This window comes from Ruegeria sp. BHSA123 (assembly GCF_059613425.1).
The window spans coordinates 1-43665 of the sequence record NZ_JBXWSL010000023.1; the positions used below are offsets into that span (position 1 = coordinate 1).

General features: G+C 60.8%; 55 protein-coding genes. 22 read left to right on the forward strand and 33 right to left on the reverse strand.

Annotation, left to right across the window (positions count from 1 at the left end):
• The 3 genes from AC2FNC_RS12675 to AC2FNC_RS12685 all read left to right on the forward strand — a co-directional run.
• Positions 1–373 (forward strand): transposase (locus AC2FNC_RS12675; RefSeq protein WP_496715509.1); only part of this gene is annotated, 373 nt, incomplete at its 5' end.
• A 477-nt stretch (positions 374–850) separates the two neighbouring features.
• Positions 851–1237 carry a hypothetical protein gene (locus tag AC2FNC_RS12680; RefSeq protein ID WP_480473858.1) on the forward strand — a complete coding sequence of 129 codons (387 nt, stop codon included), beginning with the start codon at positions 851–853 and terminating at the stop codon, positions 1235–1237.
• A gap of 33 nt (positions 1238–1270) precedes the next feature.
• On the forward strand, positions 1271–1816 hold the full coding sequence (locus AC2FNC_RS12685) for a hypothetical protein (RefSeq protein WP_496715511.1): 546 nt from the start codon (positions 1271–1273) through the stop codon (positions 1814–1816).
• Between the two features lie 4 nt (positions 1817–1820).
• Here AC2FNC_RS12685 and AC2FNC_RS12690 read toward each other — a convergent pair whose 3' ends face one another.
• Complete coding sequence (locus AC2FNC_RS12690; protein WP_496715512.1) at positions 1821–2585, reverse strand: sulfite exporter TauE/SafE family protein; 765 nt, start codon at positions 2583–2585, stop codon at positions 1821–1823.
• 144 nt (positions 2586–2729) lie between these two features.
• Between AC2FNC_RS12690 and AC2FNC_RS12695 the strand changes: the two genes are divergently transcribed.
• From AC2FNC_RS12695 to AC2FNC_RS12705, 3 genes are all read left to right on the forward strand, one after another.
• Entirely contained in the window at positions 2730–4421 is a 1692-nt protein-coding gene (locus tag AC2FNC_RS12695; RefSeq protein ID WP_496715513.1) for an acyl-CoA dehydrogenase family protein, read from the forward strand.
• Between the two features lie 252 nt (positions 4422–4673).
• Positions 4674–5228, forward strand: a complete 555-nt coding sequence (locus tag AC2FNC_RS12700; protein ID WP_496715515.1) for a hypothetical protein — start codon at positions 4674–4676, stop codon at positions 5226–5228.
• 40 nt (positions 5229–5268) lie between these two features.
• A complete protein-coding gene (locus AC2FNC_RS12705) occupies positions 5269–5661 on the forward strand; it encodes an META domain-containing protein (RefSeq protein WP_496715516.1) in 393 nt (130 codons plus the stop codon).
• On the opposite strand, the gene recO is transcribed toward AC2FNC_RS12705, so the two are convergent.
• The 5 genes from recO to AC2FNC_RS12730 form a co-directional block, all read right to left on the reverse strand.
• A complete protein-coding gene (gene recO / locus AC2FNC_RS12710; protein WP_496715517.1) occupies positions 5645–6370 on the reverse strand; it encodes a DNA repair protein RecO in 726 nt (241 codons plus the stop codon). The genes AC2FNC_RS12705 and recO overlap by 17 nt on opposite strands.
• Positions 6371–6568: 198 nt before the next feature.
• Positions 6569–7108, reverse strand: a complete 540-nt coding sequence (locus AC2FNC_RS12715) for a hypothetical protein (protein ID WP_480559686.1) — start codon at positions 7106–7108, stop codon at positions 6569–6571.
• Positions 7109–7198: 90 nt separating this feature from the next.
• The gene (locus tag AC2FNC_RS12720) at positions 7199–7528 is read right to left on the reverse strand and encodes a DUF1491 family protein (RefSeq protein ID WP_496715519.1); all 330 of its coding nucleotides are present in this window, start codon (positions 7526–7528) and stop codon (positions 7199–7201) included.
• The gene (gene era / locus AC2FNC_RS12725) at positions 7525–8433 is read right to left on the reverse strand and encodes a GTPase Era (RefSeq protein ID WP_480519479.1); all 909 of its coding nucleotides are present in this window, start codon (positions 8431–8433) and stop codon (positions 7525–7527) included. The genes AC2FNC_RS12720 and era overlap by 4 nt, the downstream gene beginning before the upstream one ends.
• 33 nt (positions 8434–8466) lie before the next feature.
• The gene (locus AC2FNC_RS12730; protein WP_480494628.1) at positions 8467–8595 is read right to left on the reverse strand and encodes a hypothetical protein; all 129 of its coding nucleotides are present in this window, start codon (positions 8593–8595) and stop codon (positions 8467–8469) included.
• Here AC2FNC_RS12730 and AC2FNC_RS12735 point away from each other — a divergent pair.
• Positions 8594–9976, forward strand: a complete 1383-nt coding sequence (locus AC2FNC_RS12735; protein ID WP_496715520.1) for a multicopper oxidase family protein — start codon at positions 8594–8596, stop codon at positions 9974–9976. The two genes, AC2FNC_RS12730 and AC2FNC_RS12735, sit on opposite strands and share 2 nt — an antisense overlap.
• Positions 9977–10027: 51 nt before the next feature.
• Here AC2FNC_RS12735 and AC2FNC_RS12740 read toward each other — a convergent pair whose 3' ends face one another.
• The 4 genes from AC2FNC_RS12740 to acpS form a co-directional block, all read right to left on the reverse strand.
• Positions 10028–10504, reverse strand: a complete 477-nt coding sequence (locus AC2FNC_RS12740) for a hypothetical protein (protein ID WP_480473869.1) — start codon at positions 10502–10504, stop codon at positions 10028–10030.
• 154 nt (positions 10505–10658) lie between these two features.
• The gene (gene rnc, locus AC2FNC_RS12745) at positions 10659–11336 is read right to left on the reverse strand and encodes a ribonuclease III (protein ID WP_480473871.1); all 678 of its coding nucleotides are present in this window, start codon (positions 11334–11336) and stop codon (positions 10659–10661) included.
• Positions 11333–12172 (reverse strand): signal peptidase I, encoded by an 840-nt coding sequence (gene lepB, locus AC2FNC_RS12750; protein WP_480473873.1) that lies wholly within the window; start codon positions 12170–12172, stop codon positions 11333–11335. Before lepB ends, rnc begins: the two co-directional genes overlap by 4 nt.
• 62 nt (positions 12173–12234) lie before the next feature.
• Positions 12235–12654, reverse strand: coding sequence for a holo-ACP synthase (gene acpS, locus AC2FNC_RS12755; protein ID WP_209506227.1), 420 nt, complete (start codon positions 12652–12654; stop codon positions 12235–12237).
• Positions 12655–12780: 126 nt separating this feature from the next.
• Here acpS and AC2FNC_RS12760 point away from each other — a divergent pair, with 126 nt between their 5' ends.
• A complete protein-coding gene (locus tag AC2FNC_RS12760) occupies positions 12781–13629 on the forward strand; it encodes a CE1 family esterase (protein WP_496715522.1) in 849 nt (282 codons plus the stop codon).
• 38 nt (positions 13630–13667) lie between these two features.
• Here the strand turns inward: AC2FNC_RS12760 and AC2FNC_RS12765 are convergent, their stop codons facing one another.
• From AC2FNC_RS12765 to folK, 6 genes are all read right to left on the reverse strand, one after another.
• Positions 13668–14294 carry a LysE family translocator gene (locus tag AC2FNC_RS12765; protein WP_496715523.1) on the reverse strand — a complete coding sequence of 209 codons (627 nt, stop codon included), beginning with the start codon at positions 14292–14294 and terminating at the stop codon, positions 13668–13670.
• A complete protein-coding gene (locus AC2FNC_RS12770) occupies positions 14291–15037 on the reverse strand; it encodes a pyridoxine 5'-phosphate synthase (protein WP_480473876.1) in 747 nt (248 codons plus the stop codon). The genes AC2FNC_RS12765 and AC2FNC_RS12770 overlap by 4 nt, the downstream gene beginning before the upstream one ends.
• Positions 15037–15729 (reverse strand): DUF2062 domain-containing protein, encoded by a 693-nt coding sequence (locus tag AC2FNC_RS12775; protein WP_480473877.1) that lies wholly within the window; start codon positions 15727–15729, stop codon positions 15037–15039. The genes AC2FNC_RS12770 and AC2FNC_RS12775 overlap by 1 nt, the downstream gene beginning before the upstream one ends.
• Before the next feature lie 16 nt (positions 15730–15745).
• The gene (locus AC2FNC_RS12780; RefSeq protein ID WP_496715525.1) at positions 15746–17878 is read right to left on the reverse strand and encodes a RelA/SpoT family protein; all 2133 of its coding nucleotides are present in this window, start codon (positions 17876–17878) and stop codon (positions 15746–15748) included.
• A 26-nt stretch (positions 17879–17904) separates the two neighbouring features.
• Positions 17905–18258 carry a DNA-directed RNA polymerase subunit omega gene (gene rpoZ, locus AC2FNC_RS12785; protein ID WP_209506215.1) on the reverse strand — a complete coding sequence of 118 codons (354 nt, stop codon included), beginning with the start codon at positions 18256–18258 and terminating at the stop codon, positions 17905–17907.
• 94 nt (positions 18259–18352) lie between these two features.
• The gene (gene folK / locus AC2FNC_RS12790; RefSeq protein ID WP_480554727.1) at positions 18353–18922 is read right to left on the reverse strand and encodes a 2-amino-4-hydroxy-6-hydroxymethyldihydropteridine diphosphokinase; all 570 of its coding nucleotides are present in this window, start codon (positions 18920–18922) and stop codon (positions 18353–18355) included.
• A gap of 149 nt (positions 18923–19071) precedes the next feature.
• On the opposite strand from folK, the gene AC2FNC_RS12795 reads away from it, so the two are divergent.
• From AC2FNC_RS12795 to AC2FNC_RS12825, 7 genes are all read left to right on the forward strand, one after another.
• Positions 19072–19647, forward strand: a complete 576-nt coding sequence (locus AC2FNC_RS12795; protein ID WP_209506211.1) for a LabA-like NYN domain-containing protein — start codon at positions 19072–19074, stop codon at positions 19645–19647.
• 189 nt (positions 19648–19836) lie between these two features.
• Positions 19837–20787, forward strand: a complete 951-nt coding sequence (gene ispH / locus AC2FNC_RS12800; protein ID WP_496715527.1) for a 4-hydroxy-3-methylbut-2-enyl diphosphate reductase — start codon at positions 19837–19839, stop codon at positions 20785–20787.
• The gene (locus AC2FNC_RS12805; RefSeq protein WP_480774152.1) at positions 20784–21236 is read left to right on the forward strand and encodes a DUF3429 domain-containing protein; all 453 of its coding nucleotides are present in this window, start codon (positions 20784–20786) and stop codon (positions 21234–21236) included. The genes ispH and AC2FNC_RS12805 overlap by 4 nt, the downstream gene beginning before the upstream one ends.
• The gene (locus AC2FNC_RS12810; RefSeq protein WP_496715529.1) at positions 21233–21820 is read left to right on the forward strand and encodes a class I SAM-dependent methyltransferase; all 588 of its coding nucleotides are present in this window, start codon (positions 21233–21235) and stop codon (positions 21818–21820) included. Before AC2FNC_RS12805 ends, AC2FNC_RS12810 begins: the two co-directional genes overlap by 4 nt.
• Complete coding sequence (gene rnhA / locus AC2FNC_RS12815; RefSeq protein WP_480519465.1) at positions 21813–22280, forward strand: ribonuclease HI; 468 nt, start codon at positions 21813–21815, stop codon at positions 22278–22280. Before AC2FNC_RS12810 ends, rnhA begins: the two co-directional genes overlap by 8 nt.
• The gene (locus AC2FNC_RS12820) at positions 22277–22900 is read left to right on the forward strand and encodes a trimeric intracellular cation channel family protein (protein WP_267364069.1); all 624 of its coding nucleotides are present in this window, start codon (positions 22277–22279) and stop codon (positions 22898–22900) included. The genes rnhA and AC2FNC_RS12820 overlap by 4 nt, the downstream gene beginning before the upstream one ends.
• 64 nt (positions 22901–22964) lie before the next feature.
• On the forward strand, positions 22965–23567 hold the full coding sequence (locus AC2FNC_RS12825) for a COG3904 family protein (protein ID WP_480519463.1): 603 nt from the start codon (positions 22965–22967) through the stop codon (positions 23565–23567).
• A 61-nt stretch (positions 23568–23628) separates the two neighbouring features.
• On the opposite strand, the gene AC2FNC_RS12830 is transcribed toward AC2FNC_RS12825, so the two are convergent.
• The 5 genes from AC2FNC_RS12830 to def (AC2FNC_RS12850) are packed head-to-tail and all read right to left on the reverse strand — an operon-like array spanning position 23629 to position 26085.
• Positions 23629–23865 carry a GlsB/YeaQ/YmgE family stress response membrane protein gene (locus AC2FNC_RS12830; protein WP_480473887.1) on the reverse strand — a complete coding sequence of 79 codons (237 nt, stop codon included), beginning with the start codon at positions 23863–23865 and terminating at the stop codon, positions 23629–23631.
• Position 23866: 1 nt separating this feature from the next.
• On the reverse strand, positions 23867–24103 hold the full coding sequence (locus AC2FNC_RS12835; RefSeq protein WP_267364066.1) for a hypothetical protein: 237 nt from the start codon (positions 24101–24103) through the stop codon (positions 23867–23869).
• A gap of 10 nt (positions 24104–24113) precedes the next feature.
• Positions 24114–25022, reverse strand: a complete 909-nt coding sequence (fmt, locus tag AC2FNC_RS12840; protein WP_496715531.1) for a methionyl-tRNA formyltransferase — start codon at positions 25020–25022, stop codon at positions 24114–24116.
• A gap of 53 nt (positions 25023–25075) precedes the next feature.
• Positions 25076–25570, reverse strand: a complete 495-nt coding sequence (gene def / locus AC2FNC_RS12845) for a peptide deformylase (protein WP_496715532.1) — start codon at positions 25568–25570, stop codon at positions 25076–25078.
• Positions 25567–26085 (reverse strand): peptide deformylase, encoded by a 519-nt coding sequence (def, locus tag AC2FNC_RS12850; RefSeq protein WP_480494658.1) that lies wholly within the window; start codon positions 26083–26085, stop codon positions 25567–25569. The genes def (AC2FNC_RS12845) and def (AC2FNC_RS12850) overlap by 4 nt, the downstream gene beginning before the upstream one ends.
• Positions 26086–26179: 94 nt before the next feature.
• Here def (AC2FNC_RS12850) and AC2FNC_RS12855 point away from each other — a divergent pair, with 94 nt between their 5' ends.
• A complete protein-coding gene (locus AC2FNC_RS12855; RefSeq protein ID WP_496715534.1) occupies positions 26180–27352 on the forward strand; it encodes a MalY/PatB family protein in 1173 nt (390 codons plus the stop codon).
• Positions 27353–27369: 17 nt separating this feature from the next.
• On the forward strand, positions 27370–27504 hold the full coding sequence (locus AC2FNC_RS12860) for a hypothetical protein (RefSeq protein WP_496715535.1): 135 nt from the start codon (positions 27370–27372) through the stop codon (positions 27502–27504).
• Here the strand turns inward: AC2FNC_RS12860 and AC2FNC_RS12865 are convergent.
• Positions 27501–27854: a hypothetical protein gene (locus tag AC2FNC_RS12865; protein ID WP_209506181.1), complete on the reverse strand. Its 354-nt coding sequence runs from the start codon at positions 27852–27854 to the stop codon at positions 27501–27503. The genes AC2FNC_RS12860 and AC2FNC_RS12865 overlap by 4 nt on opposite strands.
• Before the next feature lie 212 nt (positions 27855–28066).
• On the opposite strand from AC2FNC_RS12865, the gene AC2FNC_RS12870 reads away from it, so the two are divergent.
• On the forward strand, positions 28067–29056 hold the full coding sequence (locus AC2FNC_RS12870; protein WP_496715536.1) for a glutathione S-transferase family protein: 990 nt from the start codon (positions 28067–28069) through the stop codon (positions 29054–29056).
• On the opposite strand, the gene AC2FNC_RS12875 is transcribed toward AC2FNC_RS12870, so the two are convergent.
• Positions 29038–29400, reverse strand: a complete 363-nt coding sequence (locus tag AC2FNC_RS12875; RefSeq protein WP_209506176.1) for a response regulator transcription factor — start codon at positions 29398–29400, stop codon at positions 29038–29040. The two genes, AC2FNC_RS12870 and AC2FNC_RS12875, sit on opposite strands and share 19 nt — an antisense overlap.
• A 185-nt stretch (positions 29401–29585) precedes the next feature.
• Here AC2FNC_RS12875 and AC2FNC_RS12880 point away from each other — a divergent pair, with 185 nt between their 5' ends.
• The 3 genes from AC2FNC_RS12880 to AC2FNC_RS12890 are packed head-to-tail and all read left to right on the forward strand — an operon-like array spanning position 29586 to position 32643.
• The gene (locus tag AC2FNC_RS12880) at positions 29586–30551 is read left to right on the forward strand and encodes a threonine-phosphate decarboxylase (protein WP_496715537.1); all 966 of its coding nucleotides are present in this window, start codon (positions 29586–29588) and stop codon (positions 30549–30551) included.
• Positions 30548–31468 carry an adenosylcobinamide-phosphate synthase CbiB gene (gene cbiB, locus AC2FNC_RS12885; RefSeq protein ID WP_480494667.1) on the forward strand — a complete coding sequence of 307 codons (921 nt, stop codon included), beginning with the start codon at positions 30548–30550 and terminating at the stop codon, positions 31466–31468. Before AC2FNC_RS12880 ends, cbiB begins: the two co-directional genes overlap by 4 nt.
• An 11-nt stretch (positions 31469–31479) precedes the next feature.
• The gene (locus AC2FNC_RS12890; RefSeq protein WP_496715538.1) at positions 31480–32643 is read left to right on the forward strand and encodes a lytic murein transglycosylase; all 1164 of its coding nucleotides are present in this window, start codon (positions 31480–31482) and stop codon (positions 32641–32643) included.
• 75 nt (positions 32644–32718) lie between these two features.
• On the opposite strand, the gene AC2FNC_RS12895 is transcribed toward AC2FNC_RS12890, so the two are convergent.
• The 5 genes from AC2FNC_RS12895 to AC2FNC_RS12915 form a co-directional block, all read right to left on the reverse strand.
• A complete protein-coding gene (locus tag AC2FNC_RS12895) occupies positions 32719–33519 on the reverse strand; it encodes a hypothetical protein (protein ID WP_496715540.1) in 801 nt (266 codons plus the stop codon).
• Positions 33520–33791: 272 nt separating this feature from the next.
• Positions 33792–34142, reverse strand: a complete 351-nt coding sequence (locus AC2FNC_RS12900; RefSeq protein WP_480494786.1) for a hypothetical protein — start codon at positions 34140–34142, stop codon at positions 33792–33794.
• Positions 34143–34195: 53 nt separating this feature from the next.
• A complete protein-coding gene (locus tag AC2FNC_RS12905; RefSeq protein ID WP_496715541.1) occupies positions 34196–37651 on the reverse strand; it encodes a chromosome segregation SMC family protein in 3456 nt (1151 codons plus the stop codon).
• Positions 37652–37791: 140 nt separating this feature from the next.
• On the reverse strand, positions 37792–38217 hold the full coding sequence (locus AC2FNC_RS12910; protein ID WP_480494675.1) for a hypothetical protein: 426 nt from the start codon (positions 38215–38217) through the stop codon (positions 37792–37794).
• A gap of 26 nt (positions 38218–38243) precedes the next feature.
• Positions 38244–39437: an aminotransferase-like domain-containing protein gene (locus AC2FNC_RS12915; RefSeq protein WP_480554740.1), complete on the reverse strand. Its 1194-nt coding sequence runs from the start codon at positions 39435–39437 to the stop codon at positions 38244–38246.
• A gap of 150 nt (positions 39438–39587) precedes the next feature.
• On the opposite strand from AC2FNC_RS12915, the gene AC2FNC_RS12920 reads away from it, so the two are divergent.
• Positions 39588–40358, forward strand: coding sequence for an FCD domain-containing protein (locus tag AC2FNC_RS12920; protein ID WP_496715542.1), 771 nt, complete (start codon positions 39588–39590; stop codon positions 40356–40358).
• Between the two features lie 30 nt (positions 40359–40388).
• On the opposite strand, the gene AC2FNC_RS12925 is transcribed toward AC2FNC_RS12920, so the two are convergent.
• The 5 genes from AC2FNC_RS12925 to AC2FNC_RS12945 all read right to left on the reverse strand — a co-directional run bounded on the left by AC2FNC_RS12925 (position 40389) and on the right by AC2FNC_RS12945 (position 43620).
• Positions 40389–41243, reverse strand: a complete 855-nt coding sequence (locus AC2FNC_RS12925) for a hypothetical protein (protein ID WP_496715543.1) — start codon at positions 41241–41243, stop codon at positions 40389–40391.
• A gap of 180 nt (positions 41244–41423) precedes the next feature.
• Positions 41424–41984 carry a F0F1 ATP synthase subunit B gene (locus tag AC2FNC_RS12930; protein WP_480494680.1) on the reverse strand — a complete coding sequence of 187 codons (561 nt, stop codon included), beginning with the start codon at positions 41982–41984 and terminating at the stop codon, positions 41424–41426.
• A 5-nt stretch (positions 41985–41989) separates the two neighbouring features.
• The gene (locus AC2FNC_RS12935; RefSeq protein ID WP_496715544.1) at positions 41990–42541 is read right to left on the reverse strand and encodes a F0F1 ATP synthase subunit B'; all 552 of its coding nucleotides are present in this window, start codon (positions 42539–42541) and stop codon (positions 41990–41992) included.
• An 86-nt stretch (positions 42542–42627) separates the two neighbouring features.
• Positions 42628–42852, reverse strand: coding sequence for a F0F1 ATP synthase subunit C (locus AC2FNC_RS12940; RefSeq protein WP_005981269.1), 225 nt, complete (start codon positions 42850–42852; stop codon positions 42628–42630).
• 48 nt (positions 42853–42900) lie between these two features.
• Positions 42901–43620, reverse strand: a complete 720-nt coding sequence (locus AC2FNC_RS12945) for a F0F1 ATP synthase subunit A (protein ID WP_496715545.1) — start codon at positions 43618–43620, stop codon at positions 42901–42903.
• Positions 43621–43665 lie beyond the last annotated feature (45 nt).

Sequence of the window (43665 nt, forward strand, 5' to 3'; positions counted from 1 at the left end):
TGATCCGAACCGTGGCCCGACGGGCAAGGGCGTGGCCAAGTATCAGGCCCTCAAACACACCTGCCTGGCGTGCCAGTCGAAGATGAAGTGCTGCCCAAACGCCGATGCTCGCAAAATCACCCGCGAAGAACATGAAGACGCACGCGATGTGGCACGCGCCATTCGCAAAACGCCCCAATACAAAGTCTCGGCAAAGCTCCGAAAGAAGGTTGAGATGCTGTTTGCCCACCTCAAACGCATTCTCGGGCTGGGACGACTCCGATTACGTGGCCCTTGTGGTGCAACCGACGAATTCCTCCTCGCCGCCACCGCCCAGAACCTCCGAAAACTGGCCAAGATCTTTCCCGCACCGCAGCAAACGAGCAAAGCCTGACAAGAAAGGCACTCGCGCTCAGTTCGGTACGCCTCTCTCTGCGCCAGCAACACGTTGTTTTTCAACAATATCGGCTCGAAGCGGTCCTTCGCTGCACCAAAATCGAACGTCTGATAGTTGGCGGCAATTTTCGAACTTCTCAATCTGAGCACAAAAGGAAAGAGGCTGAACTCTCAACCTCTTTCAACATTTACCTATAGGGCCTTGGCCGCTGGGCCCCTTTCTTTTTGCCAATCCGCAGCTTCTTTAGCCGTCCGCTAAATACTCATCTTATAGTTGTATGTCATTAAATGCACATACAAGTGCGTTGTTTCAAAGTGCGATCTGCGCTAGGCCTATTTACTGTTGAGACGAAAAAGCCCGGCACATTCGCGCCGGGCACTGACTGAAAGGACTTTGTGGAAGCTCATATGCGCACACTCACAACGCTGGATTGAGCAACCTAATCAGGCTTCTAGTCTAAGTAAACGGGGATGAGTGTCAACATGGGACTGGCTGGTTGGTATTGCGATCAGTGTGGTTCAAATGGTCGCGGACAGGCGGCGGTTGGCACAGAAAACTACAGGTAACACCATGACGGAAATCTCGAAACTCACCGAACTACGCAAATTGATGCAAAGCATGGAGCGGACGCTTGGGCTGGAAAAACTATCTCCGGTTGAGCGCGACATCTATTACGCCGCGGAAGAGCTTTCAAAATCCACTCAGGAAGTGCGTACGTTCGGGTTGATCGAGCATACGCTGGTCCAAAGCATTTCGCGCCCAACGTTTTTTCGCGCGCTGAAATCGCTGGTCGAAAAAGGCTATCTTTCACAAAGTGGCAGCGCCAATCGCGGGCGGTACATCGTTCATGCCCCCAGATGACGCGCCCCGTGCGTGCACGGTGATGTGATCGCGATGCGCGGCTGGGCGACTGACACCCTTGCGGCTTCACTGGCTTATGTTCTGGCGTCGATACTGACCTTCGCTGTGCTGATGCCAATGCAGAACGTGTTTTTTCCGGAATACCCAAGCCGGGCGAGCCTGCTGTTTTTGCCGCATGGCGTACGGGTTCTGTCGGCCTGGCTGTTGGGGTGGCGCGCAATATTCGCATTGCTGCCGGGAGTGTTCATCGTCTTTGCCTATCTGGCGGGAACGGATGTTTTCCTGCCCACCCGCCTGCTGGCAATTGCTATCGCCGTCCTGACGGTTCCTGCGGTTTTCTATCTGCTGAAGGCTGTCGGATGGGACCTGTTCCCCAACCCGAACCGCAAACCCTGCTGGGTTTGCGTTATGGGCGTGGGCATAGCCACATCCTTTCTGGTCTCTGGCCTGACCAATCTGGTCTTTGGCAGTGCAACGGTTGAGTACATCGCGTTCCTGATCGGCGACATTTCGGGCCTGTTCTTTCTGATGCTGGGTCTGTATTTCGCGTTCCGGTTTGCAGACAGGCGACCGGACTAGAGCTTCAGCCCATCAGGCCACGCCGCAGTAGGTTCACGCCCGCCACCAGCAAAACGAACAGCGTGGCCTTGCGAAAGCTGGCCTGATCGATGCGGTCCTGCAGTTTCAATCCGACCCACATCCCTAGAATGGCAGGAACGATCAGGATTACTGAAAACGGGACCGTTTGCACGCGCAGAAAACCGGACCAGACATGCGCGGCCAGCAGCATGACCGCCCCCAATCCATAGATGACACCCTGAATTCGGATCTGCTCGGCCTTCGGGGTATTCAAGGCCGTCAGATATGCAACTGTGGGGGGACCCCAAATGCCCGACATGCCACCCACGAACCCGGCGACACCACCAACAACGGCCTCAACACCGGTTGATGGATGATTTAGCACCAGCCTGACGCCCAGAACCTGCACAAGGGCGAAGAAGGACACGAACGCGCCGATCAGCAGCAGGAAGACCGAGCCGGGCACCAGCGTGACCAGCTGTGCGCTCAGCACCAGAAAAATACCGCCAACCACCAGGAACACCCGAAACCGGCGAATAGAGCTGAGTGCGGCGCTGGCGCCCCCGCGAAAAGCCTGAACGCCATTGGTGACAAGGGTCGGCAGGATCAGCCCCGCCAAGGTCAGATCCGGCGGCAGAAACGAATTCAGGCCAGATACAAACACCATGGGCATGGCAAATCCAACCATGCCCTTGACCCACCCGGCGGCAAAGGCAACGGCGATGGCAAGTAACAGCTCTTGCGGCGACAGAAGGGAAAACAGGTCCATGCCCTCTAGATATCATCTGGATTTTCTTCTGCATTGCAAAAATGTTCAGGTAATTTTTGAACTTTTTAACGGCATAATTAGTATTTTTGTTGCGCTGCACGTGCAGCATGATATGACCAGACGACCGAGGAAAGGACGCGATTCATGGCCCATGACGGACAGGATATGACCCAAATGACAACTGATGCAGTATTGCCCGATCTTCTGGATTTGACGCGAGCCGCCGTGCCTGCTGTGGACGCCGTTTTTGAAAAAGCCCGCGCATCCGTGCGTGGCATGGTGACCGCTGAAGGCCGGGTCTCTGGCGCATTGATCGAAGCAAATCAGACCGCTGCGCATGGTCTGGCCTGGCTGGCGACTTATTCGCAGTCGCTGCAACAGATGCAGCGCTGGGCAGAAGCGCTGCAAGCCGATGGTAAATTTGGCGAGACCGAGCAGTTGCTGCACCAGATCGCGTTTGGCGAATATCTGCACCAGGTGGCGGGCGGTATTCCGATGAACCAGGGCGAGGTGGTGCGTCTTCAGGATATGGGCCTTGGCTGGGATGCGCTGTCGGGCTTTCAGTCGACCGAAGTGCAGACCCTGATGGCGCGGGCCAATTCTCAGGCTGCGCGCAGCCGTCTGGTTGCGCTGATGCAGGATCAGGCCGGAGCTACGATGTTCGGCGCGTCCGGTCTGGATGAAGAGCTTGAGATGATCCGGGACCAGTTCCGCCGCTACGCGCTGGAAAAGGTCGAACCAAACGCGCATGACTGGCACCTGAAGGATGAACTGATTCCGCTGGAAATCATTGAAGAACTGGCGGAAATGGGTGTTTTCGGCCTGACCATCCCCGAGGAGTTCGGTGGGTTCGGTCTGTCCAAAGCATCAATGTGCGTGGTGTCCGAGGAACTGTCGCGCGGCTATATCGGCGTTGGTTCGCTGGGTACCCGATCCGAGATTGCGGCCGAGTTGATCATCGCAGGCGGCACCGACGCGCAAAAGGCACAGTGGCTGCCAAAGATTGCCAGCGCCGAGATCCTGCCGACTGCCGTTTTCACGGAACCCAACACCGGTTCAGACCTTGGCAGCCTGCGTACGCGCGCGGTCAAGGACGCGAATGGCGATTACAAGATAACCGGCAACAAGACCTGGATCACCCACGCCGCGCGGACCCATGTGATGACCCTGCTGGCTCGGACCAACCCCGACAGCACCGACCACCGCGGCCTGTCCATGTTCCTGGCGGAAAAGACACCGGGCACTGACGAGAATCCCTTTCCCACCCCCGGCATGACCGGTGGCGAGATCGAGGTTCTGGGCTATCGCGGCATGAAGGAATACGAGCTGGGTTTTGACGGCTTCCATGTCAAGGGTGAGAACCTGCTGGGCGGAGAAGAAGGTAAAGGTTTCAAGCAGTTGATGGAAACCTTCGAAAGTGCGCGCATCCAGACCGCCGCCCGCGCCATCGGCGTGGCACAGTGTGCGCTGGACATCGCCATGCAATATGCGATCGACCGCAAGCAGTTCGGAAAATCCCTGATCAATTTCCCGCGCGTGGCCGGCAAGCTGGCGATGATGGCGGTCGAGATCATGATCGCGCGTCAGCTGACCTATTTCAGCGCATGGGAAAAAGATCACGGCCAGCGCTGTGACCTTGAGGCCGGTATGGCCAAGCTGCTTGGTGCGCGTGTGGCCTGGGCTGCGGCGGACAACGGGTTGCAGATTCATGGCGGCAACGGCTTTGCGCTGGAATACAAGATCAGCCGCGTTCTGTGTGACGCGCGTATCCTTAACATTTTCGAAGGGGCTGCTGAAATTCAGGCACAGGTCATCGCACGACGTCTGCTCGGGTGACCCATTCCGGCAGTCCTGTTTCCCCGACTGGCCCGGCGCTTGCGCCGGGTCTTTTTCCTGTTTTGTACAATCTGTACGCGGTCCGAACCATGCAGAGTACGTTTTGTACAAAGCAAACCATCGCCCCTCGTGGCCCGCGTGACGGTCACAAATGACCCACGTGTTTCAAAACTTCCCCCTTTGATCCCACCCCTTTCACCGGTAGAGCATCAGCCGAACACGAGACGTCGCAATTAACTTTTGGGATAACGCATGACCCGACCTTTCCTTGCTATGTGTGCTGTTCTTGCGGCTCTTGCTCTGGCGGCTTGCACCACCTCGCAGCCGACGGTGAGCCGGAGTGATGTGGACGCGCTGGCGCAATCGATCCGGGGGCTTGGGGCGGAGGTCGATCCGGCCGAGGCACAGCAAGCGGCCACGATTGCCTATGCCTATTCGCAGCAGCTGAAGCAGGACTGGAATGTCACCGACCCGGCGATCATCCACAACGCCAAGATCATCAACGGGTTCCGCGAAAAGGGCCTGTGCAATGACTGGGCCGAAGCGATGACCAAACGCCTGCGGCAGGAGAATTTCCGGACGCTGGATCTGCATTGGGCCACGTCACCGCCGACCCCGTTTCGCATCATCCACCATTCGGCATCGATCAGCGCCAAGGGGGACACGATGTATGATGGCATCATCCTGGACCCCTGGCGCAACAGCGGTGTCTTGTTCTGGGCGCCAGTGCGCGAGGATACACGATACAACTGGGCACCCCGGCTGGAAGTGCGCGAGCGGCTTCTGAACGGGTCTTTGCCCTACTGACCCGGTTCCGCAGTTACGGCTGATACGCTAGAACCCTGCCATGACACGCCTGATCCTGACCCTGCCTTTGATGGCCCTGTTTCAATGCGACAGGGATGAAACCGTTGCCGCCTATGGCGCAGCAGACCGGACATGGGCGCTGCAGGAGATCGACGGACAGCCCTTTGCCGCCAGCGCCCTGCTGCGGTTCCCCGAAGAGGGCAGGATCGCCGGAAATGCCCCCTGCAACAGCTATGACGGCACGCTGAACGCGCCCTACCCGTGGTTCGAAATTCAGGACCTGAGAGCAACGCGGGCCGCCTGCGCCGGGCTTGAGGCCGAAGGGGTCTATTTCGCCGCCCTTTTGGCCATGACCCAATCCGAAGTGTCGGGTGATGTGCTGATCTTGCGCAATGAGGACGGGCACGAGATGGTGTTCACAGCCGCCGAGTGACCTGATCCACGAACCGCGCGCGCGCCTCGGGCAGTGGGTTATGCCCCAGCGCGGGGGCGACGCGGTGGTTCAGGAAATATCCGGTTGTGCGCAAAGCTTCGGCAATCTCGGCATCCGGCGCGGTGCCTTCACCCCGCAGACAGGGCGGCAGCGGCAACATCTTGTCTGCCCATTCCCCGACCCCTTTGGCACTGACGGCGCGCCCGGTCTTGGGCGACAAATAGACCAGCCCCTCGGTCGTGCCGGTCGCGGCGCAGGCGGTCAGGTCAAGGCCAAAGCCAAGTTCGTCCAGCAACGCCAGTTCCCATCGCAGGTAGGCCAGCGGCCAGATCTCATCCTGTCCCAACAGGTCCATCAACCGCTCGGTTCGGGTATAGAGCGCCGGGTGCGCTTCCCGCTCGGGCAGGCAGAAGGACAAAAGCGACACGACGGCGTTCAGCCCGGACAGGGCCAGCCGCCCGGAAAACGCCGCCGCCGCGCGCGAGCGCAGGGGTTCGACCTGAAAGGTGCCGATATGTTCCTCCAGCCGCGCACGCCACAGCACATCCAGTTGCGCGCCGGGTTGCAGGATGGGTGCGATCTTGCGGCTGGTCCCGCCCCGCACCACACCAGCATGACGCCCGTGGGATTCGGTAAAGACCTCGATAATCGCCGAGGTTTCGCCGTGGCGGCGAGAGGTCAGTAGGATGCCGTGATCGCGCCAGTCCAATTCGGGGTCCTGTCCGTGATAAGTTGTGGTGTTCCCAGAAAATCGTGAAGGGTTCCGTTCTGCAATGGTTTTGCGCATCAAACGCGGAAAGATAGGTGAAACGCTTGGTCCGACGGCAGGGGACTGGGCATTTATGCGGACAACCCGGACACCGTTAAATGCGACACGATGGGATTTGTCACCTGAGTCAACAGCGTTTCACCGACGGGGAAACCGCCTTTCGGCATTGCTTATTAGCGTATGGTTTGTTGCCCAGATTGATTTGAAAACAGGAAACGCCTCTTCGTGGAACAGCGTGTGGGCAGCGCCACCGTCACCGTCGTCAAGTAGATCCGCTATGGCCTTGGACAAGGCAATAAGACCCAGCATCTGCTGCGCGTTATCGGCCATCCTTGCCTTTTCCTCGTCGCTAAGGTCTTTGTTCGATTGAAGTCGTGCGAGAAGCCGGTTTGCCTTCGGTAAATACTGGTTTTTGGCAACCTCTCTGAGGTTTTCAGCGTATGACAGGCCCACTGCGATTTCTCTGGCCATCCATCCGCCTTCAAATGAAATTATTGCCGTTGTCATCAAGAAATGCAGGTGACGACTATCATGTTCCGCTTCGCGAAAAAGCCGGAGCGCATTTTGAGTCCGTATCATTTCGGCGCGCTCACCAGAAGTGTCCTGCGCTGAAGTTACCGACGTGCCAAGTGCCAGAATAACAGTAATTATCGCGATAGCGGGCAGCAGTCTATTCACATTCGCCTTCCCCTGATTCAACCACGATAGTATAGCACATGCCGTCGCTTAAGTCCGCTCTGGCCTCAAAGCCGACATGCGTCTGGCCCGCTACTCCAGCCCCTCTTCGCCCAGCAGGTGTCGGCCTTGCCGGTCTTCAACCTCGATCACCCAGAGGTCGGGGTCAAAGCTGCGCTGGCGCTGGATGGCATGATCCACGTCGCCCTCGGGGCCAGAGGAAAGTTCGACCCATGTGCGTTCACCGCTCATCAGATCAAAGCTGCGTTGAAAGGCGGTGGCCTGCCCGTCGAGCGTGTTGAGCTTGACCAGAACCGCGCCCGCGGTGTCATCGCCATGGGCCACGACAAAGGCGGGGATTTCCTGAAACCGGAGCCGCGTCAGATAGGCGTGCACCCAGAAATCGGCGGTCAGGCGGGTCATGCGTTGCCGTCTTTGAAATCCAGACCCATTTCCGAATAGCGCTCGGATTCCTCAAGCCAGTTGGGCCGGACTTTCACTTGCAGGAACAGGTGGATCTTGCGGTCGAGGAACTCTTCCAGTTCCGCCCGCGCGGCCTGACTGACGGCCTTGATCGTCTCGCCCTTCTTGCCCAGAACGATGCCCTTGTGACCGTCGCGCATGACATAGATGATCTGATCGATTCTGGCCGAGCCGTCCTTGCGTTCTTCCCAGGTCTCGGTCTCGACCGTCAGTTGGTAGGGCAGTTCCTGATGCAGGCGCAGGGTCAGCTTCTCGCGCGTCATTTCAGCGGCGATCATGCGCAGGGGCAGATCGGCGATCTGATCTTCGGGATACAACCACGGGCCTTCGGGCAATTCGCCCGCCAGCCATTTGCGCAGGTCGTCGACGCCGTGGCCTTTTTCGGCCGAGATCATGAAAGTTTCGGCAAAGGGGTAGCGCGCGTTCAGGTCGCTGGTCAGCGCCAGCAGTTTCTCGGACGGCACCTTGTCGATCTTGTTGATCGCCAGCGCGATGGTGCGGCCCTGCCCGATCTCGGCCAGCCCTTCGAGGATGCGTTCAACCCCTTCGGTGATGCCGCGATGCGCCTCGACCATCAGCACGACGATATCGGCATCGGCGGCCCCGCCCCAGGCGGCAGCGACCATGGCACGGTCCAGACGGCGACGCGGTTTGAACAGACCCGGCGTGTCCACAAAGACCAGTTGCGCATCGCCTTCCATCGCAACGCCCCGGATACGGGCGCGTGTGGTCTGCACCTTATGGGTCACGATCGAGACCTTTGCCCCGACCATGCGGTTCAGGAGGGTGGATTTGCCTGCGTTGGGCTCTCCGATCAGGGCGATAAATCCGGCGCGTGTGGTCATGTGTCTGGCAATCCTGTCTGCAACTGCGCCCCCCTATAGCAGAAAGGGGCGGCGGGCCAGAGGGATTTGTCGCATTGCGGCCCTGCGTTTGCGGTGGCAGGACAGGCGCAGGTGCCCAGCCAGTTCCAGCCCGGCCGCAAATCCTTTCAATGAGGTTGTCATGAAACGTCGCGAGTTTCTTCTTGGAAGCGGCGCCGCCGCAGGTGCGTTTGGGTTGGGCGGATGGTCGCTGGCGGCAGGTGATGCAGCACAGGAACTGGTGCTGCAACCCGCCAGTTACCGGCTGCGAGAACAGCTTACCGCGGGGATGGTCAGCCTCTCGCCCGATGCGCCGCCGCCGGTTCTGTTTGGGCGACAGGGCGAGCCTATGCGGCTGAGTGTGCGCAATACGCTGCCGGATTACACTTCGATGCACTGGCACGGGTTGCGCATTCGAAACGAGATGGACGGGGTGCCCTACCTGACCCAGATGCCCATCGGCGAGGGTGAAAGTTTCACCTATGAATTCACGCCACCGGATGCGGGGACCTACTGGTATCACCCCCATTGCATGACGATGGAGCAGATGGCGCGCGGGCTGACCGGCGTGATGGTGATTGCCGAGCCGGAAGAGCCGGGGTTCGACAGCGAACAGGTGATCAATCTGCGGGATTTCCGTCTGGACGAGGATGACGCGTTCCTGCCAGCCTATACGGCGCGGGGTGCGGCGCGGGCGGGCACGTTTGGTACGGTGCAGACCGCCAACTGGCAGAGCACGGCGGTCTATGAGCACGCGGCGGGCAGTCTGGTGCGGCTGCGGGTGGTCAACACGGACACGACCCGCATCTATAAGCTGCATCCCGAGGGGGCCGAGACCCGGATCATCGCCTGGGACGGGCATCCGGTCGAGATCGATCTGCCGGTGCCAACGGCGGATGAACCGCTGTTGCTGGGCCCCGGTCAACGGGTGGATATTGCCGTCCGGATACCCGAGGGCGAAGGGCAGTCAGCGGAGCTGATGGCCAAGTTTCCCGGCCAGCCGCACCGCGCCATGGCGCGCATGCAGGCGACTGGCACATCAGCGGCGCGTGATCTGAGAGAGCTGCGCCCGCTGCGTGCAAATCCCGTTGCGCGCCCGGATCCGAACCGGGCGGAATTGCATGAGTTCGTCTTTGGCTGGACGCCGGAGGGCAGTGCCCCGAATGACGGGTTCTGCGGCACGCTGGGGTACAGTTTCTGGTCGATCAACCGCAAACCCTGGCCGGGTGATGCGGCGCAGGGCACCGGGCCGCTGGCGGTATTGGAACAGGGCAAAAGCTATGTCCTGCGGTTGCGCAACGAGTCGCCCAACCTGCATCCGATCCACCTGCACGGGCTGGCCTTCGTGCCGCTGCGATCCAACCTGCGCATCCTGCCACCACTGATGACGGACACCATGCTGCTGTTGAAGGATGAGGTGGCGGATATAGCGCTGGTGGCGGACAACCCCGGCGACTGGGCGTTTCATTGCCATGTGATCGAACATCAGAAAACCGGGCTGACCGGGTTCATCCGGGTGGTTTGAACGATGAAACCCGTCGGCCCGACACCGGACCGGCGGGTTGAACGGATCAGATCACGGGTGACGGCGCAGGATGGGGTTCAGCACGGCCACAAACACGATGCCGTACAAAACATGTCCGATCAGCGCGACCCATGTGATGCCGACAAAGTTCAGGAACGGCGGCAGACCGGCAAAGGTCGTGACACCTCCAATAGCAAATACCCACAGACCGAAACCATAGATTGCCGAGGCAACAAACATGTGGACCGGACCCAGAACCTTGACCCAGATTGGCTGGAAAACAAGGAACCAGCCCAAAGGATAGGCAATCAGACCGACAATGTAGAAATGCACGAAGAAGCCCAGAAAAGCGTTGCTGGGCAGGCCCAGACTGGACAGCAAACTCTGCGCCAGCCCTTCGGGTGAAAGGTTGGCCCAGCCGATACCTGGGCTGACGACCTGCCCCCAGAAATCGAAGGCCATGGTTGCCACAAACCCGGCAATGAACAGAAAGCCGATATTGACGAGCGAGAGTTTTGCACGTTGCATTGGATTGCCTTTATCCGTTGTTTCCCAAGTGCTTTGACCTGCCGTAGTCAGACTGATGCCAAAGCAGCTAACACCCAGATACATGTCTCGGGTCGTGGCGGATATAGTCTTCAAGTTTGATTGAAACTTGTGACAGGCCGGGCGGCAGCACCGATCAGCTGACCCGATCCAGCAACGCCTTGGCGGCCGCCTGTTCGGCCTGGCGCTTGGAGCCTGCGGTGGCTTGTGCCTCGGTTCCGTCCTGAAGGCGGGCGGCGATTGTGAAGACGGGGGCGTGGTCGGGGCCGCTGCGTTTGACCTCGACATAGCTGGGTGGTTTCTGGCCGCGCGCCTGCGCCCATTCCTGAAGCGCGGTTTTGGCGTCGCGGGCGTCGGCCTCGACCTTGTGGATACGGTCGCCCCAGAGGGCGAGAATGACATCGCGGGCGGCTTCGAACCCGGCGTCGCGGTAGATGGCGGCAATCACCGCCTCCATCGCGTCGCCCAGCAGCGCCTGTTTGCGGCGCCCACCCGAGAGCATCTCGGACCGGCCCAGTTTCAGCACCGCGCCCAGATCGATCTGGCGGGCGACATCTGCGCAGGCCTCTTTGCGGACCAGAGCGTTGAACCGGGGCGCAAGCTGGCCTTCGGAGGCTTTCTTGTCGGCCTCAAGCAGCGCGGTGGCCATGACAAGACCCAGCACCCGGTCGCCCAGAAATTCAAGCCGCTGATTGTCGGGCCGGGTCGACGATGAGACCGAGCCGTGGGTCAGCGCACGCACCAGCAGCTCGGGGTTGGCAAATTCATACCCCAAACGCTGCTGGAAAGCCTTTATCTCGGCTGAGAGCTTCAATTGACCGCCTTGAAGAAGCGATCCCCACGCCAGGTCCAGAAGAACAGCATGGACCGCCCGGCAGACGAGAACATGATCCGGTCGGCGCGACCGATCAGGTTTTCGTAGGGCACATAGCCAACCCCGCCAGCGGATTGCGGCAGGCGGCTGTCAGCCGAGTTGTCGCGGTTGTCGCCCATGAAGAAATAATGGCCCTCGGGCACAGTATAGATGCCGGTATTGTCCGAGCCCTGATTGCCGATATTCAGCACGTCATAGGTGACGCCGTTGGGCAGGGTTTCGATCAGGCGCGACTTTTCACAGGCGCCGCCAACACCGACGGGGCCGTTTTCACAGCGTGGGCGCAGTCGTTGCGGGCCCTGTGGTTCGGCGATTTCGGTGAATATGCCGTCAGGCTGTTGCGGAACCGGTGTGCCGTTGAGGATGATCTGCCCCTCGCGGACCTGAATGCGGTCACCCGGCAGGCCGATCAGGCGCTTGATATAGTCACGCCCGCTGACCGGGTGGCGGAAGACAATGACGTCGCCGCGCACGGGATCGCCGCCCCAGATGCGGCTGCCGTCGTCGCCCTGCATCCAGCCACAGAGATCTTCGGCGTCGATATTCAGGCCGACACTGGGGATGATCAGGCTGGGACATGAGGCGTAGGAATAGCCGTAGGCCATCTTGTTGACGAAGAGGAAATCGCCGATCAGCAGCGTCTGCTTCATCGAACCGGACGGAATCCAGAACGGTTGAAAGAAGAGGGTCCGGAACACGCCCGCGATCAGCAGGGCATAGACGATGGTCTTGATCGTTTCCCAGACGCCGCTTCCGGTTTTGGCTTCCTCGGCCATACTGCTCTCTCCAGTTCTCTGTGCTTGGCTTCGCTGCTACATGCGGGGGGGATGGGGTCAAGTCAAGGCTGTGTGACGTGATCTTGCAGGGGACGCGCCTCGATCACGACAAAGGCCTGTGCCCAGGGGTGGTCATCGGTCAAGGTGACGTGGATGATCGCCTCGTGCCCTGCGGGGGTCAGTTCGTTCAGGCGTTCGGCGGCCCAGCCGGTGACATGCATCACCGGCTGCCCGGTGCGCAGGTTGGTGACGGCCATGTCTTTCCACGAAATGCCCATGCGCAGGCCGGTGCCGAGCGCCTTGGAACATGCCTCTTTCGCGGCCCAGCGTTTGGCATAAGTGCCTGCGGTATCCGCGCGGCGTTCGGCCTTGCGCTGTTCGGTGTCAGTAAAGACACGGTTGCGGAACCGGTCGCCGAACCGGTCGAGCGTACCCTGAATGCGGTCGATGTTTGCAAGGTCTGTGCCGATGCCGAGGATCATGTGGCTCTCATTTCTCTGGTCGGGCCAATCAACGGCAATTGATGACCACGCGCAAGCGGTTGGTTGCCGCATTCCGTGATATACTTTACCGGAATGTTCAATTTTTACGTTGGTGCGGGGGACGCAATGTCGAAAATTCCGTTCATGGCAATCGCGGTGGCTGGCATTGTCGCAAGCACCGTTTCCCCCGCTTTTGCACAGGATTGCGGAACCGGGGAAACCCCCTGTCAGGTAGGAGAGTTGTCCTATCGGGTGGTTCTGCCCGAGGCCGCGCCCGAGCCGCCAGCTGTTATCTATCTGCATGGCTATGGGGCAACGGCGAATTCAGCCGTGAATCTTTCCGGCCTCGCGGCGGGCTTTACCGACCGCGGCATCGCCTTTATCGCGCCGAATGGTCAGGTCGACATTGGCAACCCCAAGGTGTTGGACTGGGGGGTGCATGATGGCTATCGCTGGCCGCGGGATGACCTGGCCGCGCTGGAGCAGATCAAGGAAGACGCCATTGCCCGTTTCGACCTGAACGCAGATCGCATTTTGCTGGCGGGGTATTCACGCGGCGGATCACTGGTTTGGGACAAGGCCTGCACGGATCATTCCTTTGCCTTTGCCTATGCCTCGGCATCAGGGGCCTTTTGGGAGCCAATGTGGCGGCGGTGCAGCGGCCCGGTTCACATGCATCATTCGCACGGATTTGCAGACCGCACCGTCCCGCTGGAGGGGCGTTTTGTGACCTTTGGGGACTATGATTTCGAACAGGGTAGCGTTTTGAAATCCATTGAAATTCTGACCAGAACCAATGGATGCGGGCAGATGGCGAACAGCGTTTCAACAGAGGGCGCATCCTGGCGAAAGAAGTGGAGCAAGTGTCAGGACGGCTCTGTCACCCTGGCGCTTGGGCCACATGGCCACGGCAGGCAGCCCGGTTGGGCAAATGCTGTTGCGGAATGGTTTCTGGAAATCTCGAGCGCGCCCTAGCGCCTCCACCGGCATTTGCGGAAATCAATTTGCCTGCTTTACCCCAACCGCACCGTCAGAATCTTGTAACTCGCCACGCCAAAGAACCCGGCAAAGGCGAAATCGAACCATCGGCGGGCGCGGCGGTAGGTGCGGACCATGCGGGCGGATGAGAACAGGAACGCATAGCCGATGAAGATCAGCAGCGATCCTGCGTACAGCATGGCGAAATAGCCCAGCAGCATCGGCAGGTTGGCATCGCTCGGCGCGACGATGGCATAGATCGACCCCCAGCTGAGGATTGCCTTGGGATTGGTCAGGTGGATCGCCGCACCTTTGGCAAAAACCGTGGGCAGCGTGCCGGTGACCGGTTTGCCCAATGCGACCTCATCATCCGAGGTCACCGCGCGTTTCAGGGCCTTCAGCGCCAGCCAGCCCAGATAGGCCACGCCGACATAGCGGATTACCTCGAACAGCCAGACATTAGCCAGCATGACCGCCGACAGGCCCAGCGCCGCGGCAATGCCCCAGGCGGCCGATCCGGCGCAGATGCCAAGGGCAAAGGCCAGCCCGGCGGTACGGCCTTCGGTCATGGCGGTTCCGGCAATGCCCATCGTGGCCGGGCCCGGAGAGCCCCCTGCCATCAGCCAGGCGAACCAGATGGCGATAAAGCCGGAGGTGATCACGCGCGCGCCTCGTCCATCAGGCGGCGCATCTCCCGAATGGCGGGGGTGAGACCCAGGAAGATCGCCTCACCAATCAGGAAATGCCCGATGTTCAGTTCCATGACCTCGGGGAAAGCGGCAACCGGCTTTACGGAGTCGTATGTCAGGCCATGGCCTGCATGGACCTCGAGCCCCAGTGAATGGGCAAAGGTGGACATCAGGCGCAGCGATTCAAGCTCGCGCGCGGCGGCGTCCATACGTCCTTCGGCATGGGCGTCGCAATAGGCACCGGTGTGCAGTTCGATCACCTCGGCACCGATGCGGTGCGCGGCCTCGATCTGACGCTGATCCGCGGCGATGAAGATCGACACGCGGCACCCGGCCTCGCGCAGGGGGGCGATGAAATGGGCCAGCTTGTTTTCCTCGCGCGCGACTTCGAGCCCGCCTTCGGTGGTGCGTTCCTCGCGCTTTTCGGGAACGATACAGACGGCGTGCGGTTTGTGGCGCAGGGCGATTTTCTGCATCTCTTCGGTGGCGGCCATTTCAAAGTTCAGAGGCACCGACAGAACCTCCATCAGCCCGTCGATATCGGCGTCCGAGATATGGCGGCGGTCTTCGCGCAGATGCGCGGTGATGCCGTCGGCGCCGGCCTCCTCTGCCAGCTTGGCGGCGCGCAGCGGGTCAGGATAGGCCCCGCCGCGCGCGTTGCGCACGGTGGCGACATGATCGATATTCACACCCAGACGCAGACGGCTTTCGGACATCATTTGGTTCCTTTTGCAGATTTTCGCCCCGACCTTAGCGATCTTGGCGCGGGACCGGCAGGTGTTTCTTCGGCCCGGCGTTTGATTTCTTCAAACTTTGCCTTGATCTTGGCGCGGCGGCGCAGCTGGTAGGTCAGGATCAGCGGCAGGCTGAGGTAGTAGCAGATGATGCCCGCCACGATACCGGGAATGATGCCGCCAATCATGTAGGGATAGAAAACGTCATCGTAGAACTGACCCAGCCCGTGCCAGTCGGCCACGCGGTCCGTGAACAGGGCAAGAAGATTGTCCTTGAGGTCGCCGATGGCGTCGGCAAACTTGCCCATCAGCCCCTGCGTGTCGCCTTCTTCATATTCGGTGCCCAGCAAGAAATGCCCGGTTTGCAGGCAGATCACCCCAATCGGGACATAGGTCAGGGGGTTGCCGAAGAACGTACCGCTAAGCGCGGCCAGAATATTGCCCTTGATCAGCCGCGCACCAATTGCGGCGACCAGAAAGTGCAGCCCATAAAACGGCGTAAAGGATGCGAAAACGCCCGCCCCGATGCCGCGGGCAATCCGGTCAGGGGAATCCGGCAGGCGGCGGACACGGTGTTTGACATAGTGGAAGGCGCGGGTCCATCCGCCACGCGGATAGACGAGTTCCGAAGCGACCTGAACAGGAGAGCGTCGGTCTCGGCGCTTGAATACCACCCGTGATCACCCCTTCTCAGACAGCCGCGGTCGCGGTTTTGGTCCGGTCCCGATAACGCTCGACCGCTGCAACGTCGCTTTCAGCCTCAAGCATCAGCATCAGCGAATGCAACTGTTCAAGGTCGCGCAGTTCGACATTGATCAGCAGGCGGTAAAAATCCGGTTTGCGGTCCACAAATTCCAGGTTCGAGATATTGGCCTTTTTCTCGCCGATCAATGTGCAAATGCGCCCCAGAACCCCGGCATCGTTGCCGATGGTCAGATCCAGTGTCGCCCCATAGACGGCCGGGTGCGTACCCGAATGCCAGTGCAGATCGACCCAGCGTTCCGGTTCGCTTTCATATTGGCTGAGCTTGTCGCAGTCGATGGCGTGCACCACAACACCCTTGCCCCGGTAGGTGATGCCGACGATCCGTTCGCCCGGCAGCGGCTGACAGCAGGGCGCGCGGTCGAATTTCTGGCCGGGTTCAAGACCGATCACGGCGCGCCGCAGCGGAATGGCGTCGCCGTCATCCTGAGCCAGTTCGGGATAAACGGCCTGAACCACCTCATGAGCGGTCAATTCGGCACTGCCCAGACGGGCCAGCAATTCATGCCGGTCTTTCAGGCGCAGGTGCTTGGCGGCGGTATCAAGCGCCTTGTCGGTGGCCTTGCGCCCCACATGGTCAAAGCCCGAGCGCGCCAGTTCCTTGCCCAGCTTGATGAACCGTTCGCGATCCACCTCGCGCAGGGCGCGGCGGATGGCGGTGCGGGCCTTGCCGGTGACAGCGATCTCAAGCCATGTGACCTGCGGTGTCTGCCCGTCAGCGGTAATGATATCGACCGACTGGCCGTTCTTCATCCGCGTCCAGAGCGGCACGCGAATGCCATCGACCTTGGCCCCCACACAGGCATGGCCGATCCGCGTGTGGATGGCATAGGCGAAATCGATCGGGGTCGCACCCCGCGGCAGTTTCACCACGTCGCCCTTGGGGGTGAAGCAGAAGACCTGGTCCGAATACATCTCGAGCTTGACGGCTTCGAGAAAATCCTCGTGATCATCCTCGTTGTCGAATTGCTCGGTCAGGTTGGATATCCATTTCGCCGGGTCGACGGCAAAGGGGTTTTCCGTGCGCACCCCGTCCCGGTAGGACCAATGCGCCGCAACGCCGGTTTCGGCCACGTCGTGCATCTGGCGGGTACGGATCTGAACCTCGACCCGTTTGCCATCGCGGCCCGAAACGGTGGTGTGAATCGAGCGGTAGCCGTTCGATTTCGGCTGGCTGATATAGTCCTTGAACCGCCCCGGCACCGCGCGCCAGCGCTGATGGATGGCCCCAAGCGTGCGATAGCAGTCTTCTTCCGTCTGGGTGATGATGCGGAACCCGTAGATATCCGAGAGGCGCGAGAAGCCCTGATCCTTTTCCTGCATCTTGCGCCAGATCGAATAGGGTTTCTTGGCGCGGCCGAAGACTTCGGCCTCGATGCCCGCCTTTTCCAGCTCGTGACGCATGTCGCCGGTGATGCGATGGATCACATCGCCGGTTTCACGTTGCAGCGTGATGAAGCGACGGATGATCGACTGGCGGCCTTCGGGATTCAGGACGCGGAACGCGAGGTCTTCGAGCTCCTCACGCATCCATTGCATCCCCATGCGGCCCGCAAGCGGCGCGTAGATATCCATCGTCTCGCGCGCTTTCTGAACCTGCTTTTCGGGCCGCATCGCCTTGATCGTGCGCATGTTATGCAGACGGTCGGCCAGCTTGACCAGAATGACCCGCAGGTCCTTGGACATGGCCATGAACAGCTTGCGGAAATTCTCGGCCTGCTTGGTTTCGCGGCTGGACAGTTGCAGGTTGGTCAGCTTGGTGACGCCATCGACCAGCTTGGCGACCTCATCCCCGAACAGATCGGACACCTTGCCGTAATTGGCCTTGGTGTCTTCGATCGTGTCATGCAGCAAAGCCGTAATGATCGTCGCATCATCCAGACGCTGTTCGGTCAGGATGGCGGCAACGGCAACAGGGTGGGTAAAGTAGGGCTCGCCTGAGTGGCGGAATTGCCCTGCGTGCATCTGCTGGCCAAACTCATAGGCCAGCGCGAGACGTTCAGCATTCGTCTTGGGATTGTAGTTGCGGACCAGCGCAATCAGATCGTCAGCAGAAATCATCCGGCCCGCACCTTCGTCTTTGGAGCTTACCCCTGCCCTTGAGCCTCCATCAGAGCGCGCAGGAGCTTTTCTTCGGACATGTCGTCCATCGCAGGCTTGTCCGACTCGGCACCCATCAGCAGCGCCATCTGATCTTCTTCCGGCTCATCAACCTCGATCTGGGTCTGGTTGGCCTCGATCAGGCGTTCGCGCAGGGCGTCCGCACCTTGGGTCTCGTCGGCGATTTCGCGCAAGGACACGACAGGGTTCTTGTCGTTGTCGCGGTCAACGGTAATCGCGGCACCGGCAGAAATCTCGCGCGCCCGATGGGCGGCCAGCATCACCAGTTCGAACCGGTTTGGAACCTTGTCTACGCAATCTTCAACCGTCACGCGGGCCATTGGGCGCTCTCCGTTTCTGAGTCCATGTCAGGAAGGGGTTTATCTAAGCGCGATTCCGCGCCTTGACAAGCAGGAAATGCTGCATTTGCAGGGATCACAGCGGCGTAACCGCTGCAACCTCGGATGGGGGCAGGTCGGCGACCATCTGGAAAACCGTGCGATCAAGCACGGGGTGGCGCCAGTCGGGCACAATATCCGCCATCGGCACAAGCACAAAAGCGCGGTCCTGAAGGCGCGGATGCGGCAGGATCAGCTGTTGCGGTGCTTCTTGTCGCTGTGCCTCGGGCGGCAGGGTCAGCCAGCGGTCGAACAGGGCGCGGTCGGGCAGAATCTGATCGCTATAGCACACAAGATCCAGATCCAGCGTCCGCATTCCCCAGCGCTGCACCCGTTCACGGCCGAACTGGTGCTCGACCTCGTGCAGCAGGCGCAAAAGCTCGGCCGGGGATTTGTCAGTTTCGATCAGCACAGCCGCATTCACGTAGTCCGGACCAGCGCCAGCGGGGAAGCAGGGTGTCGCAAAAAACCGGCTGACAGAGCGAATCACTACGCCCTGCTGCGAAAGTGCGTCAATTGCGCGCTGTAGCGTTACAGCGGGCCCATTTCCTCTCAGATCGAGATTTGCGCCCAATGCCACAACCGCATTTGGCAAAGAATTGTACATATGCTACCCTATATTCGACACATTGCATACTTGCGATAACCGACAAAAGTTCTAATTATAAGCCCACCAGAGTGCGCCATATTATAACTCACACACCCACTCACTCACGTAACGCGGCGCAATCTGGATTATACCGGAAGGACCTATTTATGTTTTATAAGGACGAACGGCTAGCGCTGTTCATCGACGGCTCGAATCTTTATGCCGCGGCAAAAGCACTCGGTTTTGACATAGACTACAAACTTCTGCGGCAGGAATTCATGCGCCGTGGCAAGTTGCTTCGGGCTTTCTACTATACAGCGCTGCTTGAAAACGACGAGTATTCACCGATCCGCCCATTGGTTGACTGGCTTCATTACAACGGCTTCACCATGGTCACAAAACCGGCCAAGGAATACACCGACAGCATGGGGCGTCGGAAAGTCAAAGGAAACATGGATATCGAGCTGACGGTCGATGCCATGGAACTGGCACCGCGTGTGGATCATATCGTGCTGTTCTCGGGTGACGGGGATTTCCGCCCGCTGATCGCCAGCCTGCAACGTCAGGGCGTTCGCGTATCAGTCGTGTCGACCATCCGCAGTCAGCCGCCGATGATTTCGGACGAACTGCGCCGCCAGGCCGACAACTTCATCGAGTTGGAAGACCTGCGCGACGTAATCGGTCGCCCGCCGCGTGAAATGCCGGCAGAGCATCGCAGCGTCGCGGTTGCAGGCGGCAGCTGATCCGGCACCACTGCCTGTTGATGGGAAAAATTCGCGCGGTCAGGACCGGGGTCCTGGCCGCGCTTCTTTAACTAAGGATTGGTGCTGAAACATCCTCTGACTAACAACGATTCGTGTCAGATGAATGACAATGTCCTGTCTGGACCAAGGCCGGGAAAAGACTTACCTGTGCCCTAAGGAGACAGCCGAATGACCAAGCCGCCACTGACACTTTACCTGGCCGCCCCGCGCGGGTTCTGCGCCGGTGTGGACCGCGCCATCAAGATCGTTGAAATGGCCCTGCAGAAATGGGGGCCGCCGGTCTATGTGCGCCACGAGATCGTGCATAACAAATTCGTGGTCGACGGGTTGCGGGCCAAAGGGGCTGTGTTTGTCGAAGAACTGCATGAATGCCCCGATGACCGCCCGGTGATCTTTTCCGCCCATGGTGTTCCGAAATCGGTACCCGCCGAAGCCGCGCAACGTGAGATGATCTATGTGGATGCCACCTGTCCCCTGGTGTCGAAGGTTCATGTCGAGGCGCAGCGCCATGCGGATGCGGGATTGCAGATGATCATGATCGGCCACAAGGGCCATCCCGAAACCGTTGGCACGATGGGACAGTTGCCAAAGGGTGATGTGCTGCTGGTCGAAACGGTCGAGGATGTGGCCACCGTGCAGGTGCGCGACCCCGACAAGCTGGCCTTTGTCACCCAGACCACCCTGTCGGTGGATGATACCAAGGACATCATCGCAGCCCTTCAGGCCCGGTTCCCGGCCATTGTCGGCCCGCATAAGGAAGACATCTGTTATGCCACCACCAACCGGCAGGAGGCCGTGAAGGCCGTGGCCCCCAAGGCCGATGCGCTGCTGGTTGTGGGGGCTCCGAACTCGTCCAATTCCCGCCGTCTGGTCGAGGTTGCCTCACGCGAGGGGTGCAAATACGCGCAGCTGGTCCAGCGTGCGACCGAGATCGACTGGCGCGCTTTGCAGGGCATCAAAAGCGTTGCGGTGACCGCAGGCGCATCGGCCCCGGAATTGCTGGTGAACGAGGTGATCGACGCCTTCCGCGACCATTACGATGTCACTGTCGAGCCGGTCGAGACCGCAACCGAAAACGTCGAGTTCAAAGTACCGCGCGTGTTGAGGCAACCGGCGTGACCGGCGTGCCGAAGGCGCCGCTTTATCTTGGGTTGGCGGGACTGGTCCCGTTTGTCTGGGGCGCGCTGACATATCTGAACGGCGATCTGAACGACTGGGGCACGCATACATTTGGCCCGCGCTTTGTCGGGCCTTATGTGCAGCTGTTCTATGGCTCGGTCATCCTGAGCTTTATGTCCGGTGTTCTGTGGGGGTTTGCCACCAAGACCTCGGGCAGCAAGGCGGCGCTGTGTTATGGGCTGTCGGTCCTGCCTGCGCTGTGGGCCTTTGCCATGACGGGCGGCGGGCCGGTCACTGCGGGCACCAATCTGATCTACGGGTTCACTGGCTTGCTGCTGCTGGACGCCCTGTTTTCATACTGGCGGCTGACGCCGGTCTGGTGGATGCAGCTGCGTATCCTGCTGACCGCAGTCGTTCTGGCCAGCCTAGCCGTCGGAGTGTACCTGTGAGCGACAAACGCACAATTGATGCCTATACGAAGAGAGTAAACGAATATCTGGCTATTCCTTTGCCAGCCGAACAGCTCAAGACCCGTCAGGATTTTGCCGATGCGGTCGGTGCGGGCGGTTATGTGCTGGATCTGGGGTCAGGACCCGGATCGGACAGCGGTTTCCTGATGCGTCAGGGGCTGAAGGTGCGGGCGCTGGATGCCACCCCCGCCTTTGTCGAACATGCCCGCCGGAACGGGGTGGACGCGCATCTGGGCACGTTCGACGACGTTACCGAAACCGCCGAATATGATGGCGTCTACGCCAGTTTTTCCCTGCTGCACGCGCCGCGTGCGGATTTTCCGCGTCACCTGAAAGCGATCCACACGGCCCTGAAGCCCGGAGGCCAGCTGTTTCTGGGCATGAAGCTGGGCACGGGCGAGCATCGTGACGATCTGGACCGCTATTACACCTATTACTCGGAAGCCGAAATCCGAGAGGCGCTGACCCAGGCCGGGTTCACGGTTGACCGCACGGTCGAAGGAATGGGCAAGGGTCTGGCCGGGTCGTACGACGGGTTTATTCTGGTGTTCGCCCATGCCTGAGTTGTTTGCCTATACAGATGGCGCCTGTTCCGGCAATCCCGGCCCCGGAGGCTGGGGCGTGCTGCTGCGCGCGAAGAACGGGGACAGGGTTCTGAAAGAGCGGGAACTGAACGGGGGCGAGGCCGAGACGACCAACAACCGGATGGAGTTGCTGGCTGCCATCAGCGCGCTTGAGACGCTGGAGCGCCCGTCGAAGATCACCATTGTCACCGACAGCGCCTATGTGAAGAACGGCGTCACCGGCTGGATATTCGGCTGGAAGCGGAATGGCTGGAAAACCTCGAACAAGAAGCCGGTCAAGAATGTCGATCTGTGGCAGCGTCTGGACGAGGCGCAGGAACGACATGATGTGACATGGGAATGGGTCAAGGGCCATGCGGGCCATCCCGAAAACGAAAAGGCCGATGAACTGGCCCGCGCAGGCATGGCGCCCTTCAAGCCGAAAAAGGCGCAGGCGTGAGCGCGCTGACGCTGCTGGATTATGCCTCGGTTCTGATCTTTGCGCTGACCGGGGCGCTGGTGGCCAGCCGGGCGCAGCTGGATCTGGTGGGTTTTGCCTTCATGGCCTGCTTGACCGCAGTTGGCGGCGGCACGGTACGCGACCTGTTGCTGGACCGGCACCCGATCTTCTGGGTCGGCCAGCCAGATTACATCCTGATCGCCGTCGCGGCGGCGGTGTTTGTGTTCTTTACCGCGCATCTGGTGGAAAGCCGCTATAACTGGCTGGTCTGGCTGGACAGTTTCGCGCTGTCAGTCGCCGTTGCGGCCGGAACCGGAGCCGCATTGTCACTGGATCAGCCCGGTATCATCGTCGTGCTGATGGGAGTGACGACCGGGTGTCTGGGCGGGCTGATGCGCGACGTGGTCTGCAACGAGGTGCCGCTGGTGCTGAAACAGGGCGAACTTTACGTCTCGTGCGCATTTGTGGGGGCGTTGACGGCGGTACTTGCGGTCAGGCTGGGGCTGGAGCCCGCCTTTGTGCTGGGTCTGTGCGCCCTTGTGTGCTGGGCCTTGCGGGCCGGGTCGCTGGTGTTTGGATGGCAGTTGCCCGTCTACAAAAGCCGCCCGCCCCGAAACTGAACCTGTCGGTGGACGCGACCGGGGCGGGCTGATAGCTGTTTGGAACGCGCAGCCCGGAGGCCAAATGCCGTTCAGACTTACATCGATTGCGGTCTCACTGGCTTTGCTGGCCTCATGCGGCGCATATTATGCACCCGTCCGCTTTGTTGCTGAGGGTGACCGGATCATCGCCTCGGGCACGATTGACGAAACAACGCTGTCCGCTTTCGAAGACGTCACCGCCGAAAACCCCAAAGCGCGCACGCTGGTGCTGCAATATATCGAGGGGTCGGTGGATGACGACGCCAATGTCATCTTCAGCCGAGAGGTGCGCAAGGCCGGGTTCGATACCGTTGTGCCCTCGGACGGTCTGGTTGCCAGCGGCGGCACCGATCTGTTTCTGGCCGGACATCGCCGCGTTTTGCAACCGGGGGCCTGTGTCGGTGTTCACAGCTGGGCCGGATCGGGGCTGGTGGCCACGGAGCTGCCCAAGGATGACCCGGAACATGACCGCTATCTGGATTATTTCAGGGACATTGGCGTGGATGAGGCGTTTTACTGGTACACGCTGTATGCGGCCCCGGCCGACAGCATCCACTGGATGACCGCCGCCGAGGCGAACCGGTTCGATATGACGACGAAAGCCGCCCCGGCGCTTGGTTCAGCGCTGGAGTGCGACGAGCGCTGATCTGCTGCACTATCTTGTCGAGTGAAGGTTTCCAGGACGGAATGCGCGGCCAAGGAATATGCTAGCGGCGCAGGTAGGTCTGCCAGATCCAGATCACCAGCAATGCGCCCAGAACCGCGCCCACAAAGCCCGACATCCAGCCCATGACGGTTATCAGAAACCGCAGAACGAACCCTCCGATCAGGGCCCCGAAAACACCGATCAGCATGGTGGTTGGAATGTCCGCCTCGATCCGCATCAGGCGGGTGGCGAGGAACCCCGCGGCAGCGCCGATGATGATCAGGGCGACGACGGGCATGTCATTTTCGCCAATGGGTCGGCACGATGATCAGCGCGCCGATAGACGAGATCACCGCATCCAAACCCGGAGGGCCAAAGCTGATACCGAACATGATGCGGATGAAGTAGAACAGGAACGCCCCGCCCACGCAGATGATGATCGACTGAAGATAGCCGTTATGGGTGAACCCGGTCTGTTCGGACAGATATCCGACGATCCCGGCAATCACGACGGTCCCCATCATCACCATGAACATCGGGCTTCTCCTAGGTCAGGCGGGTGCCGGTGGGAATGGGCCAGCCCCGCAGGAAGGTTTCCCTATCCTGCGCGCCTTTACCCGCCCGTTGCAAGCGCAGCAGTTCGACCGCGCCCCGACCGCAGGCCACGTGCAGGTCGTCGTTCAGAACCTCACCCGCTGCGCCCTGCCCGTCTGCCAGCCGCGATGCCAGCAGCTTGATGCGTTCGCCATTCATTTCGGTCCACGCGCCGGGAAAGGGTGACAGCCCGCGAATTTGCCTGTCGACCTCAACCGCCGGGCGCGTCCAGTCGATGCGGGCCTCGGACTTGTCGATCTTGGCGGCATAGGTCACGCCATCCTCGGGCTGCGGTTCCGGTGTGAGATCCGGCAGCTTGGCCAGAGCCTCGAAGATCAGCGCGGCCCCCATGGCCGAGAGCCGGTCATGCAGATGCGCGGTGGTTTCTTCAACCTCAATCGCGGTTGCCTGTCGCAGCAGGACCGGGCCGGTGTCCAGACCGGCCTCCATCTGCATGATGCAGATCCCGGTTTCGGCATCGCCGGACATGATCGCCCGGTGGATCGGGGCGGCACCGCGCCAGCGCGGCAGCAGGCTGGCGTGGATGTTCAGGCAGCCGTGTCGCGGCGCGTCCAGAATGGGTTGCGGCAGGATCAGGCCATAAGCGACGACGACAGCGATATCGGCGTTCAGCGCGGCAAACGCGGTCTGTTCGTCAGCAGATTTCAGAGAGACCGGGTGGCGGACGGGCAGGCCCAGCGCCTCGGCCCGGGCGTGAACCGGTGTCGGGCGGTCTTTCTTGCCACGTCCGGCGGGGCGCGGGGGCTGGCAGTAGACGGCGGCGATGTCGTGCCCGGCCTTGACGAGTGCGTCCAGCACCGGGACCGAAAAATCGGGGGTTCCCATGAAGATGATGCGCATCGTTGGCTCCGGCGGTTGGGACAGGTGCCGGGCTGAAACCCGGCCTAGGGACGTCAGGGTTGTTTGCGTGCCTTGCGCAGCAGCATGTCACGTTTGACCTTGCTAAGCCGGTCGAAATACATCCGTCCGTTCAGGTGGTCGATCTGGTGCTGCACGCTGGTCGCATCGATCCCGACGAAATCGCGGCGATCCAGCATGCCATGTTCGTTCAGGAACTTCACGGTCACCGCGCGCGGGCGTTTGATTGTGGCCGAGACGCCGGGCAGGTTCGGGCTGGCCTCTTCATGTTCGCGCAGCTCGATCGAGCTGTGCAGGATTTCCGGGTTTGCCAGACGCACGGCCCGGCCCCGTTCGGCAGAGCCGTCAACAACGGCAAGCCGCAGCATCACCCCGATCTGTGGCGCGGCAAGACCGACGCCGGGCATCGCCTCCATCGTGTCGATCATGTCGTCCCAGATGGCGCGGACCTCATCGGTGATCTCAGGCACCTCATCCGCCTTGGTGCGCAGGCGCTTGTCAGGCCATTGCAGGCAGGTACGAACGGTCATGCACGGGCCCGTTCGCGTTTGAGCTTTTGCATCTTGCGGGTGATCATCTGCCGTTTCAGCGGCTTGAGATAGTCGATGAACAGCTTGCCGTCCAAATGATCGATCTCGTGCTGAACGCAGGTGGCCCAGAGCCCGTCAAAGGTTTCCTGTTGCAGGTTTCCGTCGCGGTCCATCCAAGTCACATCGACCACTTTGGGGCGCGTCACCTCGGCGTATTGATCAGGGATCGACAGGCAGCCTTCCTCGTAGACATTGGTTTCTTCCGAGGCCGCGATGACCTGCGGGTTGAACATGATCAGCGGGCGCGGCGCCTCGCCTTCTTCCTTAATGCAATCCAGCACGATCAAGCGATCCAGCACGCCGATCTGTGGCGCGGCGAGGCCAACACCCGGGGCGTCATACATCGTTTCCAGCATATCATCGGCCAGTGCGCGCAGGTCGTCCGTGAGATCGGCCACGGGGGCGCAGACCTTCTTGAGACGGGGGTCGGGATAGATCAGGATGTTACGTTTCATGAGGCTGATTTAGGGCATCGTGCCCCGCGCCGCAACGCCCCCCTTGCACCTGCCTGAATTGCGGTTAGCTTTCGACCATCAGAATGGAGCTGACATGACTTTCAACGACCTGATCGACCGCCGGGGCACCAACAGTACCAAATGGGACAAGATGGAGATGCTGTACGGTGTCTCGCCCGAAGACGGGCTGGCCATGTGGACGGCCGATTCCGATTACCCGACGGCGCCCTGCGTGATCGACGCAGTGCGCAAGGCCGCAGATCACGGCGTGTTCGGGTATTCCTGGGCGCACCCGGAGTATCTGGCCTCGGTTCAATGGTGGATGAAAACCCGCCACGACTGGGAAATTGACACGGACTGGGTTCTGACGTCTCAGGGTCTGGGCAATGCTATTGCCCTGTCGCTGGATGTCTGGACCGAGCCTGGCGATCGCATCGTGACCTTCACCCCTGTCTACCATGAGTTTGCCCATAAGGTGAACAAGGCGGGCCGCCGGGTTGTGGAATGCCCGCTGGTGCGCGACGGCGACAGCTACGGGCTTGATCTGGAGGATGCGCAGGCGCGGCTGGACGGGTCCGAGAAGATGTTGCTGTGGTGTTCGCCGCAGAACCCGTCGGGCCGGGTCTGGACGCCGGAGGAACTGCGCGCCGTGGCCGCATTTGCCGAGCGCAACGGGCTGATCCTTGTGTCAGACGAGATCCACCACGATCTGGTCTATCCCGGTGCCAAGTTTGTGCCGATGGATGTGGCGGCCCCGGATGCGCGGCCTTGGACGGTGACGCTGACAGCGGCATCGAAGACCTTTAACATCGCCGGGCAGCGCACCGGCAACATGATCATTCCCGACCCCAAACTGCGCGAGGCGATGAAGCATCGGTTGACAACGCTGGATTATGGCCCCAGCGCGTTGGGTGTGGCGATGATCACCGCCGCCTACAGCCCGGCCGGCGCGGAATGGGCAGATGCCCAGATCGCGCATCTGGAGGAAAACCGGCGTCTGTTCGACCAGACCATAGCCGAGATTCCGGGCCTGTGGTCGATGCCCTTGCAGGCGACCTATCTGGCCTGGGTCGATTTTTCCGGCACCGGCATGGATCACGCTGAATTTGTCCGCCGATTGCGCGAGGACGCGCGGATTGCAACCTCGTCAGGTCCGGGTTTTGGCACTGGCGGAGAAACGTTTGAACGGTTCAACCTGGCCACGCAACGGGCGCGGGTCGAGGAAGCCTGCGTGCGGCTGAAACGGGCCTTTGGCGACCTGCAATAAGCCAAGCGGTGGCTGGTTTGACTGGCCTCACGATGGACCGCGCCTGCTGTCCGGGCGCGGACCCGAATGGTGAATTCCAAATCGATGGCCAGCCCTACGGCATGGTGGGCGTCACCCTGACCGAACCCGAGACGATAAAAATCCGAGCCTAGTCTTCGTAGCCCAGCAGTGCGATGGGCGCATCCGGGGCGCGGTAGAAATCCAGCGGTGCCTTGTCATGGGCGGCGGTGCTGCGCTTGAATTCGTATCGCATCTCTCCGCCTTCATCCTGATCGGCAATGATCAGGCATTGATACAAAAGATTGGCCCCGTCATAGATATCGACCAACCCGCGCAGGCGCGGTGTTGTTTCCGCCTCAACCGTGAAACCATCTTTCCACAATTTGAGAATTTTATAGGTATTGTCGCCCATTTGGACACGAAGGCGACTGGCCTTTTTCAATGTGGCGATTCGGGCCGCATCCAACTCGGCGCGTATTTCCTTTGAAACATAAGTACTCATTAAATCATTCCCCCGCTAATGACCTCTATTGTGCGGGAACTGTTGTAAAAATCCAGTGAACGCGTTCACGGAACTGGCCGTGCCTGCGGTTTGTTGCACAGAAATCCCAGCATTGGCTGTGCGCGCATGCAGGTCTTGTGCGCGGGCAAATGCATAGGAACGGGCGGGGCTTGGACCTATCTTTGACCAAACGCCTGTGCGGAGGATGAGATATGGGCCTGCTGGTCGACGGAAAATGGCAAGACGCCTGGTATGACACCAAATCCACCGGTGGCGCATTCAAACGCAGCGCGGCGCAGTTTCGCAACTGGCTGACCGCCGATGGCCGCGCGGGACCGTCGGGCAAAGGCGGGTTCCGGGCCGAAGCCGGGCGGTATCACCTGTATGTCAGCCACGCCTGCCCCTGGGCGCATCGCACCCTGATCTTTCGCGCGTTGAAAGGGCTGAGCGATCTGATCCCGGTTTCGGTCGTGCATCCCGACATGCTGGACCAGGGCTGGACCTTTGAGGTGGATGATCACGGTGCCACGGGTGACGGTCTTTACGGGCTGAGCCACGCACATCAGATCTATACCAAGGCGGATCCGTCCTATTCCGGTCGCGTCACGGTTCCGATCCTGTGGGACAAGGCGCAGGAGACCATCGTTTCGAACGAAAGTTCGGAAATCATCCGCATGTTCAATTCGGCCTTCAACGATATCACTGGCAATACGGACGATTACTGGCCCGAGGCGATGCGGGACGAGATCGAAGAGGTCAACGCGCGCATCTATTCAGACGTCAACAACGGCGTCTACAAGTCGGGCTTTGCCACCACGCAGGACGCCTATGACGCTGCCGTACACCCATTGTTCGACACGCTGGACTGGCTGGAGGAGCGTCTGGCCCGGAACCGTTACCTGATAGGGGATCGGATCACCGAAGCCGATTGGCGGTTGTTCACAACCCTGATCCGCTTCGACCCGGTCTATCACCTGCATTTCAAGTGCAACCGGCGGCGCCTGGTCGATTACCCGAACCTATGGGCCTATACGCGTGAGCTGTATCAATGGCCCGGTGTCGCCGAGACCGTGAACATGGCCCACATTGTGCGCCACTATCACTACAGCCATGACAGCATCAATCCGCACCGGATCATTCCGGTGAACCCGGTACTGGATTACATGGAGCCGCATGGACGCGGTCAGCGCCCCGCAGCGTAATGTTCGACCATCGCCGCCAGATCCTCTGGCGGCGTTTCGCTTTGAACATAGGCACAGGCATTGGGACTGTGCGCAAAAATCGACCCGTCGGAAAAGAAGGTGGTGTTGGTGACAAAAATCACCCGCGCCTCGGGGCGGCGATAGCTGGCAAAATCGGCCACAGCCAATGCGCTTCCGGTTTCCAGAACCAGATCCAGCACGATGATATCAAAATCCGTGCCATAGAGCGCCAGAATGGCGGCCTCCTGAGCGTCAACCAGCGTAACTTCAGCGTCTTGCCGCTCCAGATGTCTTTTCCAGACCCGACCAAGGTCGGGGTTACTCTCAACAATCAGAACTTTCATTTGCAACAACCTCGGCACTTGGTATGGTGAGTGGTGCCGACCCCCGTGGTCCGTGATCTCGTTATTTCCTTAACAAAGTGTTAACAGCAGCCGCACGCTTGCGTGTTCGGGCGGATTTGCTTGTGTAAATGGCAAAAATCCGCTTGAAGCACCCCGAAACCGGTCAATCCCCGCAGAGAGAGCAGATGAGTACACTTGATCACGGCTTGGACCCCCGCGCAGTTCGCGACCACGGCGGGGGGCTGGACAGGGCGATTGTCAGGTATGGTGGAACGCGCGCAGATTGGATTGATCTGTCGACCGGAATCAATCCGCATCCTTACGCAGTCGCGGGTCTGACCGCCGGAGATTGGGCCGAATTGCCGGATCACGGTGCCTTTGAACGGCTGAGTGATGCGGCCCGCAGGTTCTGGAACGTGCCGCAGGGGGCTGAGATCCTGCCGGCACCCGGTGCATCGGCTGTCATCTCTCGCATTCCGGCGCTGGCCGCGCCAGGGCGTGTCCAGATCACACTGCCCACCTATAACGAACACGCCGCCGCCTTTTCGGCGCAGGGGTGGCGAGTTCAGCCTGAGGGCGCGGCTGACGCCCGCGTGATCGTGCATCCAAATAACCCGGACGGACGTATCTGGCAGGAAAGCGACGTCTCGGCCCCGCTGACCGTGATCGACGAGAGCTTTTGCGATGTCACGCCAGAGGTATCGTTGATCGATCTGGCGGAACGTCCCGGCGTGATCGTGCTGAAGAGCTTTGGCAAGTTCTGGGGGCTGGCCGGGATGCGGCTTGGGTTTGCCATCGGGCGGCCTGAACTGATCAACCGCCTGAACGACCTGACCGGACCCTGGTCGGTGTCCGGCCCGGCCCTGCGGGTTGGGACACAGGCCCTGTCGGACGATGACTGGGCCGATGCCGCGCGCGCGCGACTGGCGGATGAGGCGGCCCGGCTGGATGCGCTGATGCTGACCAGGGGCGCAAATATTGTCGGTGGCACCAGCCTGTTTCGTCTTTACAAAGTCGATGACGCCTTGGGCTGGCAGGACCGGCTGGCCCGCGCCCATATCTGGAGCCGTATCTTTCCCTATTCAGCAACCTTTCTGCGTCTGGGTCTGCCGCCAGAAAAGGGATGGGACAGGCTGGAGGCCGCGCTGTGAGCCCTGCCCTGATGCTGGTCTGCGCCCTGTGTCTGGACGCGGCACTGGGAGAGCCCGATTGGCTCTGGTCCCGCGTCAAACACCCGGCGGTAATGATCGGCAACCTGATCGGCTGGCTGGACAAACGCCTGAACCACGGGCGCGGTCGGCGACTGAAAGGGGTGGCGGTGGTTGCCCTTCTGATCTGCGGCGCATGGGGCCTTGGGTGGGGTCTGTCCCAGCTGGGGCCGGTCGTTGAAATTCTTGGCTGCGCAATCCTGTTGGCGCAAAAGTCGCTGGTTGCCCATGTCCGCGCGGTTGGTGACGGGTTGCAAACCTCGCTGGAAGACGGACGGGCGCAGGTGGCTATGATCGTTTCGCGCGACACGCAGGATATGACCGAAGCACAGGTGGCGCGTTCCGCCATCGAAAGTGCGGCAGAAAACCTGAGCGACGGGGTCATTGCCCCCGCATTCTGGTTTCTGGTCGCGGGGCTTCCGGGGTTGCTGGTGTACAAGGCGGTGAACACCGCCGACAGTATGATCGGCTATCGCACCGAAACGCACCGTGATTTTGGTTGGGCCGCGGCCCGGTTCGACGACCTGCTGAACCTGATCCCTGCCCGCCTGACCTGCGTGATGATCGTGGCGCTTTCCGGCCAATGGTCTCGCTGGTCTGAGATGGTGCGGGATGCGCAACGCCATATCTCACCCAACGCTGGCTGGCCCGAGGCCGCCATGGCCCGCGCCCTGAATGTCGCGCTGGCTGGCCCGCGCAGCTATGACGGGCAGGTGCGCGACCTAGCCTGGGTCAATGGCGACGCCCCGCGCGAGATCGGTGCATCAGAAGTTTTTCGCGCATGTGACATGCTCTGGCGGGTTTGGGGGCTTGCGCTTGGGCTCGTGTCAGTGTGGGTTGGGGCCAAACTGATATTCTGACGGACCTTTTCATGCGTATACTCTCTGGCCTGATCGCCGCTGCCCTGTTCACCTCACCTGCGCTGGCGCAATGTGGCGGTGGTTTTAATTCCTTTGTCAAAGGGCTGAAGGCCGAGGCCGTGCAGCAGGGTTTGGACAAATCAGCGGTGAACGGGTTCTTTGACGGGGTGCAGCAGGACAGCGCCGTGCTGAAGGCCGACCGGGCGCAGGGCGTTTTTCAGAAGCCCTTTGTTGAATTTTCCCGTCGTCTGATTTCGCAAAACCGGATCGAGCGCGGGCAAGCGATGTCGCGCAAATACGATGCGGTCTTTGATCGGATCGAGCGGGAATATGGCGTTTCCCGCGGGGTGCTGCTGGCCTTCTGGGCATTTGAAACCGATTACGGATCGTTTCAAGGCGACTTCAACACCCGCAACGCACTGGTAACTTTGGCGCATGACTGCCGCCGCCCGGAACTGTTCCGGCCACAGATCTTCGCCGCCATCGAGCTGTATCAGAACGGTGATTTCGACCCGGCCCGCACCACCGGGGCATGGGCCGGAGAGATCGGCATGGTCCAGATGCTGCCGCGTGACATACTGGAAAACGGCGTCGATGGTGACGGTGACGGGCATGTCCGCCTGAAAAGCTCGGCCCCTGATGCGCTGATGTCGGGGGCCAGAATGCTGTCCCATCTGGGATGGCGCGCGGGTGAGCCTTGGTTGCAGGAGGTCACCGTGCCCGCGCAGATGGATTGGTCCCTGTCCGGCCCCGGCAAACCGAGTTCGGTGGCGGAATGGCAGGCGATGGGCGTACAGGCGCGCGGCGGGTCCTTGGCCAACCTTCCCGCCTCGCTGATCCTGCCACAAGGGCGCAACGGGCCTGCCTTTCTGGCCTATCCGAATTTCGATGTCTATTTCGAATGGAACCAGAGCTTTGTCTATGTTCTGACCGCCGCTTATTTCGGAACACGGCTTGAAGGCGGCCAAATCTATGATGTGGGCAATCCCGCGCAGGGCCTGAATGGCGCACAGATGAAACAGTTGCAGACCAAGCTTCAGGCCAAAGGATATGATGTGGGCAAGATCGACGGGATTCTGGGGGCCGGAACGCGGGATGCGACGCAGGCGGAACAGAAACGCCTGGGCCTGCCCGCGGATGCCTGGCCAACGATGGAGTTGCTGGAAAAACTCTGAGCCAGCGGCCCGCACTGCTGCGGTATGGCGCAAAACCCCAAGATTATTCGACGATATCGGCACCGACGCCGCTGATTATGTGACCGGATATTTCTCGGGGTCAATTCCATGTCTTTGACAGACAAAATCGATGTAACTTCCCTTTGGAGGAATACCACCGAATTTGCTGCGAATACCACTGCGGGTTTCGCCCTGGAAGTGGTGAAACCGGGCCCAATCGGGTTCGTAGTCTTCAATGTTCTCGACCGGGTCCAGAAACCCGCGACGCGGCCAATACAAATGCCAATGCTGGCCTCGGTCGATTTCACCGGTGACCCCCAGCGCCCAGCGGGTCACGCTTGGGCCGGTTGTCGTCCACGGAAGGTCATAGAGCGTGAGTGTCTCGCCCGCCTCATAGCGTTTGACCAGTTTTTCAATGTGATCACTGCCCAACCAAAACGGGATCGGGACTTCTGACTCAAGGAAATTCAGGATCAGCTTCAGTGCCAGAGAATTTTTGGGAAGACGCAATACACAATTGTTCATCGCCTTATTGCGCCAGACGACACCAAACAGATAGTCCGGTGGAACATCCAGCGGCCGGATGCAGTAGATATCCAGATCAACCCACACATAGTCGGTTTTTTGCAGCATGTGGATACGGAAGATGTCTGAATAGACCGCCATCCGTCGTCGGCCACCGGTCAGGTTTTCGGTGGTTTCATCTGTATAGATTTCGCGGGCATCATGAACAACGACGCCTTCGGGAACATCCATGTTCATATCCAGCACGTACAGGTGGAAGACATAGCCATGATCCAGAAAGGACTGAATGCATACTCTTTCAACGCAAGATAACAGCGAACCAAACCAGAAACTTGCAACTTGAAATTCCAAAACAGCACCTCTTGCCCTAAGCCGAAACGGGGTCGCTGCTGCACTAACGAAGCGGTGCGTGGCTCGTCAACCGCGGCGGCGGTTTTGGCACGACTTACCCTGCTTTGCGCCAGCGCGCTGTGTCGAGGTGCCCACAGTTTGGTTCTGGCCTATCTTCGGGCGTGCATTTTTGGGCTAATGTTCCTGGCGTAGCCTTTGGCACCTGCCGCGGGTTCAGTACGCTGCACGGGTTGGTCCATTGCCAAAGTGACCGTCCTGAACTGCTGACTTCCTTATTCGGGCCGCACCGGGTATCGATCCCCTTTCTGATCGATCAGGATCAGCCGCTCGCCGCTGCGGACATACAGGTCGCAGCGGCTGAACCCGTTGCGGTACGCAATGCAGACGGAACCGTCATCGGCGATGGCGTAGGTTCCAAAGGCGGAATCTCCTCCCGCGTAGGTATAGGAATAGGCCCCACCGGCCGAAAACTTGGCCTGACCATCATCGTAAAAGGTCAGCGTCTGGCCTGCGAGGGCGTCAAGCTCGGCCACTGTCAGCGGGACATCGCCGGGTTTGACAGGCCAGTCGGCGGCGACAACCGGGGTGGCGGCGATGAGGGCGGAGATCAGGAAACGCGTCATGAGGCCAAGGTAGCGCGTTATGCCTGCAATCATCATAACGTTGCGGTGAGCGGTCAGGCCACCATCTGCTCGGCCTTCTTCAGATCGACCGAAACCAGCTGGCTGACGCCCTGTTCCTGCATGGTGACGCCGAACAGACGATCCATGCGCGCCATGGTCACCGCGTGGTGGGTGATGATCAGGAAACGGGTGTCAGTCTGGCGGCACATCTCGTCCAGCAGATCACAAAAACGGGTGACGTTGGCATCGTCCAGCGGCGCGTCGACTTCGTCCAGCACACAGATCGGGGCCGGGTTGGCCAGGAAAACGCCAAAGATCAGCGCGGTCGCGGTCAGGGTCTGTTCGCCGCCCGACAGCAGGCTGAGGGTCGAGAGCTTCTTGCCCGGCGGCTGGCACATGATTTCCAGCCCCGCATCCAGCGGGTCGTCGCTTTCGACCATGACCAGATTGGCCTCACCGCCGCCGAACAGATGCTTGAACAGCATCGCGAAGTTCGAGTTCACCTGTTCAAACGCGGTCAACAGACGCTCGCGCCCTTCGCGGTTGAGGCTGGAGATGCCACTGCGCAGAGCTTTGATCGCCTCTTCCAGATCGGCCTTTTCACTGCTGAGCGTGTCAAATTCTTCCTGAACGTCCTTGCTGTCTTCCTCGGCCCGCAGGTTCACCGCGCCCATGGCGTCACGCTGGCGTTTGTGGCGGTTCACTTCGGCTTCCAGAGCATCGGCAGCGGGCATCTGGTCGGGGTTTACGTCCAGCTGGTTCAGCAGCTGGTTCGGGGTCAATTGCTGGTCTTCGGCAATCCGTTCCGCTGCCGCAAGCACGCTTTCCTTTGCCGCGTCACTGCGCGCCTCGGCTGCGGCGCGGTTTTCGCGGGCTTCTGAGGCCAGGCGTTCTGCCTCACGCTCGGCCGTCACCACTTCGCGCAACTGTGTTTCTGCTTCGGCCAGCTTGTCAGCGGCATCGGCCCGCCGGGCTTCGGCGGCTTCGATCAACTCGTTCAGCTCTTCCCGCGCCTCGGCGATTTCGCCGGGGACGGCCATAGCCTCGGTCAGTTCCTCTTCCGAACTTTCCTTGCGCTCGGCCAGTTCCGAAATCCGTTTCTCGGCCGTTTCCAGACGGTGCCGCCAGCCGCTCAGGTCCTTGGTGACCTCCTGCGTGCGTCGGGTGCGGGCGTCGCCTTCACGGCGCAGCTCATCATGGGTCGAGCGGTGGGTCAGCATGGTGATCCGCGCCGCCTCGACCGTCTGCTTGATGTCTTCAACCTCGGCGCGGGCGCTGGCAAGATCACCCAGGTCGTTCAGCGCCGCCTCGGCCTCGCGCAGTTGCACGCGGGCGGACATGGCGTCTTCCTTGTGACGGTCTACGGCGAGGGCCAGGGTTTCCAGCTTGCCCTGCGCGAGGTTGCGATCCGCCTCGGCGCGGCTGAGCTGGCGTGCGGTTTCGGCCATGCGCTGATCGGCGGCACGGCGGGCTTCGCGCGCGCGTCGGTCGGCCTCGGTCACGTCCGCCAGTTGCCGCGACAGGGTTTCATGCGCGGCGCGGGCACCGTCGGCCTGCGCCTCGGTGCGGGCCAGTTCCTGTTTCAGCGCCTCAAGCTTGTTGAGCTGTTCCAGACGCAGCGCCGCCGCACTTGGCGCATCCTCGGCCCAGGCGCGGAACCCGTCCCAGCGCCACAGGTCGCCCGAGCGCGACACAAGACGCTGGCCCGGCTTCAACGACGCCTGCAACCGCGCGCCCTGATCCGCATCGACCAGCCCGATCTGCGCGATGCGACGGCTGAGCCTGTCCGGCCCTGACACGTGCAGCGCCAGCGGGTCGACCCCATCGGGCAAGGGTTGATCGCTGTCATAGCCTGCCACCTGAACCCAGCCGGACGGGCCGTCACCTTCAACCAGCGGCGCACGGAGGTCATCGGCCAAGGCCGCTCCCAGCGCCTTTTCAAAACCAGGTTCCACGCGCAGCAGGTCCATCACCTGCCCGCCTTCGGCCGTGTCGCGTTCCACCAGCTTGGCAAGCGCGGTGGTTTCGGCGCGGATTGCACCCAATTCGCCTTCGGCCTCGGACCGTTGCGCGCGTGCCTCGGCTTCGCGGGCTTGCGTTTCATTGCGCAACTCATCTGCGGCGGCCAGCGCCTCTTCGGCGGCCTCGGCGGCTTCGCGGGCTTCTTCCTCGCTTTCCTGCGAAGTTTCAAACGCCTCGCTGGCACGGGTCAGGGCTGTTTTGGCCTCATCCACGGCCAGCCGGGCTTTTTCCTCTTCGCTCTCAGAGCGTGCCAGCGTCTTGCGGCTGTCTTCGACCAGTCGCTGCGCCGACTGGTGGCGGGCGACCAGACGCGCCATATCTTCGGTCTGCTGCGACAGGTGGCCTTCGCGGTCCTGAAGGATCGACGCGGCTTCGCGGGCAATTTCTGCGGCTTCCGCCACCTTCGCGTCATGCCCTTCGGCAGCCTTGGCCAGTTCACGGGCTTCCCATTCCAGCCGTTCGATCATCTGGCCCGCATCGCGGTTCAGGCCGGTTTCCCGGTCGATATCCTTGCCGAGTTGATGAATGCGGCTGGTCAGTGTTTCAATGGTCTGGCGCGCGCGGGTTTCCTGATCGGTCAGTTGATCGCGCTGCACCTGCTGGCGTTGCAGGACAGCGGCGGCGATGGCCTCTTCCTCGCGCAGAGGGGGCAGGGTTTCTTCGATCCCGGCCCTTTTTGCGGCGGCAGCGCGGGCCTCGGCCTCGGCGCGGGAGGCCTCGGAAATCCGGTCCCTTAGCTTGTCTTCGGCCTGCTGGCGGGCCATGTCGGCCTCTTTCCAGCGGCGATAGAGCAGCATCCCCTCGGCCTGACGCAGCTGTTCGCCGATTTCGCGATAGCGTGCGGCCTGACGGGCCTGACGGGCCAGTTGCGCAAGCTGCCCGCCCAACTGCTCGAGCACGTCATCGACGCGGGTCAGGTTGGCCTCGGTCGCTTTCAGCTTCAGCTCGGCCTCATGCCGACGTTGATACAGCCCCGAGATCCCGGCGGCCTCTTCCAGAATGCGGCGGCGGGCGCGGGGTTTGGCGCTGATCAGCTCGGCGATGCGGTTCTGCCCCACAAGCGCGGGGGAATGGGCACCGGTCGAGGCATCCGCAAACAGCATCTGCACATCGCGCGCGCGCACATCCTTGCCGTTGGTCTTGTAGGCGCTGCCGACATCGCGGGTGATCCGGCGCACGATTTCAAGCTGGTCGGTGTCATTGAACCCCGCGGGTGCCAGACGTTCGGAATTGTCCATGGTCAGGACAACTTCGGCGAAATTGCGGGCGGGCCGTGTGGCGGCACCGGCAAAGATCACATCCTCCATCGCGCCGCCGCGCATGGATTTGGGGCGGTTTTCCCCCATCACCCAGCGCAAGGCTTCAAGAAGGTTGGACTTGCCACAGCCATTCGGACCCACCACACCGGTCAATCCGTCCGCGATGATCAGATCGGTCGGATCAACAAAGCTTTTGAAGCCGGTCAGTTTGAGCTTGCTGAAACGCAATGGCCGCGTGTCCCGTGATTCCTATGAATTGAAAGTCTGCGCAAGGGATGGGGTCCGAGTCAACGCAGTTGCGCAGGATATGGGATATCAGTGCAAGTTATCCACAACATCTTGCCGAAATGCGCAGGAACACGCGTATGTCAGTATGGGCTGCATTCAAAGACCTGATAGCCGCTGTCGCCTCCGACATTTTCGTAGATACCATAGTCGATACATTCATATCTGGGCGTCGAGACGGCAGTCAGCAGCAGCCGTTCCCCCGCTTCGCGGTCACAACCCAGAACACCAACCGTGACAGCCGCGTCGCCCAGCACGTCGAGGATCGGGCAGCCCGAAACCTGCGCCATGGCCAGCGCGGCGCGATCCCGAACAGGGCCAAGCCGCGGGGCGTATTGCGCGTTGATCCGCACCGCCTCGGCCAGATCGCCGCGCACGCGCACGTCGAACACACTGCCGTTCACCGCCACGCGGGTGGCAGGAACGTCGCGGAAATGCGGGGTCCCGGCGGCGCAGGCGGCCAGCAGAAGAGGTGCGAGAAACCGGATCATGCCGCAGAGTTGCAGCATATTGGTTAACAGAACATTTCCGGACGTCAGGCGCGCAGAACCTCGCCCAACCGGCGGATGCCTTCGCGGATCGTCGCCTCGTCCGAGTTCGAGAAGCTGAGCCGGATCGTGTTTGCCCCGCTGCCGTCTGGGAAAAACGCCTGCCCCGGCACAAAGGCCACTTTCACCGTATCCAGCGCATGCGCCAGCAGGTCAGACCCGCTGATCCCCGCCGGGAGTGTCACCCAGACGAACATACCGCCTTCGGGGCGCGTCCACGCCACCCCGTCGGGCATGTGCTGTTGCAGCGCATCCAGCATCGCATCACGGCGCGCGCGGTAAGTGTCGCGCACTTTCGGGATATGGGTGTCAAAGCACGCTTCCGCGACCTGATGCACGGCCATCTGGTTGATGGTCGCCGAATGCAGATCCGCCGCCTGTTTCAGCAGAACCATCTGCGAGATGATCGGCTTAGCCGCAACCACCCACCCCATGCGCAGACCCGGTGACAGGGTTTTCGAGAAGCTGCCACAGTATATCGTCCGGCAGTTTTCGATCGACCCCTTGCGCGCCTGTTCCAGAGCCAGGATCGGCGGGATCGGATCACCGTCATAGCGCAGCGCCTGATAGGCACCGTCTTCGATCAACGCGCAGTCCAGTTCGTCGGTCAGGTCCAGCAATGCCTCACGGCCAGGGCGAGTCAGGGTTTCGCCTGTCGGGTTGGCAAAATCGGGCGACAGATAGGCGAATTTCACGGCGCCATTCCCTGCCGCAGCCCTGAATTCATCGGCCCCCTTGTTGCCATTGAGCCGGTCAAAGCGCGGCTCATAGGCGTTGAACGCGGCAAGAGCGCCCAGATAGGTGGGCCACCCGACCAAGGCCGTGTCGCCGGGGGACAAGAACAGCTTGCCCAGATAATCCAGCGCCTGCTGCGAGCCCGAGGTGATCAGGACGTTATCCATGTCACATTCCACCCCGATCTCGCGCATGTGCTGTACCAGCCACCGGCGCAGGGGCGCATAGCCTTCGCTGACCGAATACTGCAGCGCCTGCGCCTGCATGTCCGGCCCCAATGCCTGCTGAAACGCCTGCGCGAAAGCCTCAGCCGGGAAAAGCGCGGGGTCCGGAATGCCACCGGCAAACGAAATGATACCGGGCTGATCGAGCAGTTTCAGCAGCTCGCGGATTTCTGACGCCTTCATCCGGGAGGCCCGGGTGGCAAACAATGGGTGTTGGGACATGAGGCTCCTCCGATCTCATTTCGGCGCAGCCTATGCTTTATCAAATTAAAGTCAACACTTCTGACCTAATATTTCAGCGGATTTGACCGGGTATTCTTGAACAGCCCCCCTGTCCATGGTCAAATGAGTTGACCAATTTCGGAACGAACCATGCCTTTTCAGAAAGTTCAGACGGAAAAACTGTCGCTTGCGGTCGTTCGCCAGATCGAGCTGTTGATCCTGCGCGGCATCCTGCGCCCCGGTGAGCGTCTGCCGCCCGAGCGTGAGTTGGCCGAACGGATGGGCGTGTCGCGCCCGTCCCTGCGCGATGCGGTGTCCGAGCTTCAGGAACAGGGGTTGCTGACAACAAAAGCCGGGTCCGGGATCTATGTGGCCGAGGTTTTGGGGTCGGCCTTTTCGCCAGCGCTGATCCGGTTATTCAGCAGCCATGACGAGGCCGTATTCGATTACCTGTCCTTTCGCCGCGACATGGAGGGGCTGGCGGCAGAACGGGCCGCGCGGCTGGGATCAGAGAGCGACCTGAAGGTTGTTCAGGCGATCTATGACAAGATGCGGGCGGCCCATGACCAGAACGCCGCGGACCAAGAGGCGCAGCTGGATGCCGAGTTTCACATGGCCATCATCGAAGCCAGCCACAATGTGGTGATGCTGCACATGATGCGGTCAATGTATGACCTGCTGGTGCAGGGAGTGTTCTATAACCGACGGACAATGTTCCGGCAGCGCGCGACCCGCGAGGCCATTCTGGACCAGCACAGCACTATCAACGCGGCCCTTCAGGCCCGCGATCCGGCAGCCGCACGTCAGGCCGTCGAAACTCATCTGAGATTTGTCGAGCGCTGCATGATCGATCAGCAGAAGGCAGAGCGGAACGAGGCCGTTGCGCAGCAAAGGTTGCAGCACGAAACCCGTCAGGCCTAGCGCTTTCCGAAGGCCTTCCGGGAGCGGAGCTCAGGCGGCCCCGGTCTCGGCCTGGATCAGGTGTGACGGGAAAGGTGTGCCACTGCCTTCGCCCAGATCGTCATTCGGGGCGATGGTTGTCAGGGCCGGGTCGATGAACAGCCGCGCGCCCCGGTCCCTGAGGTGTTTATGCAGCATCACATGTTCGCACACGAGGTCGCCCTTTTCATCCCGGCAGGAATAGCGCAGGCCACGCAGGGCGCGTGTCTTGTACAATCCTGCGCCGCCAAAGGCGCTATCGACCGGTATCAGGGGCATATCGGACGGAATGTGATACTGGCGGTCGAAAACCGCTGATTTCAGCAGAACTTTCCGCCATTTGCGGCGCCCGAACAGGGGCTTGCGCGTTGTCCGAATTCTTTGCCAGACGTCTTCGTCGCACCAGCCTGCGCAGCGCAGGGCATAGATATCGTAATAGGCCGGTTTGGAATTGGCGAAGACACCTTCCCAGCGTGGTACGGAACGTTGTGCGGCCGTCAGAACCGTCTGAGCGTCCAGACAGACATTCGGCCCGTTCAGATCAAGCACCAATGTCAGGTCGTGACCGCTGTCGCGTTCTTCCAGCCTGTTGAGGACAGCGTTTCTGGCCGCCGTGATCCGCTCGACCCGGCCCGGCAGTCTGGAGGCCAGACCATCCATGCGGACAAGGTCCACATTCGGGTCGCGGCGCGCGAATTCGGACAGAACCCGATCCGTACGATCGGTGTTGTCGTTTGTCGCAATGGTCACGGAATAGCGGTACAAGCGGGTGGTCAGGTCTTCGATCCTGTTGATGCTTTCGATCAGCGCGGCCCCGCCGTTTCTGACCACCCCAACAATATTCATCGAAACGTTTTCGCCTGCCACGGCCCGTCTTTCCCTGTTCTTTTTGCACCCGTCGGCCCCGAGCGGGACATTCCGACCCAAAGACGGGTACAGAATCCGGGTGATGTTCCGGTCAATACAATCAGCCCCGCCCCCAAAACAAAAGACCCGACAGCGCAATGCTCTCGGGTCATCTGCGTTTTTTACCTGTCGGTGTCCCCGTCAGTGCAGCTTGGCGCCCACATCTGCGATCGAGACCTCGATCAGCTTGTTCGCCTGCGCGGCTGTCATCTGCTTGGCCAGAACCGAGCCGGCAGCGGCAATCGCAACCGAAACGGCCTGATCGCGCACGTCTTTCACAGCCGAGGCTTCGGCCGAGGCAATCTGGTCCTGCGCAGCAGCCAGACGGCGTTCGATCGACTTTTCGAGATCGACCTTCGCCTGGTCCGCAGCCAGAGCCGCGTCCTGTTTGGCCGCCTCGACAATCGCATCAGCCTGTGCCTGCACTTCACGCTGCTTGCGCTCGTACGAGGCCAGCAGGCTGCGTGCTTCTTCATGCAGGGCGCGGGCTTCGTCCAGCTCGGCCTTGATGCCTTCGGCACGGTTGTCCAGCGCACCGCCGATCATGCCCGGCACCTTGAAGTAGAACAGGACCGCGATGAAAACGATGAAGCCCAGAAGGACCACAAAGTCGGTGTTGCCAAGCGAGAAGAACGGGCCGCTTGCAGCCAGCGCGGGGCTGGCGGCACCAACGATCAGGATAAGGGCAAGAGTGTTCCGCATGTCACTTATCCTTTCATCTGCGTGTCAATGGCACTGTCGATGGCTTTGGCATCCGCCTCGCCGCCCAGCGCGGTGACCAGTTCAGCCGCCGTATCCTTGGCGACCACTTGAATGCTTTCCAGCGCACCGGCACGGATTTCGGCAATTGCCTTTTCCGATTCAGCCGCCTTTGCAGCGATTTCCGCATCCGCCCTGGCAATCGCGTCATCCAGACCAGCCTGGATTTCAGCACGGGCTTCGGCCGCGATACGCTGCGCTTCGGCACGGGCTTCGGCCAGCGCCTTGTTATAGGCCTCTTCGGCCTCGACCGCTTTGGCCTTCAGATCTTCGGCCGCAGCCAGGTCATTTGTAATGGTCCCCCGGCGCTCGGCCAGGATCGCCGCGATGCGGGGCAGAGCCACGCGAGACAGGACCAGAAAGATGACGACCAGCGTAATGACCAGCCAGAAAATCTGGTTGGGGAACCAATCGAAGCAGAGCTGCGGCATCCCGATGGCAGAGCCATGCGAGTCGACGCACGCGCCAACTACTTCTTCGCTAATGGGTTCAGTCGCCATGATGTCCTCCGTCGGAACGTTGTCTTTACAACAGGTGGGCCGCTATGGCTTGGACCCACCTGCGCGTAAGGATCAGGTTCCGCAGATTAGACGGCGAACATCAGCAGCAGCGAGACCAGGAATGCGAAGATCCCCAGGGCTTCTGCGAATGCGATACCGATGAACAGGGTTGCGGTCTGCGAAGCAGCCGCCGAAGGGTTGCGCAGGGCGCCGGCAAGGAAGTTGCCTGCAACGTTGCCCACCCCGATTGCGGCTGCGCCGGAACCGATTGCTGCCAGGCCTGCGCCGATGTGTGCGAGATCGCCTTCCATGATGTTTCTCCTTACGAATTGGAAGTTTCGATGTTGGGTTGTCGGACCTTAGTGCGAAGGATGCAGCGCATCTTTCAGATAAACACAGGTCAGAATGGTGAATACGTAGGCCTGAATGAAGGCCACAAGGACCTCGAGACCATACATTGCGGTGATCGCCAGAACTGACACAGGCGAAATCAGGGAAATTGCGGCAAAGCCTGCAAACACCTTGATCACCGCGTGGCCTGCCATGACGTTACCGGCAAGACGAATGGAGTGGCTGACGGGGCGTACGAAGTACGAGATCAGCTCGATGATCGCCAGGATCGGGCGCAGCGCCAGCGGCGCGCTGGAGACCCAGAACAGGCCCAGGAACGCGGCACCGTTCTTGACGAAACCCAGAATGGTCACGGTCAGGAACACGGCCAGCGCCAGCGGGATTGTCACGGCGAAATGCGATGTGGTGGTGAACGAGGTTGGGATCAGACCCAGGAAGTTCGCGGTCACAATGAACATGAACAGGGTCATGACATAGGGGAAGAACTTGACGCCGTCCTTGCCGCAGATGTCTTCCAGCATCTTGTAGATGAAGCCATAGGCCAGTTCCGCAATCGACTGCATCCGGGTCGGGACGATGGCGCGCTTTGACGTGCTGAGAACCAGCAGGCCAAAGATCGCCACGATGGCCAGGAACAGCCACAGGGTCACGTTGGTGGGCGTGTACCAGGCAATCTCGCCACCGAACAGCGGCTTGACGATGAACTGGTCCATCGGGTGAAACACCAGGCTGCTGGCTTCTGCTGCGTGGTCTGCGCCTTCGGCGCCGTGTGC

Bases quoted from the DNA above. Each gene is read 5' to 3' on its own strand.
- AC2FNC_RS12685 (WP_496715511.1), top strand. From the start codon at position 1,271: ATGCGCGGCTGGGCGACTGACACCCTTGCGGCTTCACTGGCTTATGTT.
- AC2FNC_RS12690 (WP_496715512.1), bottom strand. From the start codon at position 2,585: ATGGACCTGTTTTCCCTTCTGTCGCCGCAAGAGCTGTTACTTGCCATC.
- AC2FNC_RS12695 (WP_496715513.1), top strand. From the start codon at position 2,730: ATGGCCCATGACGGACAGGATATGACCCAAATGACAACTGATGCAGTA.
- AC2FNC_RS12700 (WP_496715515.1), top strand. From the start codon at position 4,674: ATGACCCGACCTTTCCTTGCTATGTGTGCTGTTCTTGCGGCTCTTGCT.
- AC2FNC_RS12705 (WP_496715516.1), top strand. From the start codon at position 5,269: ATGACACGCCTGATCCTGACCCTGCCTTTGATGGCCCTGTTTCAATGC.
- AC2FNC_RS12720 (WP_496715519.1), bottom strand. From the start codon at position 7,528: ATGACCCGCCTGACCGCCGATTTCTGGGTGCACGCCTATCTGACGCGG.
- era (WP_480519479.1), bottom strand. From the start codon at position 8,433: ATGACCACACGCGCCGGATTTATCGCCCTGATCGGAGAGCCCAACGCA.
- AC2FNC_RS12735 (WP_496715520.1), top strand. From the start codon at position 8,594: ATGAAACGTCGCGAGTTTCTTCTTGGAAGCGGCGCCGCCGCAGGTGCG.
- AC2FNC_RS12730 (WP_480494628.1), bottom strand. From the start codon at position 8,595: ATGACAACCTCATTGAAAGGATTTGCGGCCGGGCTGGAACTGGCTGGG.
- AC2FNC_RS12740 (WP_480473869.1), bottom strand. From the start codon at position 10,504: ATGCAACGTGCAAAACTCTCGCTCGTCAATATCGGCTTTCTGTTCATT.
- lepB (WP_480473873.1), bottom strand. From the start codon at position 12,172: ATGGCCGAGGAAGCCAAAACCGGAAGCGGCGTCTGGGAAACGATCAAG.
- acpS (WP_209506227.1), bottom strand. From the start codon at position 12,654: ATGATCCTCGGCATCGGCACAGACCTTGCAAACATCGACCGCATTCAG.
- AC2FNC_RS12760 (WP_496715522.1), top strand. From the start codon at position 12,781: ATGTCGAAAATTCCGTTCATGGCAATCGCGGTGGCTGGCATTGTCGCA.
- AC2FNC_RS12770 (WP_480473876.1), bottom strand. From the start codon at position 15,037: ATGTCCGAAAGCCGTCTGCGTCTGGGTGTGAATATCGATCATGTCGCC.
- AC2FNC_RS12780 (WP_496715525.1), bottom strand. From the start codon at position 17,878: ATGATTTCTGCTGACGATCTGATTGCGCTGGTCCGCAACTACAATCCC.
- rpoZ (WP_209506215.1), bottom strand. From the start codon at position 18,258: ATGGCCCGCGTGACGGTTGAAGATTGCGTAGACAAGGTTCCAAACCGG.
- folK (WP_480554727.1), bottom strand. From the start codon at position 18,922: ATGTACAATTCTTTGCCAAATGCGGTTGTGGCATTGGGCGCAAATCTC.
- AC2FNC_RS12795 (WP_209506211.1), top strand. From the start codon at position 19,072: ATGTTTTATAAGGACGAACGGCTAGCGCTGTTCATCGACGGCTCGAAT.
- ispH (WP_496715527.1), top strand. From the start codon at position 19,837: ATGACCAAGCCGCCACTGACACTTTACCTGGCCGCCCCGCGCGGGTTC.
- rnhA (WP_480519465.1), top strand. From the start codon at position 21,813: ATGCCTGAGTTGTTTGCCTATACAGATGGCGCCTGTTCCGGCAATCCC.
- AC2FNC_RS12825 (WP_480519463.1), top strand. From the start codon at position 22,965: ATGCCGTTCAGACTTACATCGATTGCGGTCTCACTGGCTTTGCTGGCC.
- AC2FNC_RS12830 (WP_480473887.1), bottom strand. From the start codon at position 23,865: ATGCCCGTCGTCGCCCTGATCATCATCGGCGCTGCCGCGGGGTTCCTC.
- AC2FNC_RS12835 (WP_267364066.1), bottom strand. From the start codon at position 24,103: ATGTTCATGGTGATGATGGGGACCGTCGTGATTGCCGGGATCGTCGGA.
- fmt (WP_496715531.1), bottom strand. From the start codon at position 25,022: ATGCGCATCATCTTCATGGGAACCCCCGATTTTTCGGTCCCGGTGCTG.
- def (WP_496715532.1), bottom strand. From the start codon at position 25,570: ATGACCGTTCGTACCTGCCTGCAATGGCCTGACAAGCGCCTGCGCACC.
- def (WP_480494658.1), bottom strand. From the start codon at position 26,085: ATGAAACGTAACATCCTGATCTATCCCGACCCCCGTCTCAAGAAGGTC.
- AC2FNC_RS12855 (WP_496715534.1), top strand. From the start codon at position 26,180: ATGACTTTCAACGACCTGATCGACCGCCGGGGCACCAACAGTACCAAA.
- AC2FNC_RS12865 (WP_209506181.1), bottom strand. From the start codon at position 27,854: ATGAGTACTTATGTTTCAAAGGAAATACGCGCCGAGTTGGATGCGGCC.
- AC2FNC_RS12870 (WP_496715536.1), top strand. From the start codon at position 28,067: ATGGGCCTGCTGGTCGACGGAAAATGGCAAGACGCCTGGTATGACACC.
- AC2FNC_RS12875 (WP_209506176.1), bottom strand. From the start codon at position 29,400: ATGAAAGTTCTGATTGTTGAGAGTAACCCCGACCTTGGTCGGGTCTGG.
- AC2FNC_RS12880 (WP_496715537.1), top strand. From the start codon at position 29,586: ATGAGTACACTTGATCACGGCTTGGACCCCCGCGCAGTTCGCGACCAC.
- AC2FNC_RS12890 (WP_496715538.1), top strand. From the start codon at position 31,480: ATGCGTATACTCTCTGGCCTGATCGCCGCTGCCCTGTTCACCTCACCT.
- AC2FNC_RS12900 (WP_480494786.1), bottom strand. From the start codon at position 34,142: ATGACGCGTTTCCTGATCTCCGCCCTCATCGCCGCCACCCCGGTTGTC.
- AC2FNC_RS12910 (WP_480494675.1), bottom strand. From the start codon at position 38,217: ATGCTGCAACTCTGCGGCATGATCCGGTTTCTCGCACCTCTTCTGCTG.
- AC2FNC_RS12915 (WP_480554740.1), bottom strand. From the start codon at position 39,437: ATGTCCCAACACCCATTGTTTGCCACCCGGGCCTCCCGGATGAAGGCG.
- AC2FNC_RS12920 (WP_496715542.1), top strand. From the start codon at position 39,588: ATGCCTTTTCAGAAAGTTCAGACGGAAAAACTGTCGCTTGCGGTCGTT.
- AC2FNC_RS12930 (WP_480494680.1), bottom strand. From the start codon at position 41,984: ATGCGGAACACTCTTGCCCTTATCCTGATCGTTGGTGCCGCCAGCCCC.
- AC2FNC_RS12935 (WP_496715544.1), bottom strand. From the start codon at position 42,541: ATGGCGACTGAACCCATTAGCGAAGAAGTAGTTGGCGCGTGCGTCGAC.
- AC2FNC_RS12940 (WP_005981269.1), bottom strand. From the start codon at position 42,852: ATGGAAGGCGATCTCGCACACATCGGCGCAGGCCTGGCAGCAATCGGT.